Annotated in this window: 45 protein-coding genes and 1 pseudogene (1 of these 46 cut by a window edge); 24 read left to right on the forward strand and 22 right to left on the reverse strand. The window is 45.2% G+C overall.

Features of this window, described 5'->3' with window-relative positions; all coding sequences use genetic code 11:
• From ACHA99_RS07240 to nhaD, 4 genes are all read left to right on the forward strand, one after another.
• A protein-coding gene (locus ACHA99_RS07240) for a phosphoglycerate kinase (RefSeq protein WP_219254533.1) crosses the window boundary here: on the forward strand, positions 1–650 show its 3' portion. Its footprint begins 526 nt before the window's first position; 650 of the gene's 1,176 nt are visible here — the last part of the coding sequence; its start codon lies off the left edge, out of view; its stop codon occupies positions 648–650.
• 222 nt (positions 651–872) lie between these two features.
• Positions 873–1,940 carry a class II fructose-bisphosphate aldolase gene (gene fba, locus ACHA99_RS07245; protein ID WP_028761627.1) on the forward strand — a complete coding sequence of 356 codons (1,068 nt, stop codon included), beginning with the start codon at positions 873–875 and terminating at the stop codon, positions 1,938–1,940.
• 205 nt (positions 1,941–2,145) lie between these two features.
• Positions 2,146–2,883, forward strand: coding sequence for a YdiY family protein (locus ACHA99_RS07250; protein WP_028761626.1), 738 nt, complete (start codon positions 2,146–2,148; stop codon positions 2,881–2,883).
• A 231-nt stretch (positions 2,884–3,114) separates the two neighbouring features.
• Entirely contained in the window at positions 3,115–4,584 is a 1,470-nt protein-coding gene (nhaD, locus tag ACHA99_RS07255) for a sodium:proton antiporter NhaD (protein WP_173246601.1), read from the forward strand.
• 193 nt (positions 4,585–4,777) lie between these two features.
• On the opposite strand, the gene ACHA99_RS07260 is transcribed toward nhaD, so the two are convergent.
• Complete coding sequence (locus tag ACHA99_RS07260; protein WP_219234424.1) at positions 4,778–5,296, reverse strand: hypothetical protein; 519 nt, start codon at positions 5,294–5,296, stop codon at positions 4,778–4,780.
• A 10-nt stretch (positions 5,297–5,306) separates the two neighbouring features.
• On the reverse strand, positions 5,307–6,128 hold the full coding sequence (locus tag ACHA99_RS07265; RefSeq protein WP_168824862.1) for a cytochrome C: 822 nt from the start codon (positions 6,126–6,128) through the stop codon (positions 5,307–5,309).
• Between the two features lie 429 nt (positions 6,129–6,557).
• On the opposite strand from ACHA99_RS07265, the gene ACHA99_RS07270 reads away from it, so the two are divergent.
• The 3 genes from ACHA99_RS07270 to ACHA99_RS07280 all read left to right on the forward strand — a co-directional run bounded on the left by ACHA99_RS07270 (position 6,558) and on the right by ACHA99_RS07280 (position 9,353).
• Positions 6,558–7,307 carry a transcriptional regulator gene (locus tag ACHA99_RS07270; RefSeq protein ID WP_393941923.1) on the forward strand — a complete coding sequence of 250 codons (750 nt, stop codon included), beginning with the start codon at positions 6,558–6,560 and terminating at the stop codon, positions 7,305–7,307.
• Positions 7,300–7,854 carry a hypothetical protein gene (locus tag ACHA99_RS07275; protein ID WP_113939813.1) on the forward strand — a complete coding sequence of 185 codons (555 nt, stop codon included), beginning with the start codon at positions 7,300–7,302 and terminating at the stop codon, positions 7,852–7,854. The genes ACHA99_RS07270 and ACHA99_RS07275 overlap by 8 nt, the downstream gene beginning before the upstream one ends.
• Before the next feature lie 95 nt (positions 7,855–7,949).
• Positions 7,950–9,353, forward strand: a complete 1,404-nt coding sequence (locus ACHA99_RS07280) for a hypothetical protein (RefSeq protein ID WP_028761621.1) — start codon at positions 7,950–7,952, stop codon at positions 9,351–9,353.
• Here the strand turns inward: ACHA99_RS07280 and ACHA99_RS07285 are convergent.
• From ACHA99_RS07285 to ACHA99_RS07310, 6 genes are all read right to left on the reverse strand, one after another.
• A complete protein-coding gene (locus tag ACHA99_RS07285) occupies positions 9,334–11,571 on the reverse strand; it encodes a PAS domain-containing protein (RefSeq protein WP_338256073.1) in 2,238 nt (745 codons plus the stop codon). The two genes, ACHA99_RS07280 and ACHA99_RS07285, sit on opposite strands and share 20 nt — an antisense overlap.
• Before the next feature lie 190 nt (positions 11,572–11,761).
• On the reverse strand, positions 11,762–12,469 hold the full coding sequence (locus ACHA99_RS07290) for a TatD family nuclease-associated radical SAM protein (RefSeq protein WP_263163790.1): 708 nt from the start codon (positions 12,467–12,469) through the stop codon (positions 11,762–11,764).
• 228 nt (positions 12,470–12,697) lie between these two features.
• Positions 12,698–15,889 carry an efflux RND transporter permease subunit gene (locus ACHA99_RS07295; RefSeq protein WP_393941926.1) on the reverse strand — a complete coding sequence of 1,064 codons (3,192 nt, stop codon included), beginning with the start codon at positions 15,887–15,889 and terminating at the stop codon, positions 12,698–12,700.
• Positions 15,889–17,100, reverse strand: coding sequence for an efflux RND transporter periplasmic adaptor subunit (locus ACHA99_RS07300; RefSeq protein ID WP_393941928.1), 1,212 nt, complete (start codon positions 17,098–17,100; stop codon positions 15,889–15,891). The genes ACHA99_RS07295 and ACHA99_RS07300 overlap by 1 nt, the downstream gene beginning before the upstream one ends.
• 362 nt (positions 17,101–17,462) lie before the next feature.
• Positions 17,463–18,722, reverse strand: coding sequence for an ATP-dependent RNA helicase SrmB (srmB, locus tag ACHA99_RS07305; RefSeq protein WP_105250089.1), 1,260 nt, complete (start codon positions 18,720–18,722; stop codon positions 17,463–17,465).
• 236 nt (positions 18,723–18,958) lie between these two features.
• On the reverse strand, positions 18,959–19,675 hold the full coding sequence (locus tag ACHA99_RS07310) for a tRNA1(Val) (adenine(37)-N6)-methyltransferase (RefSeq protein ID WP_393941931.1): 717 nt from the start codon (positions 19,673–19,675) through the stop codon (positions 18,959–18,961).
• A 528-nt stretch (positions 19,676–20,203) separates the two neighbouring features.
• Here ACHA99_RS07310 and brnQ point away from each other — a divergent pair.
• The 7 genes from brnQ (at position 20,204) to ACHA99_RS07345 (ending at position 26,375) form a co-directional block, all read left to right on the forward strand.
• Positions 20,204–21,616 carry a branched-chain amino acid transport system II carrier protein gene (brnQ, locus tag ACHA99_RS07315; protein WP_263172496.1) on the forward strand — a complete coding sequence of 471 codons (1,413 nt, stop codon included), beginning with the start codon at positions 20,204–20,206 and terminating at the stop codon, positions 21,614–21,616.
• A gap of 120 nt (positions 21,617–21,736) precedes the next feature.
• Positions 21,737–22,639, forward strand: coding sequence for a site-specific tyrosine recombinase XerD (gene xerD, locus ACHA99_RS07320; protein WP_105250086.1), 903 nt, complete (start codon positions 21,737–21,739; stop codon positions 22,637–22,639).
• A 140-nt stretch (positions 22,640–22,779) separates the two neighbouring features.
• Positions 22,780–23,505 (forward strand): bifunctional protein-disulfide isomerase/oxidoreductase DsbC, encoded by a 726-nt coding sequence (gene dsbC, locus ACHA99_RS07325; protein ID WP_105250085.1) that lies wholly within the window; start codon positions 22,780–22,782, stop codon positions 23,503–23,505.
• A 94-nt stretch (positions 23,506–23,599) separates the two neighbouring features.
• Positions 23,600–25,324 (forward strand): single-stranded-DNA-specific exonuclease RecJ, encoded by a 1,725-nt coding sequence (gene recJ / locus ACHA99_RS07330; RefSeq protein WP_393941934.1) that lies wholly within the window; start codon positions 23,600–23,602, stop codon positions 25,322–25,324.
• 17 nt (positions 25,325–25,341) lie between these two features.
• The gene (locus ACHA99_RS07335) at positions 25,342–25,671 is read left to right on the forward strand and encodes a hypothetical protein (RefSeq protein WP_219234420.1); all 330 of its coding nucleotides are present in this window, start codon (positions 25,342–25,344) and stop codon (positions 25,669–25,671) included.
• A gap of 33 nt (positions 25,672–25,704) precedes the next feature.
• On the forward strand, positions 25,705–26,136 hold the full coding sequence (locus tag ACHA99_RS07340; protein WP_263265637.1) for a GNAT family N-acetyltransferase: 432 nt from the start codon (positions 25,705–25,707) through the stop codon (positions 26,134–26,136).
• Between the two features lie 59 nt (positions 26,137–26,195).
• Entirely contained in the window at positions 26,196–26,375 is a 180-nt protein-coding gene (locus ACHA99_RS07345) for a hypothetical protein (RefSeq protein ID WP_263265638.1), read from the forward strand.
• A gap of 71 nt (positions 26,376–26,446) precedes the next feature.
• Here the strand turns inward: ACHA99_RS07345 and ahpF are convergent, their stop codons facing one another.
• From ahpF to ACHA99_RS07365, 4 genes are all read right to left on the reverse strand, one after another.
• Positions 26,447–28,018: an alkyl hydroperoxide reductase subunit F gene (gene ahpF / locus ACHA99_RS07350; RefSeq protein WP_263265639.1), complete on the reverse strand. Its 1,572-nt coding sequence runs from the start codon at positions 28,016–28,018 to the stop codon at positions 26,447–26,449.
• 163 nt (positions 28,019–28,181) lie between these two features.
• The gene (gene ahpC / locus ACHA99_RS07355) at positions 28,182–28,751 is read right to left on the reverse strand and encodes an alkyl hydroperoxide reductase subunit C (protein WP_105250080.1); all 570 of its coding nucleotides are present in this window, start codon (positions 28,749–28,751) and stop codon (positions 28,182–28,184) included.
• A gap of 371 nt (positions 28,752–29,122) precedes the next feature.
• Positions 29,123–30,658: a leucyl aminopeptidase gene (locus tag ACHA99_RS07360; RefSeq protein ID WP_393941938.1), complete on the reverse strand. Its 1,536-nt coding sequence runs from the start codon at positions 30,656–30,658 to the stop codon at positions 29,123–29,125.
• Positions 30,659–30,747: 89 nt separating this feature from the next.
• Positions 30,748–31,491, reverse strand: coding sequence for a spermidine synthase (locus ACHA99_RS07365; protein WP_393941940.1), 744 nt, complete (start codon positions 31,489–31,491; stop codon positions 30,748–30,750).
• A gap of 106 nt (positions 31,492–31,597) precedes the next feature.
• Here ACHA99_RS07365 and ACHA99_RS07370 point away from each other — a divergent pair, with 106 nt between their 5' ends.
• Positions 31,598–32,143 (forward strand): mechanosensitive ion channel family protein, encoded by a 546-nt coding sequence (locus tag ACHA99_RS07370; protein ID WP_106651494.1) that lies wholly within the window; start codon positions 31,598–31,600, stop codon positions 32,141–32,143.
• 148 nt (positions 32,144–32,291) lie between these two features.
• Here ACHA99_RS07370 and ACHA99_RS07375 read toward each other — a convergent pair whose 3' ends face one another.
• The 3 genes from ACHA99_RS07375 to ACHA99_RS07385 all read right to left on the reverse strand — a co-directional run bounded on the left by ACHA99_RS07375 (position 32,292) and on the right by ACHA99_RS07385 (position 36,584).
• On the reverse strand, positions 32,292–33,074 hold the full coding sequence (locus tag ACHA99_RS07375) for a PepSY domain-containing protein (RefSeq protein ID WP_393941942.1): 783 nt from the start codon (positions 33,072–33,074) through the stop codon (positions 32,292–32,294).
• Complete coding sequence (locus ACHA99_RS07380) at positions 33,071–33,736, reverse strand: peptidase (protein ID WP_393941944.1); 666 nt, start codon at positions 33,734–33,736, stop codon at positions 33,071–33,073. The genes ACHA99_RS07375 and ACHA99_RS07380 overlap by 4 nt, the downstream gene beginning before the upstream one ends.
• A gap of 133 nt (positions 33,737–33,869) precedes the next feature.
• Positions 33,870–36,584 (reverse strand): TonB-dependent receptor, encoded by a 2,715-nt coding sequence (locus ACHA99_RS07385; protein ID WP_393941946.1) that lies wholly within the window; start codon positions 36,582–36,584, stop codon positions 33,870–33,872.
• 324 nt (positions 36,585–36,908) lie between these two features.
• Here ACHA99_RS07385 and ACHA99_RS07390 point away from each other — a divergent pair.
• Positions 36,909–37,283 (forward strand): annotated as a pseudogene (locus ACHA99_RS07390) (DUF1801 domain-containing protein).
• Between the two features lie 83 nt (positions 37,284–37,366).
• Here the strand turns inward: ACHA99_RS07390 and ACHA99_RS07395 are convergent.
• From ACHA99_RS07395 to fccA, 4 genes are all read right to left on the reverse strand, one after another.
• Positions 37,367–37,582, reverse strand: coding sequence for a hypothetical protein (locus ACHA99_RS07395; RefSeq protein WP_393941948.1), 216 nt, complete (start codon positions 37,580–37,582; stop codon positions 37,367–37,369).
• A gap of 30 nt (positions 37,583–37,612) precedes the next feature.
• Positions 37,613–38,350, reverse strand: coding sequence for a dienelactone hydrolase family protein (locus ACHA99_RS07400; protein ID WP_393941950.1), 738 nt, complete (start codon positions 38,348–38,350; stop codon positions 37,613–37,615).
• A gap of 68 nt (positions 38,351–38,418) precedes the next feature.
• A complete protein-coding gene (locus tag ACHA99_RS07405) occupies positions 38,419–39,408 on the reverse strand; it encodes a 2-hydroxyacid dehydrogenase (protein WP_263143368.1) in 990 nt (329 codons plus the stop codon).
• Positions 39,409–39,665: 257 nt separating this feature from the next.
• Positions 39,666–41,459, reverse strand: a complete 1,794-nt coding sequence (fccA, locus tag ACHA99_RS07410) for a fumarate reductase flavoprotein subunit FccA (protein ID WP_393941952.1) — start codon at positions 41,457–41,459, stop codon at positions 39,666–39,668.
• A gap of 498 nt (positions 41,460–41,957) precedes the next feature.
• On the opposite strand from fccA, the gene ACHA99_RS07415 reads away from it, so the two are divergent.
• From ACHA99_RS07415 to ACHA99_RS07425, 3 genes are read left to right on the forward strand one after another with little or no spacing between them, the layout of a single operon-like run.
• Positions 41,958–42,368, forward strand: coding sequence for a hypothetical protein (locus ACHA99_RS07415; RefSeq protein WP_113939830.1), 411 nt, complete (start codon positions 41,958–41,960; stop codon positions 42,366–42,368).
• 5 nt (positions 42,369–42,373) lie between these two features.
• Positions 42,374–42,943 carry a bifunctional 2-polyprenyl-6-hydroxyphenol methylase/3-demethylubiquinol 3-O-methyltransferase UbiG gene (locus tag ACHA99_RS07420; RefSeq protein ID WP_106651483.1) on the forward strand — a complete coding sequence of 190 codons (570 nt, stop codon included), beginning with the start codon at positions 42,374–42,376 and terminating at the stop codon, positions 42,941–42,943.
• Positions 42,944–42,973: 30 nt separating this feature from the next.
• Positions 42,974–43,264: a hypothetical protein gene (locus ACHA99_RS07425; RefSeq protein WP_105250069.1), complete on the forward strand. Its 291-nt coding sequence runs from the start codon at positions 42,974–42,976 to the stop codon at positions 43,262–43,264.
• Positions 43,265–43,347: 83 nt separating this feature from the next.
• On the opposite strand, the gene ACHA99_RS07430 is transcribed toward ACHA99_RS07425, so the two are convergent.
• The 3 genes from ACHA99_RS07430 to ACHA99_RS07440 form a co-directional block, all read right to left on the reverse strand.
• Positions 43,348–43,533: a cytoplasmic protein gene (locus tag ACHA99_RS07430; protein WP_393941955.1), complete on the reverse strand. Its 186-nt coding sequence runs from the start codon at positions 43,531–43,533 to the stop codon at positions 43,348–43,350.
• A gap of 86 nt (positions 43,534–43,619) precedes the next feature.
• Positions 43,620–45,053 carry a cytochrome C biosynthesis protein gene (locus ACHA99_RS07435; RefSeq protein ID WP_393941956.1) on the reverse strand — a complete coding sequence of 478 codons (1,434 nt, stop codon included), beginning with the start codon at positions 45,051–45,053 and terminating at the stop codon, positions 43,620–43,622.
• A gap of 275 nt (positions 45,054–45,328) precedes the next feature.
• Positions 45,329–45,754 carry an organic hydroperoxide resistance protein gene (locus tag ACHA99_RS07440; protein ID WP_131524696.1) on the reverse strand — a complete coding sequence of 142 codons (426 nt, stop codon included), beginning with the start codon at positions 45,752–45,754 and terminating at the stop codon, positions 45,329–45,331.
• A 139-nt stretch (positions 45,755–45,893) separates the two neighbouring features.
• Here ACHA99_RS07440 and ACHA99_RS07445 point away from each other — a divergent pair, with 139 nt between their 5' ends.
• The 5 genes from ACHA99_RS07445 (at position 45,894) to ACHA99_RS07465 (ending at position 52,127) form a co-directional block, all read left to right on the forward strand.
• Entirely contained in the window at positions 45,894–46,391 is a 498-nt protein-coding gene (locus ACHA99_RS07445) for a MarR family winged helix-turn-helix transcriptional regulator (RefSeq protein ID WP_372833095.1), read from the forward strand.
• Positions 46,392–46,528: 137 nt separating this feature from the next.
• The gene (locus ACHA99_RS07450; protein ID WP_393941959.1) at positions 46,529–47,704 is read left to right on the forward strand and encodes a glycerol-3-phosphate dehydrogenase/oxidase; all 1,176 of its coding nucleotides are present in this window, start codon (positions 46,529–46,531) and stop codon (positions 47,702–47,704) included.
• Between the two features lie 109 nt (positions 47,705–47,813).
• Positions 47,814–48,986 (forward strand): 23S rRNA (uracil(747)-C(5))-methyltransferase RlmC, encoded by a 1,173-nt coding sequence (rlmC, locus tag ACHA99_RS07455; protein WP_393941961.1) that lies wholly within the window; start codon positions 47,814–47,816, stop codon positions 48,984–48,986.
• A 200-nt stretch (positions 48,987–49,186) separates the two neighbouring features.
• Complete coding sequence (gene chrA, locus ACHA99_RS07460) at positions 49,187–50,335, forward strand: chromate efflux transporter (RefSeq protein WP_393941963.1); 1,149 nt, start codon at positions 49,187–49,189, stop codon at positions 50,333–50,335.
• Positions 50,336–50,462: 127 nt separating this feature from the next.
• Positions 50,463–52,127: a methyl-accepting chemotaxis protein gene (locus ACHA99_RS07465; RefSeq protein WP_219250334.1), complete on the forward strand. Its 1,665-nt coding sequence runs from the start codon at positions 50,463–50,465 to the stop codon at positions 52,125–52,127.
• The last annotated feature ends 61 nt before the right edge of the window (positions 52,128–52,188 follow it).

A 52,188-nucleotide genomic window follows, 5' to 3' on the forward strand; every position in this document is an offset into this window, starting at 1 on the left:
AAGCGTTAGATAACCCTGCGCGTCCTATGGTGGCGATTGTCGGTGGCTCTAAAGTGTCGACTAAGCTGACCGTGCTAGAAAGTCTTTCAGGCATAGTCGATCAGTTAGTGGTTGGCGGCGGTATTGCCAACACTTTCATTGCGGCGGCGGGCTACAATGTCGGTAAATCGCTGTATGAGGCGGATTTGATCGACGAAGCTAAGCGTTTAGTGGCTAATGCTAAGAGCCGTGGCGCCGATATTCCTGTGCCGACCGATGTGGTCGTTGCGGGCGAGTTTAGTCCAACAGCAGCGGCAACGTTAAAATCGGTTAGCGAAGTCGCTGATGGCGAAATGATTTTCGATATTGGTCCAGATAGCGCTGAAGCACTGGCTAAAATCATCGAATCTGCTGGCACTATCGTGTGGAACGGCCCTGTGGGCGTGTTCGAATTCGACCAATTCGGTGAAGGTACTAAGCGTATCGCCCAAGCGATTGCTGATTCAAAAGCGTTCTCTATCGCTGGTGGTGGTGATACTTTGGCTGCGGTTGATAAGTACGGTATTGCCGATAAAGTGTCTTACATTTCGACTGGCGGCGGTGCTTTCCTCGAGTTCCTCGAAGGTAAAGAATTACCGGCTGTGGCTATGTTAGAAAAACGCGGCGCTTAATATTAAGTTTTAAAAAACGCGGCGCATAAGACGCCGCGATAAGCTCTGATAACATCAAAGCTTTGATAAAAAGTAAAAAATTATAAAAAAACCGCCCGTATTCATCTAAGGTACTTAATTTAAGTTGTTTATTTAAGGTACAGAGTTGAATGCGGGTATAAAAATCCATCCAAACGATAGCGACCTCGGTGATAGATATCACCCTATTATTGGAGTTAAAAAATGGCGTTAATTTCCCTACGACAACTACTTGATCACGCAGCAGAACATGGATACGGTGTACCTGCGTTTAACGTTAACAACTTAGAGCAGATGCGTGCCATCATGCAGGCCGCTGAAGCAACAGACAGCCCTGTGATAGTGCAAGCTTCTGCTGGCGCGCGTAAATACGCTCGCCCACAGTTCTTAAAATATTTGATGGCAGCAGCTCTTGAGCAGTACCCAGATATTCCTGTGTGTATTCACCAAGACCACGGTACCGATCCTGATATTTGTCAGCGTTCTATCCAATTAGGCATGTCATCAGTCATGATGGACGGCTCTTTGATGGCTGACGGCAAAACGCCTGCATCGTACGAGTACAACGTTGATGTTACCCGTCGTACAGTGGCATTTGCCCATGCGTGTGGTGTGTCAGTTGAAGGTGAAATCGGCTGTTTAGGCAGCTTAGAAACTGGCCAAGCTGGCGAAGAAGATGGTGTTGGTGCATCAGGTATTTTAAGTCACGATCAAATGCTGACTAGCCCTGAAGAAGCGGCGCGTTTCGTTGCCGATACCCATGTTGATGCACTCGCGATTGCTATCGGTACTAGCCATGGTGCATATAAGTTCAGTCGTAAACCGACAGGCGATGTACTGCGTATCGACCGCATCAAAGAAATTCATGCGCGTATTCCTAACACTCACTTAGTGATGCACGGTTCATCTTCTGTGCCACAAGAGTGGCTAAAGATCATCAATCAATATGGTGGTCAGATCCCAGAAACCTACGGCGTACCATTAGAAGAAATCGTAGAAGGTATCAAACACGGTGTACGTAAAGTCAACATTGATACCGACTTACGTTTAGCATCAACGGGTGCCGTTCGTAAATTCTTAGCTGAACACCCAAGTGAATTTGATCCACGTAAATTCCTGAAAGCATCAATGGAAGCCATGGCCGATATCTGTACGGTTCGCTATGAAGCTTTCGGCTGTGCAGGTCAAGCATCTAAGATTAAGCCATTGTCTTTACAAGCAATGTATAAAGCGTACCAGTCTGGCGCGTTAGATCCTAAGATCAATATGTAAGCGTTATCGCTGAGATAAAAACCCGCTAAAGCGGGTTTTTTTATACTTTAAATAGCTGCAATTTTCATTTTTTAATCGTAAATGTTAATATCGCGCAGATTTTCAGGGGAAAATACTAACCCTTATTAATATGTGCTTATTCAGCATCGCTGGGACGAACAGATATTTATAGGGATTGGATTTAACGGAACAGGAACGGATAAACATGAAGAAAGTACTGACCGCAGCACTATTAATGACGGCACCTTTTATGGCGACAGCTGGGGCCGATTTTGTAAAAGGCGATGAGACATTCGCAGGTGAAGCTGAGCTTGGTGCAACCTTAACCACAGGTAACACTGAAACCTCATCATTCAAAGGACGTTTAAATCTTAAGCATGAGCTTGGCGATTGGGAGAATCAGTACTTACTCGAAGGTTTATATAAAGAGGATACAGGTTCTGTTACCGCGAAACGCTATTTAGCGGGCGCACAAGGTAACTACAAGATGACAGATCGTAGCTACTTGTTTGCTAACGGTAATTATGAAGTTGATCCGTTCACAGGTTATGATTACACGCTATCTGGCGCAGCGGGTTATGGTTATAGATTTTATGATACTAGTAAGACCTTTTTAGATGTCGAAGTCGGTCCAGGTTATATCTATCAGCGTCTTGATACAGAGCAAGCACTTATCGAAGGCCATGACACCAATGACAGCGTCGTCGCTCACGGCGTGATCAACTTTGAAACCGAAATCACTGACACTTCTAAATTCCAACAACGTTTCGTTGCCGATTACGGTGATAAGCTCGATGCCCGTTCTGAAACTTCGTTAACGGCGAATATTATCGGCGCATTAGCAATGAAGTTTGCCATTATTGTGCGTTACAACAGCGAGCCGTTGGACAATAAGAAAAGTACAGATACAGAAACCAATATGACCTTGTTATATTCCTTCTAATGCAGTGACGCTGATTAGAAACTAAAAAGCACCTTTGAGGTGCTTTTTTATTGACTCTTTTTAGACTAAGTTAAATGTTTCTTTATTAGTTATCGCTGTAGTTATACAAAAATTAATGTTTTAAATGCCTTTGGTTATAGGGTAATGCATAGAAAGTTGCGTTTTATCAACATTTACTATGCCGAAGCTATGGTAATTTTCGACTAATTTCCTACGTAGAGATGAACTTTAATGAAATTACAGCGGTTGTTTAAAGGCAGTGGAATGGCGTTATGGAGTCTATTCTGCGTTGCAATATTGAGCGGATTCTCACCTGCAGCATGGGCTATGACAGAAGGGATAGAACGGCTTAATTTAACCGCATCGAGTGTGGGTTATGTTGCCGTCTTTGTGTTTGTGCTTGCATACATAATGGTGATGGCTGAGGAGTCGTTACATTTACGCAAGTCGAAACCTGTGCTGGTCGCGGCAGGGATTATCTGGGGCATGATAGGTTTTGTGTATGTACAAAATGGTATGTCTGAAGTGTCGGAAGCGGCATTCAAACATAACTTGCTTGAATATGCTGAGCTTCTACTCTTCTTACTCGTGGCGATGACTTATATCAATGCTATGGAAGAGCGAAATTTGTTTGATGCCATTCGTGGTTGGCTTGTCGGCCGTGGGTTTAGTCTAAGAACCGTATTTTGGTTGACGGGGTTTATGGCGTTCTTTATCTCACCCGTGGCAGATAATTTAACGACTGCGCTATTGATGTGTGCCGTGGTGATGAAGGTGGGGGCAGGGCAACGCAAGTTTATCACCCTAGCCTGTATCAACATTGTTGTTGCGGCTAATGCGGGTGGCGCGTTTAGCCCGTTTGGTGATATCACGACCTTAATGGTGTGGCAAAAAGGATTAGTGCACTTTAGCGATTTCTTCCATCTGTTTATTCCAGCTTTAGTGAACTTTGCATTACCCGCTGCCATTATGAGTGTGTTTATTCCACATTTCGTGCCAGAGCCAGAAAAAGAGCATGTTTATACTAAGCCGGGTGCTAAGCGAATTGTTGCGTTGTTTTTACTCACAATCGCTACGGCAGTGTGTGCTCATTCCTTCTTAGGTATGCCGCCTGTATTGGGTATGATGACGGGATTAGGTTTCTTACAATTCTTTGGTTTTTATCTGCGTAAAACCTTCAATCGTTCCGTTGCCCGCGAACGTGCAAAGGCTGAATTGCGTCAGGACGAGCAGCGTCTTCAGCAGCTTGGTAGTGTGGTGCCCTTCGATGTGTTTAGCAGGATCTCCCGCGCTGAATGGGATACCCTGTTGTTCTTTTATGGTGTAGTGCTATGTGTGGGTGGCCTTGGCTTTATGGGGTACTTGAGCTTAGTATCTGAGGCTTTGTATTCCAATTGGGATACGACCTATGCCAACGTGGCTATCGGTCTGTTGTCTTCGGTTGTTGATAATATTCCGGTGATGTTTGCTGTGTTGACGATGAACCCTGAGATGGCCTTAGGCCAATGGTTACTGGTAACGTTAACCGCAGGAGTTGGGGGCAGTTTATTGTCAATTGGCAGTGCTGCAGGGGTCGCGTTAATGGGACAAGCTAGGGGGATTTACACCTTTGGTGCCCATTTGCGTTGGACACCTGTCATTGCGCTGGGTTATATCGCGAGCATTTTAGTACATATGTGGCTCAATGCCGCGATGTTCTAAATAAAAGTACTGAGCATTCATCATTTGGGCTGTATTGACGTTTGTGAGTCGTTTTGTAGCGGATAATATCGCGAATTATTTAGCGAACAACATCGATCTAACAAAATTCAATCGCATAACGTCTAGATATCAATGAATAAAATAGAGGCATCCGATGGATGCCTCTATTTGTTTGGATATGTCATGGGAAGGATTATTGCGGTAGAACTTGGATTAAATCCAGCTCGTTATTGGCTTTTGCACCGTAGATCTGAATCGCGACTTTAATTTGTGCCACTGAACCACTTGGATCCTGCTGAGCCCAATCTAAGCCTGCTATCTCAAATTGATATTGACCGCTTGTGACTTCGGTTAATTTACCGCTGCATTCTCCAAGACTTTGGCAACGATAATTTTGGGTAACATGCCAGTGTTTCCATGCCTTCGGATTCGAGGATTCCTTGGCTTTGTCGGGGAACCCAAAATAGTAAATATCATAGGTTTTAGCCGCAGTGATCGCCTCTTGTTGCGCATCCGTCAGTGAAAATTGAATTGTCCCTGTACTCGAGTCAAATTGCTCAAGCTTGAGATTTATCTGCGTTGCTTCATCAATGTTTATTGCATTTTCGACGGGAGGTGGCTGCGGAGTTTCAGGCTCAGTGTTATTGCTGTCACTGCCACATCCTACGAGCATTAATGTTGCGAGGGTCAATGTGAGTAATGGGTATTTCATCACAGTCTCCTTAATTGAAATGCCCTGTATGGCAAGTGGTGCATTCCATGTCTGTTTTTACACTTGCCGCTGAGCCTAGTGTGCTAGTGCTACCGTGACAAGTTTGGCAATCTTGCGCATCTGGTGTTGGCTTACTACCAACAAGGGCGCCGATATTCTCCCCTTGATAGGCACGATTCAATACATCGACTAAGTAATAAGCCATAGACGCGGATAAGCGGTAGCAGCGTTCACCTTTTTTCGCGAATGGTAAGCCAGAAGCCTTTGACCAGTTACTGATAGATGAGTGACATAACACGCTCTTGGCTTTTGATGAACTGCCCACAAGAGCCGTTTTTTCTGCTGTCGAGCCAATACCAGTAACAAATTCAGGTGAAGATAAAGGGAGCGTTGTATTTTCGTAGTAGCGGAAGGTATTAGCTATCACGGCGTTATTGTGACCATTAATGTCATCTAAAATATTCACTAACATGCCTATCGCATTAAGATTACCGCAGAGTGTGCCTTGACCCGTTACCCCTGCAAAACCATAGGCGGCTAATGCCGTTGGAATTGTTTTGAACTTGTCTGCATCGGCACTATTAGATTGGGCTAGCATAGTCACAACGGCATGAAAAACTTGGTGCATACAACCACCACCCGTTTCATAGGCCAGTTTTGCTGTTGCCATTGCATCAAGTGGAACGTATTTAAGTTTCTCTCCTATCGCTAATTGATATTGACCATCGGCATTCGTTGCCGCGAGAACCGATGTTCCCATGAGTGTTGCACCTGCCGCAGCGGTGCTAATACCAATAATACGGGTTAATGCTTGACGTCTATTTATGCTCATTATGTATTTCCTCTATGTAGGATTACTTCTATTTATCAAATGCTAAAGATAAATTGATGGCGTAAATTCTAAGCATGCTTGAGATAAATATTGTGATTTATGCCGGAGGATATTTGCCTTTTACATGAGCGGTAAATAGCGTCACTAAAATAGAATTAACCGACTTAAATTCTGCATTTTAATTAACTAAACAGATTGCAAGGTGCTCATTGTCCCGATATTTGTTATATTTATGTAAATTTATGCCGAATTTCCCATGTGCTAAATGGCATTTATTCCTGTGAGTTAACGCATGTTTTTGCCTAATAGCGCTGAACTTGGGGGGCGTCTCACGAAAATTAACTATTTGCTGACTTGGGTTAGCAAGATCACATTAATCATTAGTTAGTTTGCATAGACTTAACTTTGTGTTTTTATGGAGTTGAGTGGATGTTGATGCAATTGGGAGACTGCAGGTTTGATCGGGAACGAGGCATGCTGATTGAGTTGTCTCGCGATGAATCTTGGCATCTTCCTCGAGCCGAGTTACAAGTGCTTAATTTGCTTGTTGAGCATCAAGGTAAGTTGGTTTCTAAGCACATGCTGAAGACGGGGGATGGAAAGCATCCGCCGCTAACTGATACCTCTGTGGCCCGTGCTGTTTTTATGCTTCGCAGCTTTCTTGGACCTCAATATGAGGGCTTGATTGAAACCGTGAAAGGCCAAGGTTATTTACTCCAACCATCTAATGGGACTGAGTTTAGAGGTGTTAATTACCTCAGATTGCACACAGTGCCTTTGTGGAGTGCCTTAGTGTTATTCGGGTTTATGTTAGCGTTTTCGGTGTTTTATTTGAATCATACGGATCACAGCAAGCCAACCCAAGCACTTATGACCTCAATATTACCTTTGGCTTCTGGCCAGCAAGTACGATTACACTTATTTGCTGATTCCAATACTAATAACACTTTACTCTTCGAGTTAGGTGAGCGCTTAAGTGCAGGATTAATCGCCTGCGGTCAAAGTGATTGGGCTGATGTCTATGCTTCTTTGTCCCATGATAAACAAGTGCTTAATATTACTTTTCGAGGCGAAAAACTCGGTCAGTCAGTGATCCGTAATATTAAAATCAGTGATTTCACTCGACCGAAAACCTTCATCGATGCTGCTTGGCTGCAGGAGGTTAACATCTGTGGCTAAATGGCTAAAGTGGACGATTAATATTGTTATCTTGTCGGCATTGATTATGGCCTGCGGTGTGATATACAAACAGTCGGCTACCAATCAGACGATGATTTTAAATTGCAGCTCTGAATTATTCGACCGCCATTCTAGTGCCAATCCTAGCGGCAGCTCGAGTGTTAGCAGTGACGGTAAATTTTACCTACTCGTGGATGTTTTGATTGCCGCTGACAATACGCAGATCAATTATCGTTACTTTAATATTGACGGTACGAGTGCGGGCAATATTTTAATGCAAGGCAAAGTCGACAGTATTGAGGCCAATAGCATGACCTATAAAGTTACCGTTAAAACGAAAACGGAATCTGAAATTGAAAAGCAAAAAAATTGGCCAGAACATATGAAATATCTATCCTATATCAGCAGCTTACATTTTAATGACTCGGAAATGCACAATCTCAGTATCGAAGTGTTAGATATGGATGACACCAAAGATTATGCCGTGGTCCTTTTTCAGCCTAGCAATACCATTTGTGGATGCAGAATCGTAAATAGTCGAATTTAATCAGTGAATTTGAGTTTATTTCAGTTAAGATTAGTGCTCATTGATTTGTGATTACTGTGGTGAGTCTCCAGTGAGGGATTCATGAAAAGGGTGTTGTGTCTAAGATACGTGTAAAGCAAGAAGAATCCCTGTCGATTAAGTTCAGCCATCAGATGGAAAAGGGCGATAATCGTCAGCTTGATCTCTATTTCTTTTTACCTAAGGAAATGGGCATAGGCTCGCGCACGCTCAATGAAGAAGAGTACTACTATAGCTCAATAGTTGGACGTCGCTCATACTATTCAGAAGGCTTGCACTTACCTCTGGTGCAGGGGCGTTTTGCCAGTTTAAATCGCCGTACTGTTGAAGAGTTCAGGTTGTACCTAAATCTCTTCGCCTATCAGTTTGCGGTTGCGGTTGAAAACGATGTTAAAGAACTCAATCAAATCACAGATGTAACCCATTTTTATTTTGCCCTCGACGAATTACGCGAACAAATTGCCCAGTTGCTGAAAAAGTTTCGTCGTAACGAACCAGGTGATCCCAAATGGAAATCTTACTTTGAAAATGCTGATAACTACTTGTCTTGGTTTTGTGAGCAGCAGTTACTCAAAGTGCTCGCTTATGCCACTCGTACCAGTGATTTCAACGATATTTTAGAGCGGGTACTCACGCTCTGCCGTAATGAATGTGCCTATCGTGATGAGCATAAGTACAACTCAGCGCAAACTAAGCAAGATCCTAACCGTATCTCTAATAAGATGTTGTTATTGCGCCGTTTAATTCAACAAGGGGTGGTACTCAAAGAAGAGTTAAAGCCTTTAGGGATTGGCCTTAAAAAGTTTACGACAGGACTGGCAACCGCGTTAGTGATGTTGGTGGTGTCTGCGTTGATAATTCAAGCGCAGGGCGCCTTTAGTGGTTTTACTATTGCGCTAGTGCTGACTTTGGCTGTGATCTACGGTTTCAGGGAAATCTTTAAGGACGATGTGCGCAATGCCATGTGGCGATTTATTCAGCGGGGTCGACCACGTTGGAGCCGCATTTTACGGGATACTACGAGTCAGGCGGTTATCGCTAAGCAGTTGGTATGGCTTGAGTTTATGCGTCAGCAAGATCTACCCGAAAAAGTCAGTGACATTCTAAAGCACAGACATAGCCAAAATAAGGTCGATGCGGAAATTCTGCACTATAAAATCGCCACTAAGGTGAATCAGAGTGAATTCCAAGCGGGATATTCGACTATTCAAGAGCAAGTGAGCTTTAGCTTAGTGCCTTTTGCCCGTTATTTAGAACGGGGTAAAGCGAAGATTTATAAGGAAGTTGAAGGCAAAATTAGTTATGAATCGGTTGAGCGGCGCTATCAAGTCAACCTGATTTTAGTGTTGCGTGATGGGCGCGAAGCCCCGCAGTATATCCGCTATAAAATCACCATGAACCGCTCGGCAATCATAGAAATTACCCAGAGTCAGTTGCCTGACTCAGTTAATGCACCCGAATCTACGATTGATGACGAGTAAAGGCTTGACCGATATTCTGATCGTTATTTTGCTTCGCCCGTTTTAGGGCGACTTCGGCATTATTCAAATATTGCTCTAATGTCTGGCCTTCTTGATAACCCGCAATACCAATACTAATACCTTCCCCTAAGCCATTACCATTGAGCTTTTCCATCATATTGAGGGCAAAGTTGTGCGCATGGGTGGCGTCTGTGTCAGGTAACATCACAATGAGCTTCCCTAGCTGCCAATGCAGAATTTGATAATTAGCTGGAATTTCAAGCAATAATTGCACTTCTATTTCTTGCTGACGATTTGCCAGTTGGTCGATATCACTCATGTGGCTTAGCATGCCCTCTGGATTGATATCCATTAACAGTAAGCTTGAACTGAGACGGCTTGGTGGCGGCAGAGAGTTAAAGTAACGTTCTAAATCTGCCAAATTCAGCAGAATAGTACTGCGATGGGGTACAAGGTTACGCTTCTCTGTGCCTCGGCCACGCTCGGCGGCTTGCTCTAAAGTGCAGACGATATAATCAATCTCACCATCGGCAGCCACATGGCCCTTCAATGTGGCTTGCAAACAATTGGAATGCGCCTGTTTAGGTGAGCATAGAATTTGCCCTTGCCACTGACCTTGCATGGCAATTTGGGCGCTGATCCTCTGCCATTGATTGCCTAAATCATTCGCGAGTAATGACGCTAAATCTTGATTTAAATCGCCATTGAGTTGCATTAACGCATCGAATACAGGATTGATTTTAATCAGTTTACCGTTAGCATCTGTGAGGGCTGTCGCGACTGTGTTATCGCATAAAAGCTCACTGAGAAAAGCATTTTGTTTGCTGCTGATTAACTCACTGATGTCCTCAAGGGTGATTAATAGATGTGGTGAGCCTCGGCTCGCCCTTGGTGCTTGGCGGATATGAACGCGTAAAGTAGGGCCATCGATACTCTCTAGACTGATTTCACCAGACCATTGACCGGTTTTATGTACCTGCTCCATTAACTCCGTGTAGGTTTTATCATCGAGGCATAAGGTACGCTGTAGGCTTCGGTCTGTCAGTTCATCTAATGGTACTAAGGTCGCTTGTGCCGCTTTAGTATTGGCGCTGATGACTCTGGCATTTTCGTTGACCATCATAAAGCCGATGTCACTATTAAATAAGCCATTAGCAACATCAATACTGTATTGGCGTGAACGCTGTTGTAAGCGATACATGTGGCTGAGTAGTACAACCCAAGCGGCTAAAACCGTTAATATTAACGATGCCACAATGACAATGTTTTGCCATTGTGAGAAACGAGCAGCTATGTCTGAGTTGCGCACATAGGAGAGTAAAAAATATTCTCTGTGGGTCTCAGGTTGGGCTGTGAGTTCGATTTTAAGGTAAACAAAAGTGGCTTCTTCACCGTGGAATTGCCCAAAGTTGCTCATGGACATATCGCGCCACAGGGCCGGATAGCTCTGTCTTAAACTTGCTCCTAAGGTCTCTGGCATATTGCTTAGAGGGGCGAGATCGCTCGCGCCAGCATAGAGTAATCCTTGAGTATCTAGCACTAACATAGGGGACTTATTGCTCGAAAAGGCTGGTTTTATGGCCTCCAGCATTTTTACCATAGAGTTGTATGTCACCAGATAACCGATAGAACTCTGATCGGGCTTCTCGAGCCACGCCATTTGATACATATAAGGTTCAAGCATGCCGTCTATCGGAACAAATTCCAGGGGCGAGGTATAGACCTCCTTGCCACCCATGCTCCGACTCGCTCCAAGTAAGGTCGGTGGTAAGGCATCTTTATTGAAATTAGGGGGAGTTGAGAATTTATAGTTACCTTGGGGATCGTACAGTGCAATGCCGAGTAACTCAGGAATATGTTTTACTAGATCTTGCCAGTTTTCCTGCAATTTAAGTTGTTGCTTGGCGGTAGGATTGCTTAAGTATTGTTTTAGCAGTTCCCCATTGGCGAAAATTTGGGTTCGAAATTGCTGAAAAGACACTTTATCTGCGATCAATGAGCCTATGGTTTGCAGTTCACTGTATCTTTGCGTTGCCCACTCTTCTTGCAGGCGTCGTTCACCTAACGTAATGATTAAGTGAGTTAAAATAATCATGCCAATCACCAGCATAGAAAGCTGGCTTGCAATAGCGAGTAAGCGTTGATGCGACCAATAGATCCCTTGGGTTAAAGAGAGCAGTGGCGCAGCGGGATACGTGCTTGGGTTATTCTTCAGCATGAACCGATTATGAGTGGGTGAACTGTTAATTTCGCTATGTTAACACGAAAGAATTGTTACGACAGTGCCAAGTTACTCAGCAAGATTTCTTGAGTAAAAGTTAAGACGATTCACACATGTACCACTCACGTAATCGACAGTGTTATCTGCTTGGGTATTTCAGTCGATTTTGGCTGTATTAGAATGCCGTTTAGCCTAAGGCGCCTAATATGCGATGCTTGAATTCGCAGCCGTAGGACTCAACTTGTTCACGACAGATGTCGATATCAACACCCGCTAATCCTTCGATGGCTGAAACTTGTACCGTTTCAATATAGTGTGGCGCTAATGCGATGAAGGCATGTACGGCGGCATAGGAACCGGCGAGTTTGGGGCGACAATGTTCCATATAGGCGGCTTCATTATCCGCATTGAGGGAAATGGATAAACTATCAACGCAGTTGGCCAGTTCTGGCAAAATATTGCGCCTATGGACTAAATTACCTAAACCATCGGTATTAATGCGTACTCGCCCGCCTCTTTGTTTAATTTCTTTCGCCACCTCAAGCAAAGTTGGAAGATTTAAGGTCGGTTCGCCATAGCCACAAAACACATATTCTTCGAAGTCTTTAACATCGCCAAGCAGTGGAATAATTTCTTCGGGCTTAGGTTGGTGACACAGTGCCAGTTGATATTCGTGGATCTGTTTACTGCCATTATGTTTTGGACAAAACGCGCAGCGCAGGGTGCAGCGACCCGTAATATTAAGGTAGCGACTGCGACGAATATCATAGACAAGCGTTTCAGTCGCACAGGTTTCATTTGTGCAAACTTCATCTGTTATGTGACCGTTCGCTAGGGTTTCTGTGGTGACAACTTGTGGTTTATCAATATTTTGCTTGTGCAGATGCTCAGACATAATGATGGGTTTCATTTTAACGATAGCTGACGACTTAAACACAGTGTAGCGAAAGCCTGATGCGATAACTGTCAACTAGATCGCAACTTGAAAGCTCAAGCCACTCGTAGCAGACTCAAAATGACATAGATGATTAAGAGGTTATTGACTCGCACAGAGGATTAAAAAGAGAGCCTAAGCTCTCTTTTTAAGGTTCAAGACATTGATTAACTGCTTCTAGTTAACTTCCTATAGATAGTCTTTTTTATAGTCAGTGGGGACCGGCGGCTCTAAATGCTCAGGTGTAAAGTCCACTTCATGGTCTTTTTTAGGCTGCCACCACCAATGGAAGAAGCGGCTGCTAGTGCGCTTAATGTCGTCGAGTATGATGTACAGCAAGGGCACTAAAATTAGCGTCACAAGGGTCGAGAACAGGATGCCGAAGGCGAGGGATGTCGCCATAGGGATCACTATTTGCGCCTGCAAACTACGCTCGAGAATAATAGGTACTAAGCCGACGAAGGTGGTGAGTGACGTCAGGATGATCGCCCTAAAACGATAACAGCCTGAATCGACCGCCGCCTGCCTGACCGATTGCCCTTGCTCCCGCGCACGGTTCACAAAGTCCACCAAAATCAAGGAGTCGTTCACTACCACTCCCGCTAATGCCACTATGCCGCAGAGACTTAACACGCTCATCGCGAGTCCCTGAATCAAGTGACCAAACAGAGCGCCGATAATCCCGAAGGGGATCACAGACATGATGATTAACGGCTGACTGTAGGATTTAAGTGGGATTGCCATTAGGGCATAAATGGTGAACAGTGCGAAGAAGAAGCCTTGCATTAAACCGACCATGGCATTCTGTTCATCCAAACTGCCACCGTCCAGTGCAGTTTGGATTTTAGGGTACTTAGCCTGCAATTGTGACAGGTAATCTTTTTGGATTTCTTGCACTACTTTTGAAGGTTCAACGATGTTTTTGTTGGCATTTGCCGTGATGGTAATCGCTCGCTTGCCGTCAACACGGGTAATTGAGGCGTAGGATTCACCTTTTTCAATTTGTGCCACGGTCGAGAAGGGAACCGAAGTGCCCGTTGGCGTGCGGATCAGCATATTTTCAAGATAACCCACAGTACGACGTTGCTCTAATGGGTAGCGCACCATTACCTTGATTTCTTCTTTATTACGCAAAATCCGTTGGGCTTCGTAACCGTAGAAACCATAACGTACTTGGCGAGCTAAATCGGAAAGCGTGAGGCCAAGGGCTTCTGCTTCTGGGCGTATTTTTAGGCGAATTTCATGGCTGCCCGATGAAAAGTTGTCGGCAATATCGTACACGCCTTCATAGCTGGCGAGTTTTTGCTTCAACTCTTTAGAGGCTGCGGACAGCTCATCGAGGTCACTCGAGGTCAATCTGAAGGAAATATCGCCGCCGGCATCGTTGGTGCTCGCGTTAAAGCTGAGTTTTTTAACCGACAAAAGCTCAGGCAATTGTTCACGCCACGCGGCAGCAATCGTCACGCCATCGACTTCACGGTCTTCCCCTTTCGTCAGTTCGGCAAAAATAAAGGCAGAGGTACGGGAGCTCATATTGATAAAGCTGTGCTTCACCACTTGATAACCGTTATCTTTCTCCATTTTTTCGTTCATCTTGTACAGGGCTTCTTCTATGCTCTGTACTACTTTTAAGGTGTTTCCTTCGGAGCTGCCTTCATCCATCTCAAGTTCAACTTGAATAAAGTCTGAGGGAATGTCTGGGAAAAATACCCAGCGCACTTTGCCACTGGCGACTAAGGCAATAGACAGAATTAATACACCGATAAAGGCCGCGACCACGTTGTATCTGTGTTTGATACAGCGCTCGAGGAAGTTGCGATAACTGTGGTGAATAAAGTATTGCACTCTGTCGTTAAAATTGGCTTTTAGGTGGCCAAAGAATCCCTTTGGTGCGCCAGGTTTTTTAAACTTCATGTGCGCTAAATGCGCTGGCAGAATGAATTTAGACTCTACCAGTGAGAAGGCTAAACAGAGGATGACCACCATACCGATGGATTTCCAGATAATCCCCATAGGGCCAGAAACCATTAACATGGGAATAAAGGCTGCAATTGTGGTTAAGACCCCGAAGGTCGCGGGCATCGCCACTTTTTGCGCGCCACGGATCACGTTCTCAACCGAGTGACCGTGGCGTTCGACCTCTGTGTAGGCACTCTCACCGATGACAATGGCATCATCCACCACTATTCCGAGCACTAAGATAAAGGCGAATAGGGTCAACATGTTGATCGTCATGGAGAAAGGTTCGAGCGGCATGACCAACATAGTGCCGAGGAAACACACGGGTATCCCCATCATGACCCAAAATGCTAACTTCAGATCGAGGAACATGGCTAAGATGATAAACACCAACAAGGCACCGTAAAACATGTTCGACATCATCATGTCTAAGCGGCCCTGGAGATAGTGGGTCATATCACCCCAAGTATCGAGTTGAGCGTTAGCTGGCAGTGTGGCGCGGCGCTGCTCTACGTACTGTTTAACTTGGTCTGCAATGTCTAAGGCGTTTTGATCATCAATGCTGGTGACTTCAATAATCGCAGCGGGTTTGCCGTTAAAGCGGGTATATTCCAAACGTTCTTCAAAATCATCTTTGATGGTCGCCACTTGTGGCAGCATCACACGGCTACCGTCTGCGCGAGTTGTGACGACTATATTGGCAAAGTCATCGCCCGTGTAGGCTTGGCCTTTGGTGCGCAATAGAATATCGCCATCTTGAGCACGAATAGAGCCACCTGGTAAGTCTAAGGAGGAGTTTTGCACTGCTAATGCGACTTGTGAGAAGGTCAAGCCGTACTCTCGTAACTTATTCTCAGAAACTTCAATACCGATTTCATAATCGCGCACCCCTGTGACTTTCGCACGGGTTACAGCGGGGAGTTGGGTTAAATCGTCACGAACCGATTTAGCCAATTCTTTCATATCGTGGAGTGTCATATCGCCATAAACAGAAACCCAAATGACGTTATTCTCAGGTTTGATTTGAGAGATATTCGGTTTTTCGATGTTCACTGGGAAGGTTGAAATTGCATCTAACCGCAGTTTGGCTTCATCGAGAATGGTCTGCACTTCGTAACCGTCTTCAACTTCAACGGTAATCGAGCCAACGCCTTCGCTAGCCACAGAAGTCACTTTCTTGATGCCGTTGATATCTTGGATGGCTTCTTCAATCTTGATGTTGATGCCTTCTTCGATTTCCTGTGGCGCCGCACCTGGATAGGCGACGGAAATATTTAATAAATTGAGTTCGAAAGAAGGAAAAACCTCTTTATTAATCAAAATACTGCTGAACAGGCCGCCGATGAGCAGAACACACATTAATAAGTTCGCGGCTACACTGTTGCGGGCGAACCAAGCTAAGATCCCTTTTTGAGTGTCCATTATTTGACTCCAGCGGCCGCAAGACTCGATTCAGGAGTATTTTCTTTTGGTGTCTCAGTGGGTAATGCCGCTTCGCCTAATATTTTGACCATTTGTCCATTTGCCATACTGTTGAAGTGGGTCGTAGCGACGCGTTCGCCCGTTTTTAGACTGTCTTTGATGAACACATTTTCTAAATCACTACGAACCACATTTACTTGGCGCATTTCAATGATATTTTTGTCGTTGACTAGGGCGACTTGGTCGTTACGAACCACATGGCGGGGCAATTTAACTATGCCATCGACTGTGCGACCCTTGATGACTGCATTGACGAAGCTGCCGTATTTAATTGGTAAGCTACCTGGCACTTTATTCGCGCGCAGATAGGGATCTTTGATTTCTGCGACTAAATACACCATGCGATTTTCGGCATCGATAACACCTTCACTGCGGATAATATTGCCTTCCCAAGTATTTTCTTTGCCAGCCAAAGAGGCGCTAAGCGTGACTTGGGTATCGGGATTATCGACAGACTCTAGATAGGCTAAATCATCATTAGAAATGGGTAAGCGGATTTCGGCAACGCTAGTGTCATAGAGCTCACCTAGATTAGTGCCTAAGCTAACGTATTGACCTAAATCGACATTTCTAACTTTGATTATGCCATCAAAGGGCGCGCGAATAACCGTGCGCTCAAGGTTACGTTGGGCGCGCGCCAGTGCTGCCTGCGCATATTTTACGTTAGCTTGTTCTTTTTTGAGTTGCGGGATACGTAGACCTAACTCAGGGGGCAAGCCCTTGTCGTAGCCTTTGAATTCGATTTTAGCGACTTCACCACGGGCTATTTCTTCGTTCAGTGCGGCGGTGGCTTGGGCTAGCGTCGCTTCGGCTTGCATTAAGTCAGCCTCGTAATCTGAGGGCTCGATTTGCGCTAATTGATCGCCTTTCTTGACTATGCCACCTGCAACAAAATGAGGGGAAATAGTGAGCATTCTGCCTTGAACTTCGGTCACGAGTTGGGTTTTATACTTTGGGGTAACCACGCCGTAGGAAGGTAAGTTTAGCGATACTGTTTGCTGAGTCACTTGCGTGACATCAACGATAGGAATAGGCATCTCTTCAGGTTTTTGTTCTGGCGCCTCCTTCGTTTGTATTAATAAGGCTGCGCCAAAGACAAACAGCAGCAGAATAAGAAAAGGAGACAGTCTCCTCAGTAGGGTCTTCATCATATAATGGTTAAATCCATGCTAATCGCGTAATGGGGTTAAAGTAGCAGAGTCGGCCACGCCAATAAATTTATTTTTGTAAATTAAATGTTTCTAAAAGTGATGCCGCGACAGATATGCGCATCATGCATCGATATTTGGGCGAAAATTAGAGCAGAAAGGTGATGAAAGGTTCAGTTAGGTAATTGGAATATATTGAAATAAGAATGAATACGTATTGGGGTTAACTGCTCTAAATCCGCCGCATTTCATTCTATATAATTAAACATAGCAGGATATTTTTAGTAACATCACCCACGTAAGTTATATTTTGGTAATAAAAAAGCCGCATATAGCGGCTTTAGTTTGGTAAGTTTAAGCGGGTGTTACTTTTTCTTACGGGCGATTTTACTCGCTTTCTTTGCCGCTTCTTTCTTGCTCGTTTTCTTCGCAGCTTCTTTCGCTTTCACTTTGGCTTTTTTCTTACCCGGTGTGCGCGCTTCTTTATTCTTTGGACGCAGCTCTTCGATCACGCGGCGTTTCAACGGTTGCTCGATATAACGCTCGATTTTACCAACGATACGCATGTCGTGGGCTTCGGCAAGCGAAATCGCGGTACCTTTTGCGCCAGCGCGGCCAGTACGGCCAATGCGGTGGATATAAGTGTCGGCAGAACGTGGCATATCGAAGTTGATCACATGAGTGATATCGTCGATATCGATACCGCGTGCAGCCACATCGGTCGCCAACAAGACATTGACTTCACCTTTAGTAAAGCGACTCAAGGCTTGGAAGCGTTTCTTCTGTTCCATATCGCCACGCATAAAGGCGCAGGGAATACCGACTTTAAGTAACTGGCCTTCTAGGCTAGAAACGATGTCGCGGGTTTTCACAAATACGATAGTCCGTTTGACATCCTCTTGGCGTAGCAGATGACACAACAGCGCAAATTTATGCTCTTTATCATCGGCTAAGTGGATCCATTGGTGGATCTTGGCTTTTTCACTGCGAGGGGCTTCAACATCGATTTCAATCGGGTCGTTTAACACTTCACGGGCAAAACGTTGTACACCGCCGCCTTCTAAGGTGGCAGAAAACAGCATGTTCTGTTTGCGGCCTTGGGCCTCAATAGCAATGGCTTGCACCACAGAAGAGAAGCCCATGTCTAACATGCGATCGGCTTCGTCGATAATTAAGATATCGACTTCTTGTGCGTTGAAATTGCCTTTGTCTAAATATTCCATCAGGCGGCCTGGGGTCGCGACCAGAATATCGACGTTGCCTGCTAAGGCTTCTTCCTGTGGTCCATAAGGAACGCCACCAGTAACTATAGCAATATCTAAACCTTGGCCTGTGGCTAGGTGACTCGCATAACGGTGGATTTGGCTGGCTAACTCACGGGTTGGCGTGAGGATTAGCACTCTTGCTTGTCCAGCAAAACGACGGGGGAAGTCGATCAAATGTTGTAGCGATGGCAGTAAAAAGCTCGCTGTTTTACCTGTTCCTGTCGGGGCGCGCGCAAGAATATCTCTTTGCTCTAGGGCGTAAGGAATCGTTTCTTGCTGAATCGTAGTGGGTGAATGATGCCCCATGGCATTAAGCGACTCTAATAAGCTAGGGTCAAGCTGGAAATCTTCAAATTGCATGCGCAGCGTCTCGACGGATAATAGCGAAGCATTATAAAGGTTATGGCGGTTAACTTAAATAACTTATCTAGATCTCCTGTGTTTATCTTCTGTGTCAGTAAAGTTTTATGGTAATTGGCATAAGTTAATTACTTTTAGGTCAATGTATTAGCATTTAATTTGTGGGAAATTGGAGCTTTCGTTAAATTTGCCAAACTTAGCTAGCTTTACTTAACGTGTCAGGATTGGACTCGATATCAGTATTTAAGGTAAAAATCTCGGATCAATTGCACCATGGTTTGTGTGTATTGGCCAGAACGTTCACGAATAGTGATATCACTGAGCTTTGGAGCCATTTGTGGATGAGTCTTGTGGGCGAGTACGCAGAGTACTCGATTAGCGCTTTTCCCTACAATGCTGATAAGGTTGGTTATTTCAATCAAATTGAGCTGAGAGTGCGTTAATATTTCGTCGAAACGGGCCATACTCTGCATTGGTAATATGAGACTTGCCTTTCCTTGCGGTGCTAGGCACACATGAATGGCATCGAGTAGTGCGGTAAAGCTTAAGCTATCTGTGTGGCGGGCCATAGCGCGCTGGGATTGTATCGCTTGTGTGCCTTGCTCAAAATAGGGGGGATTACAAATTATGTGTTCAAAATACCCTTGATACTCAGTTTGTTGGCAAAAGTCTTGGATGCTGCAATTAACTAAGGTCAGTCGATTAGCCCAAGGACTATTGTGGAAGTTATGTTGGCAAGCATGGGCGGCATTGGTGTCTAATTCGACACTGGTGATATGTGCTTGACTGCGCTGAGCTGCCATTAAACTGAGTAAGCCGCTGCCTGCGCCTATATCTAAGATTGATTTCGCGGTGGTCAGTTGTGCCCATGCCCCAAGGACGACGCTGTCTGTGCCTACGGCCATGCCGCAATTCATGTCATCGATATGAAATTGTTTAAAAGTGAATGCCATGGGGAGTTAATTTTGCCGTTCTAAAGTGATTTAGGCCCAATATTGGGCGCGCAATATTCTAATTCTAGCCCTCGTTTTTAGCTAATGTTTTTAAACAGTCGCATCTGTCCTAGCTGTATGAATTTGTGTCGCCAAATCATTTACTATTTTACGTGGTAATACTAATTTCACTTAATTAACGCTTTAATTTATTGCCTTAGAAACCTTTTATTAGCAGTTAATTAGCATTATTTAGCTTTTTTTGCCTGAACGGACTTGTTGTCTTGTATTGATGCTTTAAGTCTGGTATTAGTTTCGCCCCCATTTTTAATCACTTTTAAGATTAACGGATAGGTAAACGAGTTTGTTGGTGAATTAGTCGTCAGTTAGGCTACATAAACGTTCGCCATCGTTTATAAACTCGGCAGATATCGAACATATTTACCACGGAATTGTGTAAACATAGATTTGCACTCCGGATGGGCTTTGTTTTAGCTATGGCTAATCGACACATAATCACTTAAGTTTGTAAAAAAACAATAAGACAAGATGGGGCTTCCAGTGCAAGACAATCAGATGAGTATCGGAGATACATTAGGCTTAGGTTTTATGACCTTTGCGTTCTTTTTAGGTGCGGGAAACCTAATTTTTCCACCATTCGCGGGTATGTTAGCGGGCGAAAATATGCCCCTCGCCATGTTGGGTTTTTTGATTACCGCCGTAGGTTTACCTTTAGTTGGACTGATTGCTGTCGCTAAGGCTCAAGGTAAGGTTATGGCTATGCTGCCAGTATTTGCAGCAACGACATTGGCCGTCGCGATTTACATTATTATCGGCCCTGCTTTTGCTGCGCCGCGTACGGGATTAGTGGCTTACGAGATTGGCGCTAAGCCATTTATCGATGACACTACGGCAACGTTTTTGCTGGGCAGTTTGGAATTAAACCTGACGCAACTGCTATACACATTAGGTTTCTTCGCTGTCACTATGTTGCTGGCGCTTTTCCCTGGTAAGTTGCTCGATAGCGTAGGTAAAGTATTAACGCCTATTTTATTGATTTTGTTGGTCGGATTAGCCGTTTCAGTGCTGTTTTTACCTGCATCCGAAGTGGGCCAAGCAGTGGGGGATTACCAACAGCATCCGCTGACCAAAGGTATTTTGGAAGGCTATAACACTATGGATACGTTAGCATCCTTGATGTTTGGTATGTTGATTATTGATATCCTGCGTAAAAAGGGCATTGACCAACCCAGTGATCAAACTAAGTATCTAATCCGTGCAGCCTTTATTGCCGCCGCTGGTTTAACTTTTGTGTATGTGTCCTTGTTCTTTTTAGGTGCAACCGCTGGCGATATCGCTATCGGCACTAAAAATGGTGGCGAAATATTAACAAATTACGTGACCCGCGAGTTTGGTGAACTAGGCTCAGTCTTGTTGTCATCAGTCGTGACTTTAGCTTGTTTGACCACTGCGGTTGGGCTAGTGAGTGCGTGTTCTGAGTTCTTTAATGAGCTGATGCCTAAACTGTCTTACCGTTTCCTCGTGGTCTTTTTAAGCTTGATATGCGCTGTGATTGCGAACGTGGGCCTAAGTCAGTTGATTGCTATTAGTATTCCCGTATTAATGACGATTTATCCTGTGGCTATTGCTCTTGTGGTTGTGACTTTCCTGACCGCTTATTTTGCGAATCCACAGTTTGCACATCGTGCAGTACTGAGCGTGGCACTGTTTTTCGGCATCTTCGATGGTCTTAAAGTGGCAGCGAAAAGTTTGACTGACGCTGATGGTCAAGCCATGAATGGCTTAGCACAGGTTTTTATCCATATAGTGAATGTTATGTCTCCAGTGTTATCTAAGCTGCCACTCTATGAAGAAGGTATGGCTTGGTTATTGCCGACCATTGCGACGATTGCACTGTGTTTAGTATTCGGTCGTGGCCGTGGTCAAACGGCTGCAGCCTAGGCTTTGCATTCTAGTTCTCGTCTTTATGCTTAACTCAGTTAAGCTTATGCAGGCTTAGACATATTTAAATTAATATCAACGGCGTATCATTTGATTACGCCGTTTTTTTATGGAGTATTTGTGCCTAAAACCTATATGCCAGATCCACTTATCGATGCTTTTCTTGATGATCTTTGGTCAAGCAAGGGACTGAGTGATAACACGCTATCGGCCTATCGTACCGATCTACGCCATTTTGATCGTTATCAAGGTCAGCAAGGCGTGACGTTACTTGCGGTTTCTCAGGCCGATGTTAGGGCATATCTGGCCTTTAGAGTTGAGCAGAATTTTGCGCGTACCAGTAGCGCTCGGCTGCTCAGCAGCTTACGGCGTTTCTATACTTATTTGGTGCAGACTAAGCAAATTTCAGCCGATCCTATGGCCTTAGTCGAGTCGCCTAAGTTAACGCGTCATTTGCCGGATTCTCTGAGTGAGTCGCAGGTTGACCGTTTACTGTCTGAGCCCAATGTGGATGATGCCGTAGAATGCCGTGACAAGGCAATGCTAGAGCTTTTGTATGCAACTGGCCTCAGGGTGAGTGAACTTGTCGGCTTGACCATGGAACAAATGAGTTTGCGCCAAGGCTTAGTACGTATTGTGGGCAAGGGTGGCAAAGAGCGTCTTGTGCCGCTGGGGGAATTGGCTATTACCGAAGTGGAGGGCTACATGAAATTTGCTCGCCAAGAGTTGCTCGGTAATAAACAATCTGATGTGGTATTTCCGTCGAAACGCGGGCAGATGATGACGCGGCAAACTTTTTGGCATCGGATTAAACTTTATGCTCTGCGTGCGGGGATTGAAACTGCATTATCACCGCACACTTTACGCCATGCTTTTGCCACTCATTTGCTCAATCACGGTGCCGATCTGCGGGTTGTCCAACTGTTATTAGGTCACAGCGACTTATCGACGACACAGATTTATACCCATGTCGCACGGGCAAGATTGCAGGAATTGCATCAACAGCATCATCCTAGAGGCTAAAAAAGGATTTAGTTACAGCATAAATTTGCTTTCCGCGCGGCTTGTCTGTAACTTTTTGCCCCTATACAGGGTCTATTGAATATCTCGAGTTAGAACGGCCCCAATATCTCGTTGTAGTGACACAATTTATAGGATGTCCCATGAAGTTGACCCCAGCATTATCCTTAGTTTTTGCCCTCCTAGTTGCACCACTTGCCAGCGCTGCAACTGCGACGTCTCCCGATACCGCTGCGATTAAGCAAAAACTCGGTGAGATGTTAGATGTTGAAGTCATTTCTATGCAGGACTCACCAATTGAGGGCCTGTATCAAGCCATGACCAACCGCGGCGTGCTCTATATTAGCCGTGATGGTTCAAAACTATTCCACGGTAGTGTGTATGATATCGATAAGGGCATGAAAAACTTAACCGAAGCCGCATTAGCGGGTCCGCGTTTAGAAATGATGAAGCCGCTTGAAGAGAATATGCTTGTCTATAAAGCGAAAAACGAAAAACACGTGGTCACTGTATTTACCGATGTTAGCTGTGGTTATTGCCGTAAATTGCATAGCCAAATGTCTGACTACAATAAACTTGGTATTACAGTGCGTTACTTAGCCTTCCCGCGCGCGGGTGTGCCGTCAGCTAATGCCGATGAGATGCAAGCTATCTGGTGTGCTAAAGATCCATTAAAAGCCATGACTGATGCTAAAGCGGGCAGCAAAGTTGCCGCGGCAACATGTGATGCTAAAATTGCCGAGCAATATGCTTTAGGCACAACCTTTGGTGTCAATGGTACGCCTGCAATCGTATTAGAAGATGGCAATATGATCCCTGGTTATCAACCGCCTGAAGACTTATTACGCACCTTAGAGGCTCGTCAGTAACAGCCTAAAATGTAAAATTTATCCCACGAAAGGTGAGCTTAAGGCTCACCTTTTTGTTATCTTATTGCCACGATTTCATGAGAGTTTGAGTCCCTTGATCCATAAGATAGTCCGTCGCCCAACCGTTGATGATAGCCATTTACCCGCTCATCTTTCGCCGCTATTGAAGCAGCTTTACGCCCGCCGTGGTGCGCTAACCCACGAATGCGAGCTTGTCCTTAAGGGTCTATTAAGACCTGAAACCATGAAAGGGTTGCCCGAAGCCGCGGTGCTTATCGCCGATGCAATGCAGGCGAATAAGTCGATTTTGATCGTGGGTGACTTTGACGCAGACGGCGCGACCTCAACCAGTGTGTGTATGTTGGCGCTGCGGATGATGGGCGCGGTGAAAGTGGATTATTTGATCCCCAATCGCTTCGATTACGGCTACGGCTTAAGCCCTGAAATTGTTGCAGTTGCGGCCTCCAAACAGGCTGAGCTACTCATCACAGTTGATAATGGCATTTCATCAATTGACGGTGTTGCGGCGGCCAAAGCCTTTGGTATGCAAGTGGTGATTACCGACCATCATTTACCCGGACATGAGTTACCCGCTGCCGATGCGATAGTGAACCCTAACCAACCGGGCTGTCCATTTGCCAGCAAATCGATAGCGGGTGTCGGCGTGGCCTTTTATTTGATGACGGCATTAAGGGCTGAACTGCGAACGCGAAACTGGTATCAAACGCGCGGTATTGCTGAGCCTAATCTAGGCACACTACTCGATATCGTTGCCCTTGGCACCGTTGCCGATGTGGTGTCACTCGATGCCAATAATCGTATTTTGGTTGAAGCAGGTTTGCAGCGCGTGCGAGCTGGGCGTTGCCGTGTGGGGATTACTGCGTTGCTTGAAGTGGCGAAGCGAAATCCGGCGCGCATTGTCGCATCTGACTTTGGTTTTGCCGTGGGCCCAAGACTGAATGCCGCAGGCCGGTTGGATGAAATGGCACTTGGGGTTGAAACCTTACTCTGCGAAGACATGATGTATGCACGGCGCATGGCGGCAGAGCTTGACGGATTGAATCAAGAACGCCGTGAGCTGGAAGTCGGCATGCAGCAGGAAGCCTTAAAAAGCCTAGAGCACTTAAAGCTTAACGAAGCCGAGTTGCCTTGGGGGATTGCCTTATTTCAAGAGGATTGGCATCAGGGCGTGATCGGGATTTTGGCCTCGCGCATTAAAGACAAATACCATAGACCCGTGATTGCCTTTGCCGATGCGGGCAATGGTGAAATTAAAGGCTCGGCGCGTTCAATCAAAGGCTTGCATATGCGCGACTTATTGGAGTTAGTGAACACTCGCCATCCGGGACTGATTATCAAATTTGGTGGTCATGCAATGGCGGCGGGTTTATCGCTCAAAGCGGGCAGTTTTGCGATATTTGCTAAAGCCTATGATGATGCGGTGCGTGAGCAGCTTAAACCTGAGTTGTTAACGGGCGAGCTTTGGTCCGATGGCGAACTCACTCCCGCAGAGTTGAATCTTGAAATGGCTCAGTTACTGCGCAATGCAGGGCCTTGGGGACAAGCTTTCGAAGAGCCGTTATTCGATGGTTACTTTACGATAGTGCAACAACGTCTTGTCGGTGAGCGCCACCTTAAGCTCGTACTCGAAACCCAATGCGGCACTGTGATGCTCGATGCCATTGCCTTTAATGTGGATTTGCACACTTGGCCAGATGCGACGATTAATCATGCTCGTGTTGTGTATAAACTCGATGTGAATGAGTATCGCGGCAATTTTTCGCTGCAACTTATGGTTGAGCAAATCGAAGCTATGTAAGATGACAAGGAGTTAAGTTGAAATCATTATCCGATAAAAAAATCCGCCAGCTACTTAAGCGTTTTGCTTGGATATATGTTGTCTGCTTAAGCATTCCGTTTATCTCAACCTTACTCACTACTAAGGCTCAGGGGCAAATGCTACTTATGGGGATTTGGCCCGCAGCCTCCTTGTTTTACTTTCTCACTTACCGTTATTTAGCTAAATCCTTTAAGTATGAAATCAATCGCCACTTAGCCTTTAGTTATCATGGCGGTGGCACTTTAGCGGGGGCTTTGTATTCGTTAGCTAAAGTGGTGTTATTGGCGATGGCATTTATGATATTTATGAGTGCCAATAACACCTGAACTGACGTTAACGGAAAATTTCGGAGAAAGGAAATGCAGCAGGAAACAGGATACAGAGTCAGTACAGATCAGGCTGAAATGAATCTTGAGGTTATCCATGGCTTTATTAGTAATAGCTATTGGGCGCAGGGCATGCCAAAGGCGCTGCTACAAAAAGCGTTAGCCAATAGCCTGTGTTTTGGGGTATTTGATAAGGACAATCAACAAGTGGCTTTTGGCCGCTTAATCACAGATAAAGCCACTTTTGCCTATCTTGCCGATGTGTTTGTACTTGAGTCGCACCGCGGCTTAGGTTTAAGCAAGTTGATGATAACAGCGATTCTTGAACATCCTGAATTACAAGGTTTAAGACGGATAATGTTAGCCACCCGCGATGCCCATGGACTCTACGCGCAGTTTGGTTTTGGTACCGTGGATCATCCTGAAACCCTGATGCAAATTCGGCTTGAGAATGCCTACCTTTAGAAAAGGATTGTTGAGATTATCCTCGTTGACATCGTCATGATTAAGATAAGGAAATTCAGATGACAAAACTACATTATGCCTATTTTGCCAGTTTTATGGTTTCCTCCGCTTTTTTGAATTGGTTACTCGAGGGACAAGTGCCTTGGGTGAGACTACTTTGCTTAATCTTGTTGTTTTCAACCTTCGTATTTGCCAGTTTAGACCATAGTTTAAAGCGGTCGATAAAATCAAAATATTAGAAGTAAACCCTATTAAAAACAAAAAGCCAGCTTGCGCTGGCTTTTTATCTTATGCGGTTAATATTTCACTATTATGCGGCTTTCGTTTCGGCGGTTTCTTCATCGCTGTGGCGAATTAAGTAATCAAATGCGCCCAGTGATGCGGTCGCGCCGCTGCCCATGGCAATGATAATTTGCTTGAAAGGTGAGTTAGTGACATCACCTGCGGCAAAAATACCTGGGACTGAGGTTTGTCCGCGCTCATCGACTATGATCTCGCCCCTTGGGGTTAAATCGATAGTGCCCTTTAACCATTCCGCATTCGGTACTAGCCCTATCTGCACGAAGATACCTGCAAGTGCGACATGGTGACTCTCGCCAGTGGTTCTGTCTGTGTAGTTCAGACCATTAACCCGAGTACCATCGCCAGTCACTTCAGTGGTCATAGCTTGGGTAATGATTTTAATGTTACCCATAGAAGCCGCTTTACGTTGCAGTACATCGTCAGCGCGCAGGGTTTTATCAAATTCCAGCACGGTCACATGTTCTACTATGTTCGCAAGATCGATAGCCGCTTCGATACCTGAGTTACCGCCGCCGATCACCGCCACACGCTTGCCCTTAAATAACGGGCCATCACAATGCGGGCAGTATGCGACACCTTTGCCGCGGTATTCTTTCTCGCCAGGGACGTTCATTTCACGCCAGCGTGCACCTGTGGCTAACAATACGGTACGGCTACGTAATTTAGCGCCGCTTGCCAGTTCAAGCTCGAACAAGCCATCTGTTGATAACGACACTGCCTTTTGGTTGTCCATGATGTCGACTTCGTAGTCTCGTACATGGGCTTCAAGGTTTGCCACTAGTTTTGGACCTTCGGTCGCTTTGACCGAAATAAAGTTCTCGATACCGACGGTTTCAGCCACTTGTCCGCCAAACTTGTCGGCAACAATACCGGTGCGAAGTCCTTTACGTGCTGCATAAATAGCGGCCGCTGCGCCGGCTGGGCCGCCGCCAACGACTAAGACTTCGAATGGCGCTTTTTCATTAATTTCATCGGCCTTACGGCTTGCTGCATTGGTATCCAGTTTATTGAGGATCTCGCCAATGCTGATACGGCCTGCTGCAAACACTTCGCCATTTAAGTAGACAGAAGGCACCGCCATAATGTTTTTGCTGGTTACTTCTTCTTGGAACAGGGCACCGTCGATCATCACGTTGGTGATATTCGGGTTAATGGCCGCCATCATGTTCAGTGCCTGTACTACGTCTGGGCAGTTTTGGCACGTCAGTGAGACGTAAGTTTCAAAGGCATATTTGCCTGGCAGATTGCGGATCTGCTCAATAATGTCATCGCTGAGTTTGATTGGGTGTCCACCCGTGTGCAGTAATGCCAGCACGAGTGAGGTAAATTCGTGACCCATAGGCAGACCAGCAAAGCTGATTTGCGTATTAAGCTCTGGGTTAATCACTGTCATTGCCGGGGTGCGTTCGCCCTGAACTTCTTTCAGGCTCACCAGAGAAGATAGGCTGACAATGTCTTGCGCTAAGCTTTTTAATTCTTGAGACTTTCTACTCTCATCTGCAGACACGACAAGTTCAACTGGTCTCTTGAGGTTTTGCAGATAGGTTTGCAGTTGATTTTTTAAATTCGCATCTAACATGTGATGACTCCAAAATCGCTTAAAAGGGAGAAGTAAGGGGGCCAGTCTAGGCTCTTGCAGGGGCGGGCTTAATCCTTTGCTGCGTGGCGCTACAACTGTGTTGGCTGTAACGCCAATCAGCTTGGGACGCTAGACTGGCGGGGTTGACGCTTTGCAGGCTAAATTAGATTTTGCCAACGAGGTCTAAAGACGGTGCTAATGTTTCGTCACCTGGTTGCCATTTAGCTGGGCAAACTTCGCCATCGTGAGTAGCAACATATTGAGCTGCTTGAATTTTACGAACTAGCTCTTGAGCGCTACGGCCGATGCCTAAATCGTGAACTTCGCTGACCTTGATTTGGCCTTCTGGGTTAATCACGAAAGTACCACGCAGTGCTAAACCGTCTTCTTCAATCATCACGCCGAAGTTACGGCTGATAGTGCCTGTTGGGTCAGCCAGCATTGGGAAGTTGATCTTCTTGATGGTGTCTGACGTGTCATGCCATGCTTTGTGAGTGAAGTGTGTGTCAGTTGATACTGAGTAAACTTCAACACCCATTCCTTGCAGTTTTTCGTAGTGATCAGCCATGTCGCCTAATTCAGTTGGGCAAACAAAGGTAAAATCTGCTGGGTAGAAGAAGACAACAGACCATTTACCTAACAGGTCTTGTTCAGTTACAGGAACGAACTCACCATTGTGGAATGCAGTGGCTTTGAATGGTTTGATTGTGCTGTTGATAATTGATTGAGTCATTTTATGCTTCCATTTAGTTGATGATGGCTTAAGTTCATAACGAGGACATTTGCTTGCGTCCTGTCGATGTGAAGCATATTACCGACTCGATTAAAATTAAGATAACGGATAAAAACTATTATCCTAATCGGTTTAGTCGAATGTTGATGCGATTAGGTCGGACTCAATCGGTTTTTCTGCGACGGCTGCGGGTTTGGCGTGATTGGGTGTAGTCTGGGTTTAGTCGGCTGGTTTTTGTTGATTGAGATAAGATAAATTTCGAGCATAAAAAAGGGATATCAATGATATCCCTTAAAGTGTAAATACAATTAAAACAAGATACTGAGGTTCTAGGTTCTAGGTTCTAGGTTCTAGGTTCTAGGTTCTAGGTTCTAGTTCTGTGCTTTGGGTTGAGTTAACCAAGTGCTGAGTAAGCGCACGCCGTAACCTGTTGCACCCGCAGGCACAACTGCGGTATCGGTGGCGGTTAAGGCATTGCCCGCGATATCGATATGTGCCCAAGGCTGTTCGCCCGCAAAGCGTTTTAAGAACATGGCCGCAGAGGACGCGCCTGCGCTGCCTTCTTTACCTGTGTTTGTGAGATCCGCGATAGTGGATTTAAGCTCATCCGCATAGGTTTGATCTAACGGTAAGCGCCAGACTTTTTCGCCAACCTGTTGACCTGCATAAGTTAGCTGCTGCACTAAAGGCTCAGAATCGGTAAACAAGCCTGCATAAACATTGCCTAACGCACTCACTTTTGAGCCAGTCAGTGTCGCAACATCGATAATCACCGATGGCTTATAATTTTCTCTGGCATACCAGAGGCCATCGGCCAGCACTAGGCGACCTTCAGCATCGGTATTGAGCACTTCAACGGTGAGACCTTGGGCGGTTTTAATCACATCACCAGGGATCATTGCATGACCCGATACCATGTTCTCCGCCATGGGCATAATCGCCACTACGTTGACTGGCGCTTTTTGAATCGCCATGGCTTTAATAGTGCCAAGCACTGTGGCTGCACCTGCCATATCTGACTTCATCCGCGCGATTGAAGTACCTGTCGCCTTAATATTGTAACCACCCGAGTCGAAGGTGATACCTTTACCGACCAGTGCGATTGGCGCGTCTTTGCTACCAGGCCAATGGGCGACCACTAACTTAGGTGGGCGCTCGCTGCCTTTACCTACAGCAGCTAAGGCGCCCAGTTGTAGACGTTCGATATCTTTGGTTTCTAATACCGTGACTTTAACGCCGAGGGATTTGAGTTTTCTGGCTTCGTTAGCAAAGCTGTCGGGATACATAATGTCTGCAGGTGCGTTTGTCAGATCGCGCGCTAAAAACACACCCGCTTCAACCGCTTGCAGATTTTTATGGTGTTTTTGGTTGCGACTTAAATCATCGACAGCGATTTGGTAATTCTTCTCGGCACGGGGGCTCGCTTTGAACTGAGTGTAGCGATAACTGCGTAGTTCAATTCCGTGTGCAAGCTCAGAGGCAAATAGCGGCGCGGCAGTTAAGCCTTGGGTGAGTACACGCACTGTAGCTTGGGGAACCGTATCGAGTTTGGCCGCAACATTGCCACCGATGGTATTAATGTCACCGGGCGTTAAGTTTTTTGCATCGCCAATGCCGACCAGTAAGACCCGTTTAGCATCAATTTCGCTGGGTACCAAAATCTCGAGGATTTCCCCTCGTTTGCCGGAAAAAATATTATCCGCCGTTGCTAGGTTTAATTGATCTTGGGTCGACTGAGGTAAAAAGTCGATCCCATAGGTAGTAGAATCAGCGCTTTGGAATAGCACTAATGTATCTGAATTCAGTGAGCTACGAGTGTCAAAACTAAAACTTTCGGCGTTAGCATTGAGAGAATTAAGGCACGCCAGAGCCATAACGCTTAACATCAATTTATTATTATTTTTCATGGTGACAGCTCATATCATGGAAGTGTGAGAAGAATATCAAAGCTCAGCCTTAGGGTTAACTAATTTACGCTATTTTGCTGATATTAGTATTAAATCCAAGGCCCAAAGCGTGTCAATGATCGATCAAGGGCAAAACCCAATTGTTGCGATAAAGATTGAGCACTACTTTTAAGGGCTGAGGTGCCTAAAAGCTGTGGCGATTGGCTCGCAAAAATCACCCAATTACCGCCGCCTGTGAGACAAGCGTTCACATGGGCAAAGTGTTGTTGTAAGTTGGCTAACAACTCGCGATTTTGGCTATGTTCTTTCCAGCAGTTTAGCACTAAATACCCATTGGGTTTGATGAGGTTAGTGCATTGCTCAAGGAATATTGGCGAAAGCTGCCCTGTTTCAACGCCTTTGGCTGTGTAAATATCGGCAAAAATTACATCCACTTTTTTATGATCGCCAGCAGCTAAAAAAGCAATAGCATCATCATTGATAAGATTGAGCTTTTTACCTATCGGCAGCTGAAAATAGCGCTTAGCTAACTCAATCACCGCGGGGCGTAATTCCACCGCTGTTAACTTTATTGCCGCGTCGAAATTGCGCAGTGAGTGAATAATCGAGCCACCGCCTAAACCTAAAACAATAGCGCTCTTGGGCTTACAAAACAGTAAAACCAACAACATGGCTTGCACATAAGTGTGCTGGGGAATATAGGGCGCCGCCTTGAGGATCTTACTCTGCTCATCGTTATCCCCAAAGGACAGGATCCGTGAGTCGTCGTAATCGATTACACGAATCGGGCCTAGTGCGTCTTGGGTTTCATGTAAGAGGGTAGAATCGGCCATATTGGATTAATTACTCGGTTTAGCTGTTTGGCTTGTTTGCACGGGCTATAACTGCTCGCGCAAAAAAGTTAGAATTCAGACAGTTTTAGTTAATTGAGCCGCTATTATGACAAATCAAATCCTGCTTGCCTGTATTTATCTTGCAGTGTTTATCTTTTTACAGCGCGCCTTAACCCATTGGGTTAGAAAACTCGCGCAAATGAAGCAAGTGAGTGTTGCACGGACCAGTTTAGTGACCCGTTTTATTTCCTATGTGATGTTTTTTATTACTCTGTCATTGATGGCGGTCTCGCTCGGACTGGGCTATCAGGATGTGTCGCTATTTGTGTCATCCGCCTTTGCAGTAATGGGCGTAGCATTGGTTGCTCAATGGTCGATATTGAGTAATTTAACCGCTGGCGTGCTGATCTTTTTCGTGTTTCCTTACCGTATCGGCGAGCGTATTCGGGTGGTCGATAAGGATGAAGATATTAGCGGCGTGATCATCGAAATCGCTTTATTCCATGTGCTTATTCACCGCGACAATGGCGATACCATTACTTATCCCAATAACTTAATGCTGCAAAAGGCAGTATTAAAGCTGGCTGATCAGACTCCCTTGGCCGAACGTCAGGCCTTACTCGAAGGCAAGAAGAAGTTTGATCCTGAGTAGTTTGGATAGTTGCGCAGCGCTATATTGATTATCAAACTGTGCTGAGCGTTCGTGGGCGTGTCTGAGTCGTTTGGCAGGCTTATAGGGTCTATTAACCCATCGCGGCGTACGATGAGATGAATGAAATAGCTCTTGCCGTTCTAGCCATTCAACTCAGACTTAACCGATAGCGCTTGAGTACAAGATTATCAATAACCCAATACAGACCAGATAGGGATAACAATAAGGTCAGTATCCCCAGCAGCCAGCTAAAGGGGGTGTTAAAACTACCTTGATTGAGGTAATCCATAAAATGCAATTTGAACATTAAGTCGGCGATGTCTGTGTGGTCATTTTTATGGCCAACTAATTCGCCATTAACTGCATTGATATAAATCCGCGTCGACAGGTCATCATCCATACCTATTTGCCAAAGTGAATTGCACTGGGTTGGCCACTCGCTAATGGGGGCTGATATTTGCTTAACTTGGGTAATTTTCCCTGGCCCAGTATAACTTTCAAGCGCCAGTTGTTGGGCGCTTTGTTTATCAATGAGTAAGACATTGCCTGTGTAGGCATCAATCAAGGTTTGCTGCTGGCATTGATGAGCATAGCGCTGCACCTTTGCATCAAGTACATAAACGGGCTTACCCGCGAGCGCTATTAATGTCAGGCTTTCTACCTGAGTATGTTTAGCCAGTAAGGGAGCGATATCCACGAGCTTTTGTGGATCAAACTCTTGCCTTTGCGGCTCAGGACTATGGCTAAGTTGGTACTCCATTCCCTTGAGTTCATCATGGGGCGTTAAATTGAAATAGACCCCAGTAACAAGCCAAAGTAGCAGTTGAATGCTAACTATGGCACCGAGCCAATAGTGGGCGATTTTGACCCAGCGTTTGAAGTGTTTACTTTGAGGCTTAGGTTTAGGCTTAAGTTTAAGATTCGGCATCATCTCAGATACCTCCTTCTTCGCTGCCACAGTAAGACGAAGCCAGCTAATACAGCCACAATGGAGACTAGAGCCGTGCTCAGCAGTAGAAGATTGTCGATGGCTTCACCCTCGTCGTAATCCATAATGTGCCATTTCCAAAAGAGATCGAACAAACGCCAATAGTCATGTCTGCGCGTAACTAACTCTCCCGTTGTTGCTGATAGGTAAAGGCTTGTAGCAGCGCTATCGTTAAAATCCATTCTCCAAACTGGCAAGTATCGCGACGCTAATTCTGCAGGGGCGATATCGGTGAGCAGAGTTGCACTAACAAGCTTAGCCTCTACGGGTAAAGACCCGTTATGCTGATAGTTTGAAGCTATCATTCGGGCTTGTTTCTCCGTTATTGAAGGCAATAACTCACCCGAATCTGCATCCACGAGAATGGACTTATCGCTCAGTTTAATCCGGTAATAGAGGGTATCAGTGATTGAGGTTAACGCGATTGCTTGAGCCTTAGGGAAACGCTCATAAACCGCTGCGATTGAGTAATGGATCTGGCTGGGATCGATATGCTGGGTGTCTTGCACTTTAATATGATCGCCACGGATAAACCCAAGATCCATTAAGACGAAATAGCTGCCGGTGACTGACCAGATCCCAATCGGCAGCACCAGCAATAGCATCAACCATCGGTGTAGAAAGTGTGCTGATGAGACTCGTTTTAGTGTGTTAACCCGCTTCAAGTTGATGACTCACTTTTTATTTAATTAATTTAGCCAGCTTGCTTAAGGGGATTACCCCCTTAAGCCCAAAGCATTACAGAGCCCATTTCATTCCGACATAGTAACGACGTCCCATTAGGTCGTACGTCATAGTGTTGGTATTACCATCGGTAAAGCTTTGATGATATGGCGCTGGTTTATCGAACAGGTTATCGATACCTGCCGTTAAGGCTATGTTGTTGTCCATTTGATAATGAACCTGTGCGTTATGGTAAGTGACCGCATCAACGGCGTCACCTATATCTCCGGCATTGGCATATTGATCATCCGCCGCGCCGATATATTGAATGTTGTAGCTAAAGCGCCAATTGTCATTCGTGATATCAAAATAGAGGTTTGAGCGCCATTTGGTGTAGCTACCATCATAACCAATGGTGCCAGCTCGTGATTCAACGGGGGCGCCAGCGTAGGTTTGTAGATCGTATTGATCTAAATAGCTCAGCTCCCAAGTCGTATTCGTCACCAAGCCTGCAATCTCTTTTGGGTAAAACATCGCCATATCAACACCCGAAACCACCTCATTGGCGGCGTTACCCAGTTGTGTTTGTAAATAGGTGATGTTGCCTGTCATTGCGTCTCGCACAAAGTGCTCGTCGCTACAGAAAGGATGCGTCATCCCTTTGCTGTCGTAACAGGCGGCTAATTTGCTCGAACCATTGACTGAGTTAATGGCGTTATTAATCTCTATCTTGTAGTAATCGAGCGTGATATTGAGCCCTTCAATAAACCCCAGATCCCAAACAAAGCCGGCTGTAAAGGTATTGGCTTCTTCTGGTTCAAGTTCAGCATTGCCACCACGATCGGTTAATATTGTGCCTTCTTGCATATAATTCGTTGGCACGTTTGATGCCATACAATTAGCGTATCGATTCGAGCTAGGGTCGAGCTTAGCCCACTCGCTACAAGGATCTGTGGTATTCATGGAACCTTGATCGATACCGCCAAACAACTCAGGAATATTCGGTACTCTGAATGCCGTGGATTGTGTGGCCCGCAGTGTCACTGCGTCATTTACGACCCACAGTAGCCCCATTTTATAATTGGTATCGCCACCGAAGGTATCAAAATAGGAATATCGCAACGCCGCAGTTAATTCGACCGACTTGGCAAAGGGCAGGCCGCTTAAAATAGGTAATAAGGTTTCAAGATAGATTTCGTCAGCAGTGTAACTACCATCAATCGGTTCTTGCTGGGCAGTGTTTGCTTCACCACTGATTTTAAGTGGGTCAGGATCATTCCATCCTTTCTCGTTTCTGTGCTCTAGTCCTACAGCAAAACTCATCATGCCTGCGGGTAACTGCCATAGATCGCCCGTGATATTCGTTGTGAGACTAAACTGCTCATTACCGCCGCTATCACGCATATTAAACAGAAAATAGTCCAGCATTGCTGGTATGAGTGAGCCTGCTCCCCAAAAGTCTGCGCAAGGTACATTGGGTTCAAGATTACAATTGCTATAGTCTGTCGCGTCGGCAAGACGAACCTTATTAATGACATTGGTCACTTCATAGGAACCACGATTACTGCCGAAGTTAACGGCAGCATCCCATTGCCAACCGTTATCTAAATCCCCTTTAAAACCTGTCACTAAGCGCCAAGTATCCGCTTGAATATTAAATTGTCGGGGAGCTTCTGCCAGTCTGCGACTCTGGAGAAGGAAGTCTGCATCGGTCGGATTTGATTCATGCCAAGCAGGGATCACGATACCTGACACCGATTGCGGAGTAGCGGGTAATTGTGAGCTACGGTGAGTGTACATAGCCTCAGCAAACACTTGGCTGCTCGCCGTTAAGTCATATTCACCGTAGGCAAACAGATTGACTCGCTCGTTAGGTTGAACCGCATTAAAATACTGATAAGTATTATCCTTATGGCTACTGGTGTAAGGGGCACTTCCTGTTGGCAATAGCATTAATTCATTGCCGATTTGATTGCCATTGGCATCAATGAAATGGCCCTTTCCCCCCGACAGCGCCGAACTACCGCCACACACTAGCTCACCATTAACTTCCTCAAGCGGACAAGGCGCGCGACTCAGCATATCGACGGCTTGGGTTTTATCGTAACTCATCGCCACATATGCACTTCCACGCTCACCGATATGACCGAGGGCAAGGTCGAACTTGTACTGTTCACCATCACTTTGCTCGGTTATGCCAGTTCGCGCTTGAAACTCAACCCCTTCGATTTGTTGCCGAGTGATAATATTGACCACGCCAGCAACCGCATCTGCACCATAAATGGCGGATGCACCATCTTTTAATACCTCGATTCGTTCAACCACGCTAACGGGAATGGTATTAAGATCAACTGAGGAGTTTGCTCCAGTGCCACTGTTCAGCATACGTCGACCATTGAGCAGTACGAGTGTGCGATTTACCCCTAATCCGCGCAGGTTAACTTGGGTTGAACCATAGCCACCCTCAGTCCAATAGGCATTCGTTTGATTACCCGCAAACCCCGCAGAGGCCGTCATTCTTTGCAGCAATACTTCAACTGAGGTGGCACCAGTTTTCTCGATATCTTGTGCGGTAAAAACGGTCATCGGCGCGGTGGAAGCCATCTCTTCCCTTTGAATTCGGCTCCCTGTAATGGCAATCCTTTCGATAGCGCTTGGTGTCGATAATTGAGGTTTAATTGCAGATGCTGGAAACATTGCTTCAGTTTCGGCTTCGGCTGCTATCCCTGAAAAAGTGGCCATACTTGTTAGGGATATTGCAATTGAAGTCATTACTGCAGAGCGGGACATAATAAGCCTATGAAAGGTTTGTTTAAATAATGAGATGTTTTATAAAGGATTAAGCTGATATCTCAATAAAAACTCAACTACCTGCGACACTGTATCACACCCCTAATACGCGGTTTATAATAAAGTGCTGATATAATCGACACTTTTGATATGGAAAAATAAAATTACGCTTGTTTCTGCTTATTTCCACTATCTCTATATTTCCACTAAGTGATAAATCACCAATGACTAAGGGTTTGGAAGTTCAACCATGTGGGCCCGCTGCATAGTTTTTTGTTTTACAGATATGATGATTCGGCATTGCATAAATTGGAGGATGAGAGCATGCAAGCGGAAGTACAGAACAAGTTTGAAGGCTATCCTGCGCATATAGCGCCCTTGCTGTTGCGGATTCGAATTTTGATTTTTTCGATTGCCGAAGTGCAGGATTTAGGTGCGGTGGAAGAGAGCTTAAAATGGGAGCACAGTGAGATTTGACTGGAAGCCTAAATATCCCGAACAATATTACCTATTCTTTAATTGTAAAACTCAGCTGGTTGATACATTTCGAGAGCTCTATTCAGACATACTGCAGTTTGAAGGGAATCGAGCCATAGTGTTGAATATCCATGATCCCTTGCCAGAATCCGCAATTTCCCAATGTATTGAATTATCTTTGAATGCAAAAGTATCAAACGCTTACCATCATTAGGTGCGTAAACCGACTTGGAACCAACTTGACAGAAGCTGTAGCACTTAAACCTTAGTTAAGGTGCTACCCTGTTTGCGGTAACGAAGCAGACTTATTTTTTGCCGATTGATTTGACAAAAAATTGCAGTCTTGGATAGTTAAATCTAGCGTTACCTTTGATTGAAAAATATAACAACACAGCCCAAATCGCGAGATATATCCCAATATCAATGGCTGAAAGCATCGCAGAATTGATTTGTTGGCCAGTCGCAAGCAACAGGCTTAAACTGAGTATTCCAGCTAGTAATCTAAAAATACGCTCTCTCATAATCACTTCCTTGTTGTTTATTTAACTCTTCTATCGCAACACTCGCTGAAAAAATGCCGTCGCTTGTAAGTACATTTGCAGCGCTAAAGCGGGATCATAGCGTTCGCCTTCATCACGCATAAAGGCGTGTTGGGCGTTGACTTCAAGCCAAGTGAAGTCACGGTTCAGCGCCATTAATTGCTGGTGGATTAGTACTCGGCCTTCCGCGGATACGTGGGGATCTTGCTTGCCGAACACTAACACTAATTCCCCTTGAATATCACCGCTGCGGCTCAATGAGTCATTACCGTAAGCGCAGGGTAGGGTGTTGGAATGAATGTCGGTAGGATAGAGGCAAAATGCACCTAAAATAGCGGGGTTGAGTGCGGCGCGGTAGGCTAAGTGGCCGCCGATACACACGCCCATAGAGCCAACTTTGCCATTGCAGTAAGTTTGTTGAGTGGCAAAATCGATCAGTGCTTGGGTATCGCTATCGTGGTGCTCTAGGGGTTTGGCAAATTTATCGGCGTTACCTTTATCTTTACCTGATTCATCATAGGCCAGCACAGTGCCTAAGGGATTCAGTTCATGGAACACTTCGGGTACTAACACCACAAAACCGTGGCCAGCAAGAATAGTAGCGGTGCGGGCGATGGGCGCCGTTTGCTGAAATATCTCGGAATAAAAGATGATACTTGGGAATATTCCCTGTGCTTCTGGGCGATAGATATAGGTGCGCATTAGCCCTGAAGGTGTGGAGATATCCTGAATTTCCTGAGTCACTAACATATTTATATTCCTCTATGAGGCTTCAAACGTTGAAGCCTCACTTTAGCAGTCAGGATTTTATCTGTCAGTTAAAACAATTCGTTACCTGAGAGTTCACCGGCACATAGTGCTTTTATATTGCTCAAGGTCGTTTTGGCAATGGCGCCTAGGGCTTCTTCGGTGAGGAAGGCTTGGTGACCCGTGAAAATCACGTTATGGCAGGCTGATAAACGACGGAATACATCGTCTTGAATAATTTCATTCGATTTGTCTTCGAAGAACAGGCCTTTTTCGTTTTCATATACATCGAGCCCAAGCGAGCCGATTTGTCCCAGTTTTAATGCTTCCATTGCGTCGAAAGCATTGAGTAAACCACCGCGGCTGGTGTTGATCACCATGACACCGGGTTTCATCTTGGCGAAGCTGGCTTGGTTTAGTAAGTGACGGTTATCCGCGGTTAACGGGCAATGCAAGCTGATGATATCGCTGTTGGCATAAATAGAGTCGAGATCTTGATATTCCACATTCAGCGCGACAACCGCTGGATTGATAAAGGGATCGAAGGCAATGACTTTACAGCCAAAACCGAGCAATACCTTGATGGTTGCTACGCCGATTTTACCTGTACCAATCACGCCGACGGTTTTGCCGAACATGTTAAAGCCGACTAAGCCTTCGAGGGAGAAGTTGGCATCGCGGGTGCGTTGGTAAGCTTTGTGGATTTTTCGATTCAGTGTCAACATCAGTGCGACTGTATGTTCGGCCACGGATTCAGGAGAATAAGCTGGTACGTTAACGACTTGCATGCCTAAGCGTTTAGCGGCAACTAAATCGACGTTGTTAAATCCAGCGCAGCGCATGGCGATAATTTTTGTGCCACCCTTAGCGAGTTCGACCAGAACTTCTTCACAGAGTGAATCGTTGACGAAGGCGCAGACAATTTCAAAACCTTCGGCAAGCTTCACTGTTTGCATGCAGAGGCGATAATCGAAGTACTCAATTTGTGCACCAAACGCAGCATTTGTGCGGTTAAAGTGCTGCATGTCGTAATGTTTTGCGCTAAAAAATCCAATTCTCATTTCAGTCACCTAACGGGTTTGCTGATGTCATTATCTGGCAAAGAGTGTAAGTGAGTTAGGGCTTTTTGTCCTTAGCCTTAGAAAATTCCCCGTTAAAATAGTGAGCTTTATCATCAATTGGGAATAAAAAAGCGAGCCCCTGACGGCTCGCTTATTGATTGACTGCTTTTACTTGAAGTGTTCAAGCTAGGGCTCTCATATTGAAAGTCGTACTATATGAGCTGAGGGTTAGTCCTTTAACCCTCCGTTATTGCATTTTACTTTTTGTCTTTAGCGTATTTAGCTGCAGATGCACCCGCGATACGGCCATAAGTAACGATATCGGAGATAGCATTACCACCTAAGCGGTTAGCACCGTGAACGCCACCTGTGACTTCACCTGCTGCATATAATCCATCAATAGGCTTGCCCGTTTTTTCACTCTTCACTTCGGCTTTAGTATCGATCACAACACCACCCATAGTGTGGTGAACTGCTGGCGCGATTTCGAGAGCATAGAAAGGTGCAACAACTAATTCACGTGGTAAATCAGGACGTTCAAATTGAGCATCTTTACCTGATTTAACAAAGCCATTATAAGCTTTCACTGTTTTAGCGAGTTCGGTCGCTGGAATATCTAACTGTTTAGCCAGATCTTCAATTGTTTTGCCTTCTTTAACAATGTTCAGGTGCACATAGCCTTCGATGGCTTTTAAGCTCTTACGGATAGAGTCATCGAATACCAAATAAGCACTTTCGCCTTTTTGTTGCAGAATCGCGGCAGACGCTTTGTCACGGGTGGTGATTTCGTTCATAAAGCGGTTACCTTCACGGTTAACCACGATCGCACCGTTACCACGTACCGCTTCGGTGATCATCACACCACCAGCAGGTGAATAAGTAGGGTGAGCTTGAATAAACTCTAAGTCGCGAGTTGCCGCGCCCGCTTGCAATGCCACGTCTAAGCCATCACCTGTAGCACCTGGGTGGTTAGTCGCTTTAAAGCCTTTTAACTTAGGATCGTACTTAGCAACACGATCGTTATTTTTCGCAAAACCACCCGCTGCGATAACGACAGCGTCAGCTTTGACCACGTAATAACCTGTGTATTCACCCTTCACCAATACGCCGGTAATTTTACCGCTCGCATCTTCAAGAATACGTACTACACGGCTGTTTAAGCGGATGTCAGTACCACGTTTCACTGCATTGTCCCATAGAACTTGTGCTACGTGTGCACCCACGCCAGCGCCGCCTGTTGGACGGTGACTACGGTTAACACTTGCGCCACCCATACGACCTACGTCAGTCATATCGGCACCCATAGAGGTTAACCAATCGATAGAGTCTGATGAGTTGTTGGCTAAGGTTTTGACCAGTTCAGGATCGTTAATATTGCGACCACCTTTCATGGTGTCGTCGATCATGATTTGTTTCTTGTCTGCGATACCTAGTTTAGCCTGTGGCTTAGTTTCTGCAGCGTTCATACCGCCAGCAGCAAGTTTAGTGTTTCCGCCTGGGATAGGTTCTTTTTCAAGCAGGATAACTTTAGCGCCTGCATCACGGGCTGAAACGGCTGCAGCAAGACCTGCACCACCTGAACCTATGATCACGACATCAGTGGTTTCTTTTGCGCCAGCGGCAATGGCTTTATCTTGAGCAGCTTTGTCTGCATCAACAGGCACAAACTTACGTTCCCACTTACCACCGTAAGGCATATCGAAGCCGAAGCTGTGACAAGCATCGCAATAGGTGACTGATTTTTCATGACCTTTATGGCAGCTAGTACAAGCAATTTCGCCAATTAGGTGAGATTTATGGGGTGATACTTTATCTTTAGGTGCAGCGGCGGCCAGTTCTTTTAAATCACCGTGGCAGCTAACACACTGAGCATTTTCATGGGTAAGGTTGTCGTTGGTGACGCCACCTTTGTCTGATACGTGGCAGCTGTCGCAGCTACCCATTTCACCGTGAAAATCGGCTAGCACTTCTGGTGCTGCATAGGCAGTACCTGCCATAGCGCCAGAGATCAGCATGGCTAGTGCTGTTTTTTGAATCTTTCTTGTGAACATGATAGTTCCTCCGCCGTACATTCATCTACTTAATAAGGGTTATTCATCGTGGCGTGATATTTATTTTTTACGCAGCTCACGCACTGTTAGAGCATTCTCCATTTGCAAATTTAGCACTATCTAAAGAGGTATATGTGTGTTCAGATCACATAACCTTTGTTACAGCGAAAATAACATATTTAAAATGTGCAATCGGATGGGAAATATTAATGAAGTTGAGACTAATCACTGCTTCAATACGGTATAACATGCGTGAGTTAACATATTGAATGGATTGATTTTAACTTTGTAAAATAAAAATGGTATGAATTATGGTTTTGGTGGTGTGTTTTATCTATTTGTATTTTATAGATATTATAATTTAATCTTGTATATTGAGGAGATGGCTTATTTATTTTTATATATTCTATAAATAATGTTATTTCAAAAGCCTTTATTGTATAAAATTATATTGTCATTTTAATTAAATGTTACGCAATTGATTCTTAAGGGGTTGTAATGCACAAACAAGGCATATCAGAAAAACGTTTTTGGTTTCAACGTTTGAGTAAAACCAGTTTAAGAGCATTACATATTTTAGGGATCGTTGGTGTTGGTGGTGGCATTTTATTAGATGTAAATAAAGTGCAATGGTTGAGTTATTGGTATCTCGCGATGACGACGGGCAGCATATTAATGTTATGGGAAATCGTAAGGGATTGGCGCTGGCTGATCCAGCTTAAGGGAGTGTTAACTTTAGTAAAAATAGGCTTGCTTGGCCTGTTTGTGCCGCTGGCTCATTACAAACCTGAGCTGTTAATCGTGATACTTTTTTTGTCAGTGATCGTGTCCCATGGTCCTGCAGGGCTCAGGCATTATTCTATTGTGCATCGTCGGCAAATTGACTCGAAAAAAGAAATTAAGGGCTAATTGATATGTCTGTAACCCATACGTCAACTTTAACGCCTGCCGCGTTAATCACAGAGTTCGCTTGGCCTAATCCATCTGTGTCTAACTTAGCCTTGAGTTGTTTCGATGGACTTAAGGTACTCGATCTCGCTTGCGGTTCTGGGCGTAATGGTTTGTGGTTTTTAGCGCGAGGGGCTGAAGTGACTTTTATCGATCGAGATTTGTCAGCCATGTCACACATTGATCAGGCTAATGCTTACAAATTACAAAGGGATTTAGAAGCTGAGGCAGGACCATTATTGCCGGTAGAAGAGTACGATATTGTCTTAGTATTTAATTATCTGCATCGCCCATTACTGCCACAAATTGCTAAGGCGGTTAAGAGCACAGGCCTTATCGTCTATGAAACCTTTACAACGCAACAGGCGCAGATAGGTAGGCCACGCAACCCAGATTTCTTACTTACTGAAAATGAACTCAAATCAGTGTTTGCTAACTGGCAATCTTTACATTACTTTGAAGGTCGATTATGTGATCCGCAGTCCACTCAAAGCAGTTATAAAGCCCAGTTGATTGCGCGAAAACCTACAACGTAAATTTATTGATTGAGACTCAGAGGTCGTAGGATGTTTCCCTATCCAGAGCAATATCGCATTGCAACGCCGCCGTTGACGACCGCCTTTATGGTGGCGTGGGCTTTATTCAGTCACAGCTTATTTTCCGATGCAAACCCTGTCGCACTCTATCCGCTGTTAGCGCTATTTCCTTTGGTGATTGGATTACATTTATATTTGATTTTGTTAGCAAAAGGAATGGGGCGACTCGATCAGTGTTTCTATGCCTTAGTGCATATCCCATTGGCATTTGTGGTGTGGACATTCACTATTATGCACGTGAATGGTAACGCTTTTTCTTAAATTCGCCTGACGTTTTAGAGGAAATAACAAAAAAAAGCGCCCTGATAATCAGAGCGCTTTTTTTGATTTTGTATTGCTAACAATTAGGCCGTGGTGTTGATGTTGTGGCCTGCATTGCCTACGGGTTTTGGCGCCGCAGCTGCAATTAAATCTACCGCGATTTTACCTTCGGCTTTTTGCTGCTCTTTTGCTAACTGAGCAACCTTAACGCCAATTGCACCATTTTCTAGATTCGGTGCGATAACTTGTGTATTCAGTGAAATTGACATAACTAACCTCAATTGTAAGCTGGATCCCTTTATCGGCAAACCCACGGTTAACTTTAGTCGTTACACATGAATTTGCCAATTTGCAATTATTTTGCCTTGGCCGTGAGCAGTTTGCGGCCGATAACAATTATTGCTGTAACGCCTAGCGAGCCTAAAATCAATCCGAGTGCCAGGCTCACATTTTGCAGTGCTGTTGGGTCAATAACCAGTGCGATACCCATACCCAACATCATCACGCCTGACATAAGTTTCAGGGTTTGGCCTTCTTTTTCGGTTAACTTACGTTTGCCTAAGGTCGCACTGAAAACGATAACAATAATAGCTAGCGGGATCACATATACAATATTGTATAAAACCAGATACATATAGCGTTCAATGTCTGGCAGATTGTGCATAGATAGCACACTGGTGTAGATCATTGGGAAGCCTGCGGTGCAAAGTAATTCATAGGCGTTGGCGAGGATAGCTAATACGGTAGAACCTATGAGTAACGCGCCTAAGTTACTGGAATTGGATAGTTTCCCCATGCGTTTTATTAGACTCGTACGATTTTCTGCCGACATCGATAGTGTCACTTCTCCCTTAGTAAAGAAGTAATCTTTGATATTGATGACTCCAGCAATCAAAGCTAAACAACCCGCCGCTAAAATGATCATACCGCCATCACTGCCTGCCCCCAGCAGTTGGAAGATGTTTAGCCATGCCGTCATAAACAGGAAATAGATAAAGCCGGAGAAGAATACGAAAATCCCGCCGACGAGTAACATGCGGCTGCGACTCTTGGCATTAACCATTATCGATAGTAAAAATAGCAATACAAAGAAGGCACAAGGGTTAAAAGCATCGACACCTGCGAGCACTAAGGTGAGTAACGGCAGAGACATAGTCTCAGGTGTCACTACTCCCACTAAAGGTAATTCAACGGGTTGAACTTCTGGCTCTGCAACGGGCTCGCTTAAGCTGGTGGCATCACAGGTGCCTTCGCCAGTATCCGTGCCACAAGTGCCAAAGAGCGGTGCATCTGTTTGAGCGCTTGTGGTTGTGCTGGTGGCTCCTTTGGTGGGGAGGTCAGCGTCGCTCAGTTTACCGCCAAGGGATAAATAACAATTCTTCAGTCGATTGACTAAAAATTCACCCGTTACCGCTTCACTTGAATATCCCACAATGGCCTTTTCACAACTTGCCATATAGGGTACTGAGCGTGCTTCTGTATTGGTTTTGGAGGCGATATTTTGCCAAATATCCTGTACGCCGGGATCTGACACCCTATGGGATTCGAGTTCTATCCAAGGGTATTTTTGCGGTAATGAATCAATGAACGGATGGGCCTCTGCACAGTGCGGACAGGTTTTTGACCAAAAGAAATACAGCTTAATTTTGAGTTCACCCTGAGCATTCACATAATGCCACGTTCGATCCGCTGAGCTTGATGGTGTTGTCTCGGCCCAGCTCGGGATAGAAAAGGCAAAGAGGAATAATAGCGAGCAAAAGAGAGATAATTTCGATAGATATTTTGTCATAGCGCCTCCCACAGAGAGTGGGTTTAAGTATCGTCAAACGGTTCGATTATCTCTTACTCTACTTAAATCAATCATTTTGATTAAATTAGATATTAAGAAGTGTTAGTTAACTCGCGAATAATAATTTTTTGGGAACTGAAACCAGTTTATCTCCCTGTGAAATGGTGTGATGCACACTCACTCTCAGCTTGAGCTGTTATTGGCTAATAAAGAATAAAGCACCCGAGGGTGCTCTATTTCTGACGTTATCAACAGGTGTCGATGATGGGTTATGGTTAGCCTAACGTTACGCCATTTACGCTAAGTTTAACGTCGATATTATTGCGCGTGGCGTTCGAGTACGGACAAACTTGATGCGCATGACGCACTAGGGCTTCTGCGGCTTCTTGCGGTAAATCTAAGCTGACTTCTAAGGCAACCGCTAATGCAAAACCACCGGCGTCATTGGCACCTATGCCAACAACCGCACTGACTGGCGCTTCGGTAATATCCACTTTGCCGATTTTTGCGACGTGCAGAACGGCGTTTGAGAAACAGGCGGCATAACCTGCGGCAAACAGTTGTTCAGGATTAGTGGCGAGACCGCTACCGCCCATGGCTTTTGGATAGGCTAAAGCGACATCCAGTAAACCATCATCAGTGCTGACTTGACCTTGACGACCCGCTTTTGCTGTGGCACGTGTTTCATAAAGTGTTTTCATAGTATTAGACCTTTTAAGATTAAGGATTAAGTAAATTGATTTAAATTGTGTGCAATTCAATTGCGGTAAACTATAATTCGATCTTTGGTGTGAATGCAAGTATATTGTGCGCAATATATTTAATTTGTCGGATCTTCCTATGGCAACGCTTCAACCCAATACCCGTATAAATCCTGTTGATATGGCCGAAAATGCCAGCACAGAGAATGCCTTATGTCTTGAGAATCAAGTGTGCTTCTCACTTTATAGTGCCGCGAATGCTATGGTGCGTGCCTATCGGCCTTTGTTGGACAAATTAGATCTAACCTATCCGCAGTACTTAGTCATGCTAGTGCTATGGGAAGAGCAGGGGATTAGTGTCAAAACCTTAGGCGATAAACTTTTCCTCGATTCAGGCACGTTAACGCCATTGCTGAAGCGGCTAGAATCTAAAGGATTAGTGACTCGCGGGCGTAGCGAGCAGGATGAACGCGTGAGAGTGCTGGCCTTAACGCCTGCAGGACTTTCCCTCAAAACACAGGCAAGTGAAATTCCTCATTTGATGCGTTGTAAAGTCGGCGGCGAGGCGAGCGAACTAAAAGCCTTAAAGGCCATGTGCGATCAAGCACTTAAGCAATTGCATGCCAGTATTGATTAAACTCTTATCGTCGAGATTTGATCTAAGATTAACTTATTGACATATTAACGCTTATTAGCGGTTCGACTGAGTGTAATGGGTTGTATGCTTGAGGCTCAGCGGGTCAGTTGTCTATTGAAGGTTAGCGAGAGTAAGTTATGGCCTGTTTCGATGTAGCCATTATTGGCGGTGGGATCAGCGGTGTCGGCATTGCCCAATATGCAGCAGCAGCGGGCTATTCCACCTTGCTGATTGAAAAGGGCGAAATTGGCGGCCAAACCTCAGCGAATTCCAGCAAGCTTATCCACGGTGGTTTACGCTATTTAGAAACCGGACAAATTAATTTAGTTCGCAAATCATTGCTTGAAAGGCGACATTTACTCAATCTTGCGCCATCACTTGTTAAAGCTGTGCCCTTTTATATTCCCGTGTACGACAACAGTCAGCGCAGTCCTTGGACCATTCGCGCTGGACTGAGTATGTATGCACTGCTGAGTGAATTTGATCCTTTAGGCCAATTTGTGTCAGTGCCTGCCGTGCATTGGCATCGTTTCAAGGGATTAAAACTCTCTGGATTAAAAGCCGTATTTCAGTACTGGGATGCGCAGACCGACGATAAATTGCTCACTCAAGCGGTGGCGCGCAGCGCGCAGGCACTGGGCGCGGAAGTGTATGCCGAAGCTGAATTTCTTGAGTTGGAACACAAGCGCGAGACCTGTGAGCTGAGTTTTAGCCACAGGGGCGAGGCCCATAGTGCCGAGGCGCGTCTTGTTATCAATGCCGCTGGTCCTTGGGTGAATGAGGTGTTAAGTAAAGTGTTGCCTCCACTTGCGGGTGTTGAACTCGATTGGGTGCAAGGCGCCCATGTGTTACTGGATATTCCTGCGCCCGATGGCATCTTGTACTTAGAGTCATGCTTCGATAAACGAGTAATATTTGTGATGCCTTGGTATGGTCAAACCTTAGTCGGCACCACAGAAACTGAATTAACCTCTTTAGATAAGCCGCCTGAGGCGACCGAATCTGAAATTAATTATCTGCTGGGGATCTACAAACATTATTTCCCACTAACGCCGGATATTGATGAGCTCAAGGCGCTAATAACCAAAACCTTCTGCGGTATTCGGGTCTTGCCTAAGCAAAATAGCCAAGCCTTTGAGCGACCGCGAGATACCTTAATGCAAACATCGATTTCCCATCCGCGAATACTCAGTTTATATGGCGGTAAGTTAACGACGTTTCGCAGTACCTCAGCTGAAGTGCTTGAATGGATTGAAAAGGCCATAGGTAAGCGGCAGTCTATTGCTGATGTTGATAAACTCGCCCTATCTTGAGTGTGCCGTGAATTATGCACTTGATGCTGATTTGAATATGCTTCAAGGTGATTTTTACCTTTAAAACCGCTACAGTGTGGCGCTTTTTTACTGATATCTAGGATCTGCCGTGAGTGCTGCTATTGTAAATACCGCCAAGCAATGTGGTTATTTTAACCAAGGTCTGTGCCTTTCTTGCCGGCATATACGACAGCCTATGGTGCAGCAAGTGGCGGTTAAGACTCAAACTTTACAGCAACTACTCGCGCCTTTTATCCCAGCTAATTTGCCCGATATTTTTCAGCCGCCGGTAATTGGGGAGGACAGCGGCTTTCGTAATAAAGCTAAAATGGTAGCCTTAGGCGCCGCCCATGCGCCTGTGTTGGGGATTGTGAGCCCAAGTGGCGAGGCGGTAGATCTTTGCGACTGCCTTTTATATCCATCTGATATGCAAGATTTATTACATCGCTTAACACACTTTGTGCAGCAGGCTGGACTTCCTCCTTATCGGGTAGATAGAGCCAAGGGTGAACTTAAATTTATTCTGCTGACCCGCAGTCAAGTGCGTGGTGAATATCTACTGCGGTTTGTACTGCGGTCCACCAATAGTATCGAACGTATCGAACGTGAATTACCTGCATTATTAGCTGAATATCCGCAAATAAAAGTGGTGTCAGTCAATATCCAACCGGTTCATATGGCAATACTTGAGGGTGATGAAGAGATTTTCTTAACTGAGAATACTAGGCTTGAAGAACGTTTTAATCATGTGCCTTTGTTTATTCGGCCTAAGAGCTTTTTCCAAACCAATCCACACGTTGCGGCTCAGTTATATCAAACCGCCCGTGAATGGGTTGCCGAGTTTTCACCTCATTCGTTATGGGATCTCTTCTGTGGTGTAGGCGGTTTCGGACTGCACTGTGCATCCAAAGACATTACCCTCACAGGGATTGAAATTGAAGCTGAAGCGATTGCCTGCGCGCAAATGTCAGCGCAAATGATGGGGCTCGAAAACGTGCAATTTATGGCGCTCGATTCCACCGACTTTGCTAAGGGTAAAAGCGCTGCCGATAAGCCGGATTTGATCATCGTTAATCCACCAAGGCGTGGCATTGGCGAGGCGCTATGTCAGTCTTTAAGCGAGTTTGCCCCTAAAGCCATTCTCTATTCAAGCTGTAATCCCAAAACCTTAGCGAAAGATCTCGAACATATTCAAGGCTATCACTTAACCAAAGTGCAGCTATTTGATTTATTCCCCCACACGGATCACTTCGAAGTACTAGTCATGTTGGTGAAGGATTAATTTTTTAGCTCATCAATTTATCACTAAGTATTTGTGTTCACTCGCTTTACGACTCTTGAAGTCCGCTCAAACAATCATAAGGACTCTACCATGTGGAGTCTTTGCAATACTTTTATCTGCGCTGCTCCCGTGAAACTTCATCAAAGTGTCTTTTTAGTGGCATAATCTTCAGCACTTTATGCATTGATGGGCGGCGATTTATGCTACAGATTTTCCTACGCTTTTTTACCTTGGGCTTGATGAGTTTTGGCGGACCTGCGGCGCACATTGGTTATTTTCGCCAGACCTTCGTAAATGAACTCGGTTGGCTCGATGATAAGCGTTACGCCAGTCTGGTTGCCTTAAGCCAATTTATGCCGGGGCCAGGGTCGAGCCAAGTGGGTTTTGCCATTGGTTATCAAAGAGGCGGGCTTGTTGGCGCGCTTGCTGCTTTTGCCGGTTTTACACTACCTTCCTTTATCTTAATGTACTTACTGGCGGTAACAACGTCGGCCTGGCTCGCCAATCATTATGTTCAAGGGATGATTTATGGGCTTAAGTTAATGGCCGTCGTTGTGGTTGCCGATGCCGTTCTCGCCATGTTTAAACAGTTCTGCCAACGCAAATCCGCACGCCTATTAATGTTAGTCAGTACTGCTGCAATTTTGATTGCGCCATCTATGTGGACGCAAATCCTCTTGTTACTTGGCGCCGCCACTATCGGCATCTATAAATTGAGTGCGAGCCAAGATGACACAGTAGCGCTGGCACCGATTCGATTGAATTACTTCTATTTGTTGCTCTTTTTCGTGTTGCTCATCGGCAGTTTTTTTATCGTGGATTTAGGCTCTGAAGCTTGGATCTTCGGTGAGTTTTATCGCGTAGGGAGCTTAGTATTTGGTGGTGGTCATGTTGTGCTACCTCTGCTAGAAACAGCAGTGGGTGATACCATAGGTGGCGATCGTTTTCTGACAGGTTATGCCTTTGCCCAAGCAGTGCCAGGACCTATGTTTACCTTTGCGACCTTTTTAGGCGCTGAAGTGATGTTAGATAAGCCCTTCATGGGGGCTTGCATCGCAACCGCAGCCATTTTCTTACCCGGTTTTTTACTCATGCTGGTGGGGTTGAAAAGTTGGCATGCGATTGCCGCAAGACCAAAAATTGCTGGCGCGATAGCGGGAGTGAATGCCTGTGTTGTTGGCTTACTTGCCGCAGCACTTTATCAACCCGTGTTTTCTCAGGCGGTATTCTCAGGTAAAGATATGGCCTTGGTATTGCTCGGTTTTGGTGCATTAAAGTTATTTAAACCACCTATGCTACAACTGGTATTAGGCTTTAGTGTATGTGGTGTGCTGCTTAATATGCTTTGAACTGAGTCGTTATTAATCGAATGTTTATTGAGCAAGATTAAGATTTTGTTACTTTAAGCGCATAGAAATACAACAATCTTAGCTATACTCCGAAGATACAAGTTGTAATCCTTTGGAGCATTCAAGTATGTCTAAGTTGAGTTTGCGCAATAAATTATTATTGCTGTCGCTGTTTCCTTTGATCCTCGCATTATTGGTGTTGATGTCGGTTTCTTATTATGTTGAGAAAAATGCGCTTGCCGATGAGGTGGTTACCTTTAGATCTAAGCTCGTCGGTGAACGTAAACAACAAATTAAAGAAGCTACCGAAATTGCCGCTGGTATAGTGAATTACCAATTATCGTTAAAAGAACAAGGGAATGTGAATCAAGCGCTAAGAGACATACGTTTTGGCAGTGCGGGTTATTTCTTCATGTATGACTCTCAAGGGAAAAATATTTTTCATGCCCTCATACCGAGTTTAGAAGGGCAAAATAAAATGGATATGACAGATCCTCGCGGCACTAAAATTATCGTCGGTCTGCTCGATGCCGCTAAACGTGGCGATGGTAGTTTCTCCTATTACTATCAAAAACCTAATACTAATGAACAGATTGAAAAAATCAGTTACGCCATGATGATCCCAGGTACTGACTGGATGTTAGGTACTGGGGCATATATCGATGATATTGAAGCTGTTGTTGAAGATTATCGTGAGACAGTGACTGAGCAAATGGCTGAAAAATCCTTCGCGATTTTGCTGATAGCGCTTTTCCTTACGGGTATTACTGGCTTTATCATTATGATTGCCGCCCACCGTATGGTCGTGCCAATCAAGAATATGGCCGATAACTTAAATGATATTGCTAAGGGCGAAGGGGATTTAACCAAGCGACTTACCGTAAAAGGTGAAGACGAAATTGCCCAACTTGGGCGCTCCTTTAACCTCTTTGTCGATAAACTTCAGCATATTATCGGCGATGTCGCGACTGCGACGGCTAAAGTAAAAACGGCAGCCAATGCGATTCATGATCAAACTAAAGTCATGTCGAGCCAGTTGGTGAGTCATAACAATGAAACCGATCAGGTGGTGACTGCAATCACTGAGATGTCCTCCACTGCGAACGAAGTGGCTAAGAATACCACTCAAGTAGCCGAAGCGACTCACGCTGCTACTGGTGATGTGGCGAATGCACAGCGCTGTGTTGATGCTTCGCTTGAGGAGATTGCGTCTTTAATGTCGCAAATCAACAATGCGGCAGGCAGTATAAAATCACTCAGCGAGCAATCACAGAAGATCAACAGCGTGCTTTCTGTCATTGGCGGTATTGCCGAGCAAACTAACCTATTGGCATTGAACGCCGCCATCGAAGCGGCCCGTGCTGGTGAACAGGGTCGTGGATTTGCTGTGGTCGCCGACGAGGTGCGTAATTTAGCCAGTCGAACTCAAGCCAGCACGTTAGAAATCAACGAGATGTTATCGGCACTGCATAAGCTAGTGACCCAAGCCGTGAAAGCCATGGAAGAGAGTCAGCAAAGCTGTGTACGTTCGGTGGATTCTTCTCGTACGATTTCCGATAGTTTAGGCTCAGTCACTTCAGCGGTAACGGCGATTAATGATATGAGTACCCAAATTGCGGCCGCGGCGACAGAGCAAAGCTCAGTAACCGAAGAAATTAACCGTAACGTGTATGCCATCCAAGAGATTGTAAACGAGCTGCTTCATTCCAGCGAAGATGCCGCTAGGATCAGTATGACAGTCTCGGAAGAAGGCATTAACTTGGGCAAGTTAGTGGGCCAGTTTAAGATTTAGTGGGACAGTTTAAGATTTAATTGCAGCAATCTTGATTAAAAACGGGAGACTTAAGGTCTCC

Origin of the sequence: Shewanella sp. S23-S33, assembly GCF_043359565.1 — a bacterium.
In the GTDB taxonomy this organism is placed as follows: Bacteria; Pseudomonadota; Gammaproteobacteria; order Enterobacterales; family Shewanellaceae; genus Shewanella; species Shewanella oncorhynchi.

Excerpts from the sequence above, each read along its gene's own strand:
- fba (WP_028761627.1), top strand. The coding sequence starts at position 873 with ATGGCGTTAATTTCCCTACGACAACTACTTGATCACGCAGCAGAACAT.
- ACHA99_RS07295 (WP_393941926.1), bottom strand. The coding sequence starts at position 15,889 with ATGGACACTCAAAAAGGGATCTTAGCTTGGTTCGCCCGCAACAGTGTA.
- ACHA99_RS07300 (WP_393941928.1), bottom strand. The coding sequence starts at position 17,100 with ATGATGAAGACCCTACTGAGGAGACTGTCTCCTTTTCTTATTCTGCTG.
- ACHA99_RS07370 (WP_106651494.1), top strand. The coding sequence starts at position 31,598 with ATGACAAATCAAATCCTGCTTGCCTGTATTTATCTTGCAGTGTTTATC.
- brnQ (WP_263172496.1), top strand. The coding sequence starts at position 20,204 with ATGGGGCTTCCAGTGCAAGACAATCAGATGAGTATCGGAGATACATTA.
- ACHA99_RS07250 (WP_028761626.1), top strand. The coding sequence starts at position 2,146 with ATGAAGAAAGTACTGACCGCAGCACTATTAATGACGGCACCTTTTATG.
- ACHA99_RS07260 (WP_219234424.1), bottom strand. The coding sequence starts at position 5,296 with ATGAAATACCCATTACTCACATTGACCCTCGCAACATTAATGCTCGTA.
- ACHA99_RS07310 (WP_393941931.1), bottom strand. The coding sequence starts at position 19,675 with ATGGCATTCACTTTTAAACAATTTCATATCGATGACATGAATTGCGGC.
- ACHA99_RS07395 (WP_393941948.1), bottom strand. The coding sequence starts at position 37,582 with ATGAGAGAGCGTATTTTTAGATTACTAGCTGGAATACTCAGTTTAAGC.
- ACHA99_RS07345 (WP_263265638.1), top strand. The coding sequence starts at position 26,196 with ATGACAAAACTACATTATGCCTATTTTGCCAGTTTTATGGTTTCCTCC.
- ACHA99_RS07425 (WP_105250069.1), top strand. The coding sequence starts at position 42,974 with ATGTTTCCCTATCCAGAGCAATATCGCATTGCAACGCCGCCGTTGACG.
- ACHA99_RS07465 (WP_219250334.1), top strand. The coding sequence starts at position 50,463 with ATGTCTAAGTTGAGTTTGCGCAATAAATTATTATTGCTGTCGCTGTTT.
- ACHA99_RS07265 (WP_168824862.1), bottom strand. The coding sequence starts at position 6,128 with ATGAGCATAAATAGACGTCAAGCATTAACCCGTATTATTGGTATTAGC.
- ACHA99_RS07445 (WP_372833095.1), top strand. The coding sequence starts at position 45,894 with ATGGCAACGCTTCAACCCAATACCCGTATAAATCCTGTTGATATGGCC.
- ACHA99_RS07420 (WP_106651483.1), top strand. The coding sequence starts at position 42,374 with ATGTCTGTAACCCATACGTCAACTTTAACGCCTGCCGCGTTAATCACA.
- ACHA99_RS07405 (WP_263143368.1), bottom strand. The coding sequence starts at position 39,408 with ATGAGAATTGGATTTTTTAGCGCAAAACATTACGACATGCAGCACTTT.
- ACHA99_RS07415 (WP_113939830.1), top strand. The coding sequence starts at position 41,958 with ATGCACAAACAAGGCATATCAGAAAAACGTTTTTGGTTTCAACGTTTG.
- ACHA99_RS07375 (WP_393941942.1), bottom strand. The coding sequence starts at position 33,074 with ATGATGCCGAATCTTAAACTTAAGCCTAAACCTAAGCCTCAAAGTAAA.
- ACHA99_RS07290 (WP_263163790.1), bottom strand. The coding sequence starts at position 12,469 with ATGTCTGAGCATCTGCACAAGCAAAATATTGATAAACCACAAGTTGTC.
- dsbC (WP_105250085.1), top strand. The coding sequence starts at position 22,780 with ATGAAGTTGACCCCAGCATTATCCTTAGTTTTTGCCCTCCTAGTTGCA.
- ahpC (WP_105250080.1), bottom strand. The coding sequence starts at position 28,751 with ATGACTCAATCAATTATCAACAGCACAATCAAACCATTCAAAGCCACT.
- ACHA99_RS07365 (WP_393941940.1), bottom strand. The coding sequence starts at position 31,491 with ATGGCCGATTCTACCCTCTTACATGAAACCCAAGACGCACTAGGCCCG.
- ACHA99_RS07360 (WP_393941938.1), bottom strand. The coding sequence starts at position 30,658 with ATGAAAAATAATAATAAATTGATGTTAAGCGTTATGGCTCTGGCGTGC.
- ahpF (WP_263265639.1), bottom strand. The coding sequence starts at position 28,018 with ATGTTAGATGCGAATTTAAAAAATCAACTGCAAACCTATCTGCAAAAC.
- ACHA99_RS07380 (WP_393941944.1), bottom strand. The coding sequence starts at position 33,736 with ATGCTATTGCTGGTGCTGCCGATTGGGATCTGGTCAGTCACCGGCAGC.
- ACHA99_RS07430 (WP_393941955.1), bottom strand. The coding sequence starts at position 43,533 with ATGTCAATTTCACTGAATACACAAGTTATCGCACCGAATCTAGAAAAT.
- ACHA99_RS07435 (WP_393941956.1), bottom strand. The coding sequence starts at position 45,053 with ATGACAAAATATCTATCGAAATTATCTCTCTTTTGCTCGCTATTATTC.
- ACHA99_RS07440 (WP_131524696.1), bottom strand. The coding sequence starts at position 45,754 with ATGAAAACACTTTATGAAACACGTGCCACAGCAAAAGCGGGTCGTCAA.
- nhaD (WP_173246601.1), top strand. The coding sequence starts at position 3,115 with ATGAAATTACAGCGGTTGTTTAAAGGCAGTGGAATGGCGTTATGGAGT.
- ACHA99_RS07270 (WP_393941923.1), top strand. The coding sequence starts at position 6,558 with ATGTTGATGCAATTGGGAGACTGCAGGTTTGATCGGGAACGAGGCATG.
- ACHA99_RS07450 (WP_393941959.1), top strand. The coding sequence starts at position 46,529 with ATGGCCTGTTTCGATGTAGCCATTATTGGCGGTGGGATCAGCGGTGTC.
- ACHA99_RS07400 (WP_393941950.1), bottom strand. The coding sequence starts at position 38,350 with ATGTTAGTGACTCAGGAAATTCAGGATATCTCCACACCTTCAGGGCTA.
- ACHA99_RS07385 (WP_393941946.1), bottom strand. The coding sequence starts at position 36,584 with ATGTCCCGCTCTGCAGTAATGACTTCAATTGCAATATCCCTAACAAGT.
- srmB (WP_105250089.1), bottom strand. The coding sequence starts at position 18,722 with ATGCAATTTGAAGATTTCCAGCTTGACCCTAGCTTATTAGAGTCGCTT.
- ACHA99_RS07285 (WP_338256073.1), bottom strand. The coding sequence starts at position 11,571 with ATGCTGAAGAATAACCCAAGCACGTATCCCGCTGCGCCACTGCTCTCT.
- fccA (WP_393941952.1), bottom strand. The coding sequence starts at position 41,459 with ATGTTCACAAGAAAGATTCAAAAAACAGCACTAGCCATGCTGATCTCT.
- ACHA99_RS07340 (WP_263265637.1), top strand. The coding sequence starts at position 25,705 with ATGCAGCAGGAAACAGGATACAGAGTCAGTACAGATCAGGCTGAAATG.
- chrA (WP_393941963.1), top strand. The coding sequence starts at position 49,187 with ATGCTACAGATTTTCCTACGCTTTTTTACCTTGGGCTTGATGAGTTTT.